Genomic DNA, 42030 nt, shown 5'->3' on the forward strand with positions numbered 1-42030 from the left:
GTTTTTGTACTTATTGATAAAAAAACATATTTTTGTATCAGCTCTAAATTAAATGTCATGAAAAACATATTTATAATACTTATTTATATTCTTATTATACCTACTATATTAAAAGCCAATCCGGAGAATGAAAAGTTGTTGAAAGAACTCGATAAAGTCATTTCAAACAAAAAATATTATCATAATCTGAGAGAAGAGAAGTTATCCCAATTAAAGGACAGTCTCAAGCGTTCTAATGATATAACTGAAAAATATAACATTAGTGGTGCTCTTTTCTATGAATACTTGCATTATCAGGCAGATTCATCATTATATTATATTAATATGAAGCACAAATACTTTCCGTTACTTAACAATCCGGAACTTGAAGACGAGATACTAATAAACAGAGCTGAAGTATTCGGAGTTATGGGAATGTATAATGAGGCTAAAAATGAACTTGACAAAGTTAATAAAGCCAATATAACCAATAAAGGACTTTTAGGATATTACTATAGAACTCGAAGAGCATACTACGGATGGCTTGCCGATTATACTGCTGACGACAATGCCAGCAAATGTTATTCCTTAAAGACTGAAATTTACAGAGATTCCATTTCACAACTGGGAATAACAGATATTGATTTCAAAATTAATCAAGCCGAAAGAATGATTTATGACGGCGATTATAGAAATGCAATAAAAGCTTTATTGCCGTTGTTGTCCGATTCAATAAACTTAAAACGAAAAGTATATGTGAACTATACTTTATCAGATGCTTATGAGGCTATAGGAGATACACCAAGCCAAATAAAGTATCTTGCAAGTACAGCTATAATGGATATAAAAATGTCTGAACGTGAATATGCTTCGCTACAGAAACTGGCATTACTTATGTACCATCAAGGAAATCTGGACAGAGCTTACAATTATTTGTCATGTTCTATGGAAGATGCAGTGGCTGCCAACGCAAGGCTACGCTTTCTTGAGGTAACACAAATATATCCCATCATAGATAATGCATACCAGAAAAAAGAAGCAGAAAAACAAAATGCAACAAGACGACTGCTAATTGGCATAAGTGTATTGGCTTTTCTTCTTATAATAGCGACTTTCTACCTTTATTATTGGATGAAGAAACTTTCTATTATGAGAAGAGATCTGTATAAAGCCAATAAAAAACTTGTTGAAGCCAACAAGAACCTGGCACAAACAGGGAAAATTAAGGAAGTGTATATAGCTAAATATCTTGACCGATGCGTTGTTTATCTGGAAAAGCTGGAACAATACAGACGTTCGCTTGAAAAGCTTGCAATGGCATCCAAAATTGACCAACTGTTCAAGGCTATAAGATCGGAAGAGTTCATACGCGACGAAAGAAAACTATTCTACGATGAATTTGACCGCTCATTTCTGGATCTCTTCCCCAATTTCGTGGAAGACTTCAATAATCTACTTACAGATGACAATAAAATATATCCAAAAAAGGATGAACATCTGAATACAGAACTAAGAATATTCGCCTTGATAAGACTGGGAGTTACAGATGCAAACCGCATAGCACATTTCCTTGGATACTCACTGGCTACAGTATACAATTATAGAAGCAAAATCAGGAATAAAGCCAAAGGAGATAAAGACAGATTCGAACAAGATGTAATGAACTTATAAACAATAACATATTTCATTAACCTACAGACCAACAAAACAATAATAATATAACTATACAATGAAAAAAATACCTGATTTGAGTTTCTGGAAGCTATGGAACATCAGCTTCGGATTCTTCGGTGTGCAAATTGCCTACGCACTTCAGAGTGCAAACATCAGTAGAATATTCTCCACTTTAGGGGCAGACCCGCACAGCCTTAGTTATTTCTGGATACTGCCACCATTGGCGGGAATCATTGTACAACCTATAATAGGGGCTTTGAGTGACAAGACATGGTGCCGCTTCGGACGAAGAATACCATATCTTTTTGTAGGTGCCATTATTGCGGTTCTCGTAATGTGCCTGCTACCGAACGCAGGAAGTTTCGGTATGTCCGTATCGACAGCAATGATTTTCGGACTATTGTCATTGATGTTTCTTGATACCTCGATAAACATAGCTATGCAACCATTCAAAATGATGGTTGGCGATATGGTGAATGAGAAACAAAAAGGATTGGCATATTCTATACAGAGTTTTCTATGCAATGCAGGTAGTCTGGCCGGTTATCTGTTCCCGTTTATTTTTGCAGCTATCGGAATAAGCAATATAGCTCCTAAAGGAGTAATACCGGATTCTGTTATATATTCGTTCTACATAGGTGCTGCAATACTGATTATTTGTGTCATCTATACCACAGTTAAAGTAAAGGAATATCCTCCACAGCTATATGCCGAATACCACGGGATAAGCGATAATCCGAAAGAAGAAAAGGCTAATATTTTCACACTTCTGGCTAAAGCGCCTAAGGCCTTCTGGACGGTAGGATTGGTTCAGTTCTTCTGCTGGGCAGCATTCATGTTTATGTGGACATATACAAATGGTACCGTAGCTGCAGGAGTGTTCAACACCCCTTCGGTAGAGATAATAAAGGATGGAGTTTCGCATATGGTACTGGATACCCAATCATTACAATATCAGAATGCCGGCGACTGGGTAGGAATACTTTTTGCCGTACAAGCTATAGGTTCCGTAATATGGGCAACAATAATCCCGATGATAAAAAACAGAAAAACCGCATATGCACTTAGCCTGATATTGGGAGGTATCGGATTTATATCAATAATGTTTATAAATAACCAATACGGACTATTCATATCATTCCTTCTCGTGGGATGCGCATGGGCTGCAATGCTCGCTTTACCGTTCACAATTCTGACTAATGCACTTACCGGAGGACATTTAGGAACCTACCTTGGGCTATTCAACTGCACTATTTGTATTCCGCAAATCATAGCTGCAATGGCCGGTGGATGGATTCTTAGGATTTTCACCTCAGCAGGCGAAGTTCCACCAGAAGTCAATATGCTTGTGCTTGCCGGAATATTCCTTATTATAGGAGCTCTTTGTGTTTACATAATAAAAGAAAAAGACTAAATTTTCACAGTCACAAAAAACGCTTTGTCATTTTGAGTAAAATGACAAAGCGTTTTCATTAAAACGTCAAAACGTTTTTTCTAAATATATCAAGCCTTTACACGGCCAACGTATGAACCGTCGCGAGTATCAACTTCGATAATCTCATCCTGATTGATGAACAAAGGTACACGTACAGTAGCACCTGTTTCAACTGTTGCAGGTTTTGTAGCGTTAGTAGCAGTATCACCTTTCAATCCTGGTTCAGTGTAAGTAACCTTCAACTGAACTTTAACTGGCAATTCTGCGAAAAGAATAGTTTCAGTAGAAGCGTCAGAAACTACTTCGATAACCATTTCTTCTTTCAGGAAATCAACACCTTCGATAAGATCGTGAGCGATAGGCACCTGTTCGAAAGTTTCCTGATTCATGAAGATATAATCGCTACCTTCTTTATAAAGGAACTGATAAGGACGACGTTCTACACGTACATCTTCAAGTTTTTCACCGATATTGAAACGACGTTCCAAAACATAACCGTCAACAACGTCTTTCAATTTAGTACGCATGAAAGTGTTACCTTTACCAGGTTTTACATGAAGGAAGTCGATGCAAAAATAAATCTTGCCGTCCATACGGATAGCTGTTCCGATTTTAATGTCTTGAGCATTAATCATAAGTAGAAATCTTTATATTAATATGTAATAATTGATATTCAGAGTAATAATCCGGATGCAAAATTAATCTAAATCGCGAAAAAACACAAAAAGTTTTGTGTAAAAATGACTTATATCTTTGATTATTAAAAAAAAGTCACTAATTTTGCAGCCCGAACGCATAGAATAATAACATAAATAGTATATACGAAAATGAAAAGAACATTCCAACCCTCTAACAGAAAGAGAAAAAACAAACACGGTTTCCGTGAAAGAATGGCTACTGCAAATGGTCGCCGAGTATTGGCAGCACGTCGTGCTAAAGGTCGTAAAAAATTGACTGTATCTGACGAATACAACGGAGTTAAGGCTTAAGCCGTGCTTTGGAATTAAGATTTAAGAAAAGCCGCAAGGTACTGAGACAGTATTTTGCGGCTTTTTCTGTTTTTATAAACTGTCAACAAAAAGATTAACTAAAAAAATAGTATCTTTGCCGAAAAGATTCAACAAGTTATGATAGGATTTAAAGACTTTTTCTCGTTCCGGAAAAACAGATTTTTCTGGATTAATATAACAGGAATGATAGTGGTGGTATGCGCAGTGGTATGGGGTACCCTGGCATGGCTTGATTCTTACACCAGACACGGAGAGGCACACATCGTTCCTGACGTGAAAAACAAAAGTATTGAAGAAGCTGCAAAGATTTTAAATAACGGCACAATGAAAAGTGTTGTTATAGACTCTAATTATGTAAAAGGTGTTCCGGCGGGAATGGTTCTTGAACAGACACCGGCAGCAGGCTCAAGAGTTAAAGAAGGCAGAACGGTTTATCTGACCATTACAACGACTTCCGTACCTCTGGTGGCATTGCCGGATATTATTGACAACAGTTCTGTGAGACAAGCTGCAGCAAAATTAAAGAGTATAGGTTTCAGACTTACTGAGCCTGAGCTAGTACCGGGAGAACAGGATTGGGTTTACGGCATTAAATACAGAGGCAAAGAATTGAAATCAGGAGAAAAGATACCACACGAGGCACTGCTTACACTCTGCGTGGGTGACACACACTTAAGGGATTCGCTGTCTGTAGATTCAACTTACATAGAGTTGAATGCCATACCTGAAACAGATGAGAAAGCTGAAGTAGATGATTCTTGGTTCTAATTAATAATGCAAGATGGCTGAAGATATATATTTGGACGATTTAGACGAAACATTGGATGATATTGAGCCTACCGAAGGCTCTGGAGAGCTATATGAGCACTTCAAGGTGGTAGTAGACAAGGGACAATCGCCTGTAAGAATTGACAAATATCTTTTCGAGAGAATTGTAAATGCATCAAGAAACAGGATACAGAGTGCTGCTGATGCTGGATTTGTCATGGCTAACGGAAAACCTGTGAAAAGTAGCTACAAGGTAAAACCTCTGGATGTGCTGACTGTAATGATGGATCGTCCGAAATACGACAATGACATTATCCCTGAAGACATTCCATTGGACATAGTCTATGAAGACAGTGAGCTGATGGTTATAAACAAACCGGCGGGACTGGTGGTACACCCGGGATGTGGGAATTATCATGGCACTTTAGTAAATGCCATAGCATGGCATCTTAGAGACGTTCCTACATACGATCCGAATGACCCGCAAGTTGGTCTGGTACACCGTATAGACAAAGATACTTCCGGACTGTTAGTTGTAGCAAAGACGCCTGATGCAAAGACAAGTTTGGGTATGCAGTTCTATAACAAAACTACCAAACGTGAATATAATGCACTGGTATGGGGTATAGTGGAAGAAGACGAAGGTACTATAACAGGCAACATAGGGCGTAATCCTAAAGACAGAATGCAAATGGCTGTCATGTCTGACCCTGAGCAGGGAAAGCATGCAGTGACACACTATAAGGTTTTGGAGAGACTGGGATATGTAACTCTGGTAAAATGTGTACTCGAAACAGGAAGAACGCACCAGATACGTGTACATATGAAGCACATAGGACATGTTCTTTTCAATGACGAAAGATACGGAGGAAATGAAATTCTGAAAGGTACTCACTTCAGCAAATACAAACAGTTTGTAAACAACTGTTTTGAGATATGCCCGAGACAAGCATTGCATGCGAAGACTCTTGGATTCGTCCACCCGAAAACCGGAGAAGAAATGTTTTTCACCTCAGAACTGCCCAATGACATGACAGCACTGATAGAAAAATGGAGAACTTATATAAGCAACAGAGAATAAATAAGATTGTAAGTTTGTGAGTTGATAAGTTTGTTGATAAGAAGTGATAAAGACTTAAAAACTTGGAAACTAAAGGACTTAAAAACTTAAAAACAATATGAAACGTACAGTAGCAATTATTGCAGGCGGCGACTCTTCTGAACACGAAGTGTCAATGAATAGTGCAAAAGGTATTTATTCTTTTATCGACAAAGAAAAATACAATCTTTATATAGTAGAACTAAGCAAAAAGGCATGGGAAGCCGTACTTCCAGACGGAACACGCTCTACAGTAGACAAGAATGACTTCAGCTTTATGGATGGAGCCAACAAAATAAAACCTGATTTTGCCTATATCACAATACACGGTACTCCTGGTGAGAACGGTATTCTTCAGGGATATTTTGAATTGTTGGACATTCCTTACTCTACTTGTGATGTTCTGGTTTCGGCAATGACTTTCAGCAAGTTCACACTGAACCAATATCTGAAAGGTTTCGGCATAAGAGTGGCTGAGTCTATGCTTGTGAACAAACACTTCGGTATTGAAGATAAAGATGTAGTAGAGAAGATTGGTCTTCCATGCTTTATAAAACCTAATGCAAGTGGCTCAAGCTTTGGAGTGACAAAGGTAAAGACTGTGGAACAGATACAGCCTGCCCTGCAAGCTGCCTTTGCCGAGTCGGACGACGTGATGATTGAAGCTTTCATGGACGGTATAGAACTGGCCAACGGCTGCTACAAGACAAAAGAAAAATCGGTAGTATTCCCTATAACTGAAGTTGTCAGCGACAATGAATTCTTTGACTACAATGCTAAGTATAAAGGTGAAGTCACTGAAATCACTCCTGCACGCCTTAGTCCGGAACTAACAGAAAGGGTAAAGAAACTGACATCTGCAATATATGACATTCTGGGATGTAAAGGTATTGTCAGAATAGACTATATCATAACAGAAGGCGAAAAAATAAACATGCTTGAGATAAATACCACACCTGGTATGACAGCCACAAGCTTCATTCCGCAACAGGTAAGAGCTGCCGGACTGGACATAAAAGATGTCATGACTGACATTATTGAAGAAGGGCTGGCAAAGAACAGCAAATAATATATTAACCCCAAAAACATAAAGCCATGAATATACCTGCAGAATTTGACGAAATCCGTCCTTACTCACCGGAAGAGCTGCCACAGATTTTCGAAGAGTTATTGTCCGACAAGGACTTTCAGGAGGTTGTTAAAAAGGTTATTCCTGATACACCACTTGAGGCTCTGGCCAATGTACTGCGAAATTGCAAGACTAACCTTGATGTACAGAAGAATATCTTCTACGGACTTCTCCACGACCTCATAAAAAAATGTAGCGACGGATTCAGCCTTGACTGTTCACAAATTGCAGAAAAGAACAAAGGCTATACTTTCATCTCAAATCACAGAGATATAGTATTGGACTCAGGTTTCCTGTCTGTAGGACTTATTGACAATGGTTTTCCTACTACAGTAGAAATTGCCATTGGCGACAATCTGCTCATATATCCGTGGATAAAAAAACTGGTACGTGTGAACAAGGCATTCATCGTGCAAAGAGCATTAAGCATGAGACAGATGCTCGAATCGTCAGCACGAATGTCGAGATACATACACTTTGCCGTCACACAGAAGCAGGAAAACATATGGATAGCCCAGCGTGAAGGAAGAGCAAAAGACTCTAACGACCGTACACAGGACAGCGTGCTGAAGATGCTTTCTATGGGCGGCAACGGAGATGTGATAGACAGCCTCAAGGAACTTAACATTGTGCCCCTGTCTCTATCGTATGAATATGATCCTTGCGATTTCCTCAAAGCACAGGAAATGCAATTGAAAAGGGATGTGGAAGGATTCAAGAAGAGCCAAAAGGATGACCTGGTAAATATGCAGACCGGTATCTTCGGGTACAAAGGAAGAATTCATTTCCAGGCAAGTCCGTGTATAAATGACGAACTGGAAGCACTGCGTGGATTGCCAAAGACGGAAATATTCACACGTGTTTCTGAAATTATAGACCATCATATACATAAGAACTATCGTTTATATCCTGGCAACTATATAGCTTGCGATATGTTGGATGGTAGTCAGTCAATGGCAGGACATTACACTGCGGAAGACAAAATCAAGTTCGAAGCATATCTTCAAAAGAAGATTGGACTTATTGACATTCCGGGTAAGGATGAGAGTTTCCTTAGAAATTGCATTCTTACAATGTATGCCAATCCTGCAATAAATCATTTACAGGCCATAAAAAAATGAAAGTAAAACTATACATATTATTTTTATGTTGTGTACTGACTGTAGTCGGATGCAAGGACGATGAGTATGTATATCCTAACGTACTGACGGAGATGGTGGATATAAGGACCGATTCTTCAGGAAAGTTGTCGTATTTAGACACCGATACGGGCAAGTCATACCAGATAAACGAGCGAAGCGGTCTGGAAGGTTTTACGCCAGACTCTATTTACAGAACCCTCTCTATATTCGAACCTATCAGTGACGAAACCAAAGATTTGTCTGCGACACTGTATTCTTGTCAGTTTGTTATATCTGTAGTGCCAGTGGCAGAAGAAACATTCAAGGATGGCATAAAAACCGACCCGCTTGATATAGACAGAATATGGCGTTCGGGTAAATATATAAATATGGTTCTGGACGTAATGGGCAAAGACAAGACACATATTCTGAATTTCGTAGACAAAGGAATAAGGAATAATGACGATGGAAGCAAGACCCTGGCCATAACCGTGTTCCATAGCCAAAACGGAGATTACGAGGCATTCACAAGAAAAGCTTATGCTTCCATTCCATTATGGCCGTATGAAGACAAACTTTCGAACGGCGATAAAGTGGAAATAACCATAAACACATATAAGGAAGGAATAACTACACGCGAATTCAACTATTAACACATTAAAGTAAAGTATGGTACTGAAAAGTATATATTTCATGTTCTTCGTATGCGTCTTTCTTTTTGGACTGATGGCATGCAGCTCGAAACCTAAAGACAAGTTCGTAAATCTTTCTACTGATGATTTCGAGAAACTTATCGAAAACGATAACGTGCAAAGACTGGATGTACGGACTGTGGCAGAATATAGCGAAGGACATATACCAGGTAGTATTAATTTAAATGTATTGGATGACAAATTCTCGGCCATGACAGACAGTGTACTCGACAAGTCACAACCTGTTGCCGTATATTGCAGAAGTGGAAAGAGAAGCCGTAATGCAGCCAGACTTCTCACAAAAAAAGGATATACAGTATACAACCTTGACAAAGGAATCCTAAACTGGATAGAGTTGGGAAAAGATATTGAAAAATAATGTTTATCTTTGCGCTGACTTTAAAAGGCTTATAATAAAATAAAGAAAATATATATTATATGGAAAAGAAATTCAAAAGAACAACCGTAACATCGGCACTTCCATATGCCAACGGTCCTGTACACATAGGACATCTGGCAGGAGTTTATGTACCAGCCGATATTTACGTCCGCTATCTTCGCCTTAAGAAGGAAGATGTAATCTTCATCGGCGGATCTGACGAACATGGTGTGCCTATCACTATCCGTGCAAAGAAGGAAGGCGTCACTCCACAAGACGTAGTAGACCGCTATCACACACTTATACGCGACTCTTTCAAGGAATTTGGCATCTCATTCGATGTTTACGGACGTACTTCATCAGAAATACATCATCAGACTGCTTCGGATTTCTTCCGCAAACTTTATGATAAAGGAGAATTCATAGAAAAGACTTCCGAACAATACTACGACGAAGAGGCAAAGACATTCCTTGCCGACAGATATATCACCGGCGAATGCCCTCGCTGCCACGCAGAAGGCGCATATGGCGACCAGTGCGAGAAGTGTGGTAGTACACTCTCTCCTACTGAGCTTATCAACCCTAAGAGTGCAATCAGCGGAAGCCAGCCGGTAATGAAGGAAACAAAACACTGGTATCTGCCACTCGACAAGCACGAAGGATGGTTGCGCAAATGGATTCTTGAGGACCATAAGGAATGGCGTCCTAACGTATATGGTCAGTGCAAGAGCTGGCTCGATATGGGACTTCAGCCACGTGCCGTAAGCCGTGACCTCGATTGGGGTATCCCTGTTCCTGTAGAAGGTGCAGACGGAAAAGTGCTTTACGTATGGTTCGATGCTCCTATCGGTTATATTTCAAACACAAAGGAACTTCTTCCTGATTCATGGGAAAAATGGTGGAAAGATCCTGAAACACGCCTTGTACACTTCATCGGTAAGGACAACATCGTGTTCCACTGTATCGTTTTCCCTGCCATGCTGAAGGCTGAAGGCAGCTATATCCTGCCGGACAATGTCCCTTCAAACGAATTCCTGAATCTAGAAGGTGACAAGATTTCAACTTCACGCAACTGGGCTGTGTGGTTGCACGAATATCTGAAGGACTTCCCTGGCAAGCAGGATGTTCTGCGTTATGTCCTGACAGCAAACGCTCCTGAAACAAAAGACAACGACTTCACTTGGAAAGATTTCCAGGCACGCAATAACAACGAACTTGTAGCCGTTTATGGTAACTTCGTAAACCGTGCACTCGTTCTTACAGGCAAGTATTTCGACGGTAAAGTTCCTGCTGCAGTCGAACTGACAGACTACGACCGCGAGACACTGAAAGAGTTTGCTGACGTTAAAGCTGAAGTGGAAAAACTTCTTGATGTATTCAAGTTCCGAGATGCACAGAAAGAAGCTATGAACCTGGCACGTATCGGTAACAAGTATCTTGCAGATACAGAACCTTGGAAACTTGCCAAGACAGATATGGGCCGTGTGGCTACTATCCTGAACATTGCGCTTCAGCTTGTTGCCAACCTTGCAATAGCATTCGAGCCGTTCCTTCCGTTCAGCTCTGCCAAACTTCGCGGTATGCTTAACATGGAATCTTTCGAATGGGAAAACCTTGGACGTACAGATCTTCTTGCTACAGGACATCAGTTGGGCAAGGCAGAACTTCTGTTCGAAAAGATTGAAGACAATGTGATAGAAGCACAGGTACAGAAACTTCTTGACACAAAGAAGGCTAACGAAGCTGCTGCTTACAAGGCTAACCCTATCAAGCCTACTATAGCATTCGAAGACTTCGAGAAACTTGATATCCGTGTAGGTACAGTCCTGGAATGCGAAGTAGTGCCAAAGATGAAGAAACTGCTGAAATTCAAGATTGCTGACGGACTTGAAAACCGTACTATCGTGAGTGGTATAGCTCAGCACTATAAACCTGAAGAGCTGATAGGAAAACAGGTTCTGTTCATTGCCAACCTTGCTCCACGTCAGTTCAAGAATGGTCTGGTGAGTGAAGGTATGATTCTGAGTGCCGAAAACTTCGACGGCTCACTGGCTGTTACTTCACTGCTTAAGGAAGTAAAACCAGGCAGTCAGGTTTGCTAATAAGATTACTACAAAAATCAATCATAAAGGGCGGGATATGGATGTCCCGCCTTTTTCATAAAAACCAGAAACGTGTCAAACAATTCTCTAAAAGAAAAAACAGCAAAAGGGCTTCTGTGGGGAGGACTGGGAAACGGTATCATGCAAATCCTAAACCTGGTCTTTGGCATATTTCTTGCTCGTCTGCTTACTCCTGCCGATTATGGTATGGTGGGAATGCTTGCCATATTCAGTGCAATAGCAGGAACAATACAGGAAAGCGGATTTACCAATGCTCTGGCAAACAAACAGAACATTACTCATAATGACTATAACGCTGTATTCTGGTTCAGCACTCTGACCGGTGGACTGCTCTATATAATACTATTTCTATCTGCTCCTTTGATAGCTGATTATTATAACCAACCGGACCTGATAAGACTCTCAAGAATATATTTTCTGGGATTTGTCATATCAAGCACTGCCACATCGCACAATGCTTATTTATTCAGAAACCTGATGACTAGAGAAAAAGCGACTGCGCAGATTTATGCAATAACCTTATCTTGTATTATTGGTATAATACTTGCATACAATGACATGTCGTATTGGGGACTGGCAATACAGAACCTGATATATATCGCCATAGTAAACATAAGTCTCTGGTTTTACTCACCTTGGCGCCCTACATTTAATATAGACTTCGGTCCGATAAAAGAGTTTTTTGGTTTCAGTATAAAAATACTGCTTACAAACATATTCAATCAGATAAACAACAATATATTCTCAACAATAATAGGACGCAAATTCACACCGTATTCTGTAGGACTCTATACTCAGGCAAACAAATGGAATTCAATGGGTTCATCGTTAATAAGTTCTACCATAAGCGGTGTGGCTCAACCAATATTTGCACAGGCCACAGATGATAAATCAAAACAGCTGAGCATATTCAGAAAAATGCTAAGATTTACCTCCTACATTTCTTTTCCAACCATGCTTGGATTGGCACTTATTGCCCCAGAATTCATACTCCTTACTATAAAAGATAAATGGGTGGACTGTATTCCTATTCTGCAACAATTATGTATATGGGGGGCATTTTTCCCAATTACAACATTATGTTCCCAACTTTTGATAAGCCGTGGTAAGTCTAATCTAAATCTTTACAGTAACATTACGTTGGGCTGTCTTCAGATTGCAGCTCTGTTGGTGAGCTGGAGATATGGTATAACAATAATGATTTCCACCTACGTCATCATAAACATTCTATGGATGTGGGTTTGGTATCTTATGGTGAGAAAAGAAATAGGACTAAAATTTATGGATGCAATAAAAGACATTTGTCCGTTTGCTATTATAACTATAGTTTCGGCAATAACGGCAAAAATAATTTGTGGATTCATGGATTCGCCTTACATGATATTAGCTTGTAAAATCATCATTACAGCAATTCTGTATTTGGGTATATCACGCATTGCAAACTCAAGAATACAGGATGAGATATTCTCATATTTACTTAAAAGGAAAATAAAATGATAAGTGTTATTATACCTCTGTATAACTGTGAAAAGTTTATCAAACGCAGCATCAACTCCGTCCTGAGGCAGACAGTAAAGGAGTTTGAAATAATAGTAGTGGATGATGGTTCGACAGACAAAGGTCCTGAAATCGTAAAGGATATGGACTCTTCAGTTATACGGCTGATACGTCAAGAGAACCAAGGTGTATCGTGCGCCAGAAACAGAGGTATAAAAGAATCCAGATACGAACTTGTGGCTTTTCTTGATGCCGATGACGAATGGGATACCGACCATCTGGAAACTATTATGTATCTGTACAACAAATATCCACAGTGTGGGGTATTCGCTGCTTCATACAGAATGTCTGTAGGCAATAACATCATATACCCTGAATTCAGCCCTGAAATACCTTTCAAAGACGACGGAATACTATACAATTATTATGAGGTAGCTTCAGGAAGCAACCTTCCCATTAATTCAAACACATACGCCGTAAGGAAAAGCATAATCGAATCAATTGGCGGTTACCCTACAGGTATTCCTTCAGGCGAGGATATTCTGACCATAGCCAGACTTAATGCAGTATGTGATTTTGCTTATACAACAAAAGCAACTTCCACTTACTATCTTCATAATGAAACTGTAAAGAGCGAACGACCTGTATTAAAACATGATCCTTTGGACAAACTTTTTTATGAAAACTACAAAGTATCCAAACATAAAAAAGGGGCACGCCTGTTTCTGGCATCATGGCATAAGAGAAGAATGTCCAGAGCACTGACTCTACGTAAATACGGGATAGCCACAGAACATTTCTTAAAGGCACTTACCATTATGCCATTTCAGAAAAAGCTGTACACATCATTCATAATTTCTCTGATTTCTGCAATAACCGGTAAAAGCATACTTGAACTAAACAACCTGTTAAAACATAAATAAATAACACCATGCCTACATTTACTGTTTTCCCCAATATAAAACTATCATCGGGCGGAAAAGGAAACCCATATATCAACGATTTTATTTCTGCCATCAACAATGAAGAAGGATGTAAGGTAGTGAACGAAAGTCACAAGAATCCTCTTTTGAGTATTCTGCGACCTTCCAGATGGGGTGATGTGTTCATTTTCAATTGGTTCGAGAGCATACCAGACTTCAAATATGGGTATTTACAGTCATTATTCGCAATTTTACTCATATTTATACTTAAAATCAAAGGCAAGAAAATAATATGGATTCTTCACAACAAAAAGCCACATAGTGGAAACAAAAAGATAATAAAAAGAATTCTCACTTACCTTATTGCCAAGGAGTCAGACTATATCATCACTCATGCCAGCGAAGGGGTTAACCTCATAAACGACAGATATAAATTTACAGTAGGAAAGACTTACTATATTGACCATCCAACAAAAGACAGGCTTAATATGATTAATAAACTTCAAGAAGAAAAGAAGTATGATTTACTGATCTGGGGCAATATTATAGGATACAAGGGAGTATATCAATATCTGAAATACATAAAAGAAAAAAATATAAATGATATAAGGACGTGTGTTGTAGGCAATTGTACAACACCAAAGATTGCATCCGACATAGAATCCGTTGCCGGTGAAAATACAACACTGATTTTTAGGGGAGCATCTTTTGAGGAACTGGCAGGATACATAGCCTCATCTGAATTTGTACTGATGCCATATCTTCAAGACTCGATTTTAAGTTCGGGTATCCTGATGGATTCTCTGTCCTTCGGAGCAAAAGTCATAGGTCCAAATACAGGTTCATTTAAAGACTATGCAAAAGACAAAAATCTGAATGTCTATGTTTTCGATGAATATAAAGACATCTCTGAAATTGTAAAAAACAAACGTGGAATAAAAATCTCTTATGATTGTTACAAGAGATTTTTGGATAACAATAACTGGAAAAACTTTATACACAAAGCATTAAAGCTAGTAATAAACAAAGCATAATCCATTTTATTTTTTCAGTACCATAAGAGGTATATTCCCCAAAGCTGAAGCAACCTCAGAGTAACTACTACCGCACGAACCGAAAATCTTGTCTGTTTTGGAGAGTATATACATTTCGGACACCGCCTCCTTGATACCAGAAACTGAATTACGGTCTGCCTCCGATGATGAGCAGTATATTCTGTCGCCATATCTGTCTTTAAACTCACTTTTCACACTTTCAGAGTCTGTCGCCAGATATATGGAAAGAGAAGGATGAAGAAGAAGTTCTTCATCGATAACTCTGTAAAACAATTCATTAGGGCTATTGTTTATAGACACACTATGGTCCGTTCTTCTGACATGAACGCCAATTCTATAGTCTGACATTCCAAGAATTACAGAATCAATTTTTGCCTGTATCTCTGGTACAGGTCTGAATAATTCGGAAAACAAGCCTTCAGGAAAGTCAATTATAGGATAGCATGAAGAGATATAAAGATTTCCTTCAGATAAAAAATTCATGAATGTATTTACATCTCTATTATAACCATTCATTTCATGGTCGTAAGCCCTGTTACGGAAAAGAGCAATCTGTGGCACTAAAGGCAACCATAGATTATGCTTTCGGGGATGGTCGTACAACAGTTTGCTTAAAAGTGAATCTTCGTGAATTGTAATGTTGCCTGATTCTATTTCGCCAAATATACTGGCAAAAGAAGAATTCAAACCTTTGTCACGGAACCAATAGACATTAAGGGAGCTTCCGGAAAGTCTGCACAAATATACAGCCGAAGCTATAGCACGCATTCTGTTTGCAAGTCCTCCTATCGGGAGTAAAGTTATATTTCCGTTCCTACCCATTTTGTCTTCTGTTTCTTTAATCTGTAATCCAAGCTTGAATATTGAATGCAAAAATAGGCAAGTTTATCGGTTTTTCATTCACTAACGCACATTATAAATCAAAAAATTGAAACAACCGTGCTTTCTGATATTATTTATTATTAACTTCACACCCATTATGAAAATAGCATTAGTCAAACAAGAAGTATATCAGGACCTTTATGTCTGCCCTGTAACAGAGAAAAACGCGGCAAACATTCTCTTCTCATCAATGGGAAGAGTGGGACCTATCGGCCTTATGGCAGAACTCGATGCCGACTTTTATATAGTGAAAGAAGAGCCGGAGTACGAAACACAGATTTACCGTAAAGTAATACCGCACATAGCCAAGCATCTGTATCTGCTCAAGACTGAGACACTCGACAAGATTCCGGGACAGGAATTCAAACAACCCGGTAGTCCATACCCTAACGGTAAATTCGCTATAGACTGCCACGCTATAGACTGGAGTAAATACGATGTAGTGATTTCCATTAACGTCAGTCTGCCGACATCTGTAGTAAGAACCTACCCGCAGACACTTTTCACATATATGATAGGCGAAGCCAACATGGCTATGGGAAGCGTACACTTCGGATACGATGTCACAATGAACCAGATGGCAAGAGGAATAGTATCCAGGAAATGCGGCATTATGGATTTTCCATATACATTCCTCAGTTCGGACACCCTGCAGAAAATCATGCATAACCATCTGGGACGAGAATCGGAAAATAAAGGTATCTTTATGGAAATCAATTCTACTACAGAACGTCCCGTAACAAAGGCTCCCGCACATTTCCAACCTCTTATAGACGCAGGATATGAGATAATTCTACACAAACAGCGTATATTCGACAATCTGAAGAGTATATATGATGCAAAATATTTCATAAAGATGGGAGGACGACATATACGCGGGAACTCTGTGGCAGAGGCTGTTTCCTTAGGAACACTGGCTATAATGAACAAGAATGAAGTTACACACCACGAACTGATAATAGACGAGTGCGACGTAAAGACAATGGACCAGATGGTAAGTCTGATAAACAAGTTGGAAAATAATCCGGATTTATATCAGGAACTTTTGGCAAAACAACGTAAGGTGTTGAAAGAATTATTCTTCGATGCTCCGGTACAGTCGCTTGCCAATTGTCTGGAAGAAAAAAGAAAAGCCGGAAAGGCAAGACCTTATAAATGGTATAACAAGATATCAGACAGACTCTGCTTTATCAGGTAACAAGGTATCAGTTACAAGTTAACAAGACTTCAAATTCAAGGTTATGCGTCCAGATAGAAACATTGTTAACTTGTAACCAAAGAACTTAAGAACTAACAAACTCAAAGAAACATGAATGCCCCAATACTCCTCTTCGTTTTCAACCGTCCAGACCACGTACGCCGGACAGTAGAAGCTCTGCAACGCAATACTCTCGCTGCCGAAAGCATACTGTATATATATTCCGATGCAGCACGCACCCCTGAACAGAAGGGCGCCGTAAGCGAAGTAAGAAGATACATACACACCATAAACGGGTTCAAGGAAATAAACATCATTGTAAGAGAGGAAAACTGGGGACTTGCCAAAAGTATAATTGACGGTGTAACCACACGTGTGAAAGAATATGGTAGAGTCATTGTATTGGAAGATGATCTTATTACTGCACCATATTTCCTTCAGTTCATGAACGATGCACTAGAAACCTACAAGAACGAAGAAAGAGTGGGACACATACAAGGATGTGATTTCACCCAAGAGCCTTCACTGCCAGATACTTTTCTCATAAAATGGACCGGGAGCTGGGGATGGGCTACATGGGAACGTGCATGGAAATATTTCAATCCAGACGGAAAGGCTCTTCTAAAAGAACTCGAAGACAGAAAACTGACATATACCTTCGATTTCAATGGGAAATACGGATACACGCGTATGCTCCGTCGCCAGATTGAAGGCAAGAACAATTCCTGGGCTATAAGATGGAATGCATCACTTTTCCTTAATGATATCCTTTCGTTGAACGTTGGTAAATCACTGGTACAAAACGAAGGTTTCGACGGAAGCGGGACCAATTGTGGCGGTGGCGGACTATATTCTTCAAATCTTTATATGGACAAAATTGAAGTGAAAAAAATCACTCCGACAGTAGAAAACGAAGAAGCCAGGATGGCTTACGTGAAATACTATGCACGAACAAATTCATTCATGGCAAAAGCTATAAGAAGAATAAAACGTACTTTGAAAGGCGATTTCGGCAGATAAAATAGGCTCTGATGCCGTTTTTAACTATATTATCATTAATTATTCCTGCATCATTTGGGATAAAAAAGGTCAGTAAGCATTATCTTTGCAAAAAATTCCCGACAATGAGAATACTAATCATAAACACGGCAGAACGTATAGGAGGTGCAGCCATTGCAGCCAGCCGACTGATGGATGCGCTAAAGAACAACGGTATAAAAACCAAAATGCTTGTCCGCAACAAGCAGACAGAGCAGCTAACCGTAATTCCACTGAAGAGTTCATGGAGGAGAATATGGCAATTCGCCTGGGAACGCATTGTCATATGGATAGCAAACGGATTTACCAGACGAAATCTCTTTGCCGTGGATATAGCAAATACGGGAACAGACATCACCAAACTACACGAATTTGTTCAGGCAGACGTAATTCACCTGCACTGGATAAATCAGGGAATGCTTTCTCTTAATGACATCGACAAGATTCTGAAATCAGGAAAGCCTGTAGTATGGACCATGCACGACATGTGGCCCTTCACTGGAATATGCCACTATGCCGGAGCATGCAAAAAGTACGAAAGCCAGTGCCATAACTGCGAGTTGTTGTTAAGGCCACATAAAAAGGACTTATCTTATAAAATATTCAAAAAGAAACAGAAGATATTCTCAAACGCCAACATAACTTTTGTAGCATGCAGCCACTGGTTGGAAGAAATAGCAAAAAACAGTGCATTAATCAATACTCAGAATATAACCAGCATACCTAATGCAATAAACACCAACCTGTTCATGCCTCGTAACAAGAGACAGGCAAGGGAAAAACTTAATTTACCTCAGGACAAGAAACTCTTACTTTTTGGTTCGGTAAAAATAACAGACAAACGTAAGGGAATAGACTATCTTATTGAGGCATGCAAGATTCTGACACAAAACAGTCCGGAACTAAGCAAAGAACTTGGTGTAGTTATCTTAGGCTCACACTCGGAACAGTGTACATCACTCTTTCCATTCCCAATATATACCATGAACTATGTGAAAAGTGAAAAGGATTTGGTTGACATATACAATTCAGTTGATATATACGTCACACCATCATTACAGGACAATTTGCCTAATACCATTGTAGAAGCCATGTCATGCGGTATTCCATGTGTAGGATTCCAGACAGGAGGCATTCCGCAGATGATAGACCATCTGCACAATGGATATGTGGCCGAATACAAATCTGCTTCCGACCTGGCAAATGGTATAAAGTGGGTACTCACCGATGGAGACTACCAGACATTGAGCGAGGAGGCACACCGTAAGGCTGTAAATACATATTCAGAAACAACAGTTGCACACCAATATCTACAGATATACAACAAGCTAACAGGGAAAAATGCATAACACCGCCCCAAACCACCATATACAACACCTACATCCCAGGTTCAGCATTATAACAGTAACTTATAATGCTGGTAAAGTACTGGAAGACACTATACAGAGTGTCATTACACAGTCGTATAAAAATGTAGAATACATTATAGTTGACGGTGGTTCGAAAGACAATACCCTTAACATTATAGAAAAATACAAACAACATATAGCACATCTTGTAAGTGAACCAGACAACGGCCTATATGATGCAATGAACAAAGGGATTAAACTTGCAACAGGTGACTATCTGTGCTTTCTAAATGCAGGCGACGAACTGCACGAAGACGATACACTATTATGCATGGTGCACAGCATTAAGGAAGATACACTGCCCGATGTAATTTATGGAGAAACAGAGATAGTTGACGAAAACGGACATTTCATCAGGATGCGCCGTCTGTCATCTCCAAAAGTTCTGACATGGAAAAGTTTCAAGAAAGGTATGCTGGTATGTCATCAGGCATTCTTTGCACGTCGCGAACTGGCTGTAGACGAACCATATAATCTGAAATACCGCTTCTCTGCCGATTTTGACTGGTGCATTCGCATTATGAAAAAAAGCAAGAATATCCATAACTCAGGACTCACCGTAATAGACTATCTTAATGAAGGAATGACTACACGTAACCATAAGAAATCCCTTATGGAACGTTTCAGAATAATGTGTCATCATTACGGATACGTTTCTACTATTGCCCATCACTTATGGTTTGTAGTAAGAGCAATAATAAAGAAATAAACACATCTAATAAAGACAGTTGAAAAGACATCTTAATAAATCCGAAAAACAAATAAGATGATAATAATAAATTTGTAATAATTACAGTTTTATATATTTTTGTCTCATAAGTAATTCATTAACCATCTAAAACCAAAGCTTATGAGAAAAATCTTATCACTACTGACATTATTCACATTGTTGTTTTCCCTACAAGTTTTTTCACAAGAAAAACAGTATCAACTGTCAAGTCATATTCTTGATATTAACACGGGATCCCCGGCAAAAGATGTGAAAATAAGTCTGTCCAAAATGAATGACAAACAAAATTGGACTTTAATTGACGAGAAAACCACAGACGAAAACGGAAGAGTAAAGGACTTACTCCCACAAGATAAAAAATCCGACAACAAAGGTATATACAAACTTACATTCTACACAGAACCATACTTCAAGCTACAGAACAAAGAGTCATTTTATCCATTTATTGAAGTTGTATTCGAAATAAAGGACAACAGCCATTATCATGTACCAATCACACTGTCACCTTTCGGATATTCAACTTATAGAGGAAACTGATACACATAAAAAAGAAAAACTATTATTAATACCAATAGAACAACATTAATAATAGTTTCTCTTTTTAAACAACATATCTATATTTTACAAAGCCTTAAGCATTCTCTTTAATACTACAGTAGCAGAAATCTCACGATTGGCAGCTTCCGGTATTACCAATGATGTAGGTGCCTCTATCACATCATCAGTAACAATCATATTTCTACGCACAGGCAGACAATGCATAAAGAAAGCGTTGTTTGTCACCTTCATATGTTCGGTATCAACAGTCCATGACATATCTTTGGAAAGCACTTTTCCATAGTCAGCCGGATTAGTCACTCCCGGACACGCCCAGTTCTTGGCATATATAAAATCAGCACCCTCGAATGCCTTCAACTGATTATACTCTACTGTTGCCCCACGAACAAATTTAGGGTCAAGTTCATATCCTTCAGGATGAGTGATTACGAAATCCACATCAGCTTCATTCATGAAATCAGCAAAAGAGTTTGGAACAGCTTGTGGAAGCGCCTTTGGATGTGGTGCCCAAGTAAGTACCACCTTAGGACGGTCTTTTTTCTTATATTCCTCGATAGTTATCAAATCGGCAAAGGCCTGAAGAGGATGACCTGTAGCTGCTTCCATAGAGAAAACCGGTTTTCCTGAATATTTGATAAACTGATTAAGAATTTTTTCTGTATAATCATCAGTGCGGCTTTCAAACTGCGCAAAAGAACGTACACCTATAATATCGCAATACGAAGCCATTACAGGGATAGCTTCAAGCAAATGCTCGCTTTTATCACCATCCATAACAACTCCACGTTCAGTTTCCAGTTTCCATGCTCCCTGATTCACATCCAGCACAATAACATCCATTCCCAAGTTTCGTGCAGCTTTCTGAGTACTAAGACGAGTACGCAGACTATTATTAAAGAAAATCAGCAGACAAGTTTTATGTTTTCCCAGTGCTTCATACTTGTAACGGTCCTTTTTTATTTCAAAAGCCTCAGCCAATGCTGTCTTCAAGTCACCCAAGTCGAATACGTTTGTATATGTCTTCATAATCACAATGTATATTAATTAGTTTTTCAACGCAAAAATACTATAAAAATGCAATAAATCATGTTTTTTCATAGATTTATTGCATATATTTTCTATTTTGATATTATTTTCTTATCTGTCCTTCACCATCAATCAACCATTTATAGGTTGTAATTTCCTTTAATCCCATAGGACCTCTGGCATGCAGTTTCTGGGTACTAATACCAATCTCCGCTCCCAGACCAAACTGTGCACCGTCAGTAAACGAAGTTGGAGCATTTACATATACACATGCTGCATCTACCGCTTTTCTGAAATAACCGGCAGCCCTATTATCTTCCGTAACTATACACTCGCTATGCCTTGAACTATATTTATAGATATGGGTAACAGCTTCCTCAATATCGCTAACAGTCCTTACAGACATCTTATAATCAAGAAACTCTGTTCCATAGCTGTCTTTAGTAGCAGGTTTCAATAGTTCAGAAGGATAACAGTCCTCAAGAGCCTGAAATGCCGGTTTATCGGCATAAATCACCACATTGCTGTCGGCAAGAAGTTTACATAACTGGGGCAAATCCGAAAGTCTGTCGGCATGAACAATCAAACAATCAAGTGCATTGCATACACTCACCCTTCTTGTTTTGGCATTATTTATAATCCTTGCTCCTTTCTCCACATCTCCTGCCAAATCAAAATAAGTATGACATATTCCGGCTCCTGTCTCAATAACCGGAACTGTGGATTCCTTACGTACATAATTAATCAGATTGCTGCTTCCACGAGGAATAATAAGATCAACATAATCATTGGCATGCAACAATTCTGTTGTAGCCTCTCTGTCTGCCGGCAACAGTTGGACCACATTCCTGTCCACACCAAATTTATCAAGCACAGCATGTATTACCTCAACAATGGCTTTATTAGAATTATACGCATCGCTTCCCCCTTTAAGAATACATGCACTACCACTCTTCAGGCATAGTGAAAACACGTCAAAACTCACATTAGGTCTGGCCTCATAAATCACTCCAATGACACCAAAAGGAACACTTACCTTTTTTATCTTAAGTCCGTTCGGTCTTACATCCTCATACAACACATTACCCAATGGCGAATGGAGCTTTGCCACATTCCTCATATCCGACGAAATATCTTCAATACGCGAAACGGTCAATTTAAGTCTGTCATATTTAGGATCCGAAGGGTCCATCAGTGCAAGATCCATAGCATTAGCCTTCAAAATAGGATCACTATATTCTATAGCTGCGTCAGCAACAGCCGTAATAATATCATTAATAAGTTTTTCATTCATCAGAGCCAACTTACGCGAAGCAAGCTTTATTGCCTGAAAAGTTTCATTTAGTCTCATATTACTCCGTTTTTCAATTCATTATTTGCAAAAATATCATTAATATTTGAAAACGAGTTAAATCCGTTCAAAAAACTTTCACAAATAAAAAAGATAATATTTCTGACATGTTTCATTACAATTTATTTGCTTTTAAGGAGAAAAAAACTTAACTTTGAAATATCACAGAGAGAATGAACATAATTATTAACCATTAAAAAACAAATACTATGGCAGATTTCAATTATGATGCATTGACAGAAGTTTTCCGGGGCAATCTTTGGGAAGCAGAATTAGTAAAAGGCTTGTTGGAGTCCGAAGGTGTTCAAGCCATGATAAAAGATGAAACACTATCAGCCGTTACATCTCCATACTCTGACATGGGAGGAGAAGTTTTAGTAATGGTCAATAAGGAAGAGGAAGTATATGCAAAGAAAGTAGTAGCTGAAAGAAAGAAAGCATGAACAAAATATTTTCCACATTTATAATACTTTTACTATCAGTGATATCGGTCAGTGCCAAAAACCTCAAGCCCACATCGTGGGAATCATATGGGGTAACTTTTCTGGCACCGGCCGATATTATTATTGAAGACGATTCGGAAGAAAGCTTAACCATAAGCAACTCCGATATATCCATAAACATTCAATTACTTTACGGCGACGGATTAAAAGAAAAAGAACTAATTGACGATTTAAAGCACATCACCCAAGAAGACAATCTGAAACAAACATCCGAAATCTCCCCAATAGAACTGATTCATTTTTTCGGTGCATACATTACAGGAACATGCGAAACCGACCAATGTCTTTACTCATATCTTACCACTAAAGACAACGCATGCAGTTTTTATATATCAATTATATGTGGCAAGTCTGACCTATCTCTAGCAAAAGAAATTCTAAGAAGTTTCAAACTGGAGTAGGAACATACGGTTCATTTTTCCTTACACCTCTCAAATCGATATTATTCTTTAAATGATGAATAACAGATGAATTCTATTGTTTGGAGCTGATCTGAACTTATGTGAAGCAAAAAAGAAGCGTTAACTGCTTTATTCTGTGCAATTAACGCTTCTTTTTCTTTGGGGATCAGCCAATGCTTGAACCTGGGACCTCCAGATTATGAGAACGATAAAATGATATTCTACTATAGCTCATTTTATCAATATTAATTGAATATCAAGCAGTTGTGAATTTTATTATTTCTTATAAAACTCATTAAATATCCATAACTGAAACCGTTTGTTTACGCATTGTTTACGCAGAAACAAGTGTATGAAACTGCCAGTTTCCCATCCGGAGTTATACTAAGTACCCTTTTTGCTTTTCATAAGCCATATTGCTGTCGTAAGTAATTTGTGTTTTTGCGACAAAATAAGGTTATTAGTAAATGTAGGTTTCTTGTTGACGTTATAACCAATTATTTGTTGTATAAATGCTCTTTTTTGATATATTTCATCTTGATTTTCTGGGTTTATTTGTACCTTTACACCGAAAGGAATGTCTTTTATGGAAAAAGAAATGATTAACAGGCTGAAGATTGTGCTTGCCGAAGAGCAAAAAAGTAGTAAGTGGCTGGCAGAGCAATTAGGGAAAGACAGGGCTACTGTCTCCAAATGGGTGACGAATACCATGCAGCCTGACGCAAGAAACCTCCTGCGAATAGCAGAAGCTTTGAATATTGATGCAGGTAGACTGCTCAACCAAAAACATTTGAAAAAATGAATGAAATAGATATTATCCAACAGATAAAGTCTGGCGAAGTCAGTAAGATGCAGTTCAAAGAACGGCTCCTTGATAGCTACGACATCGGCTGCGAATTGGTGGCATTCAGCAATGCACGTGGTGGAACATTGGTCGTTGGTGTGAAGGACAAAACCGGCAGTCTCAATCCTTTGTCATATCTGGAAGTACAGGAAACCACGAACACACTTAGCAACATCGCATCAGAAAATGTTGTTCCTACCATCCTTGTTGATGTAGAAACTATTTCCGTGGATGGCGGAAGCCTTGTTGTGGTTCATATTAAAGAAGGGGTGAATAAGCCTTACCACGACAATCGGGGTATTGTGTGGGTGAAGAACGGTGCCGACAAGCGCAAGGTGTTCGATAATGCCGAACTTGCCGAAATGATGACCGACTGCGGCAGTTTCTCGCCTGATGAAGCTGGGGTTCGGGATGCTACGATTAAGGACTTGGACGAGAATACCATCAAAATCTTTTTAAGCAACAAGTTTGAAAAAGTATTGGTGAGAAAAGGTTTGGTGGGTGATGCATTCCGCGAGACCTCTTTAGATGCAGTCTGTTCTGCTATCGCTAGTGGGCACGATGGGGAGAAGCTGCTGCGTAACCTACGTTTCATCCGACCCGATGGAAAAATCACAGTGGCTGCAATGTTGCTGTTTGGCAAGTACACTCAGCGTTGGCTTCCTGCAATGACAGCAAAGTGCATTTGTTTTGTGGGCAACAATCTTGGAGGTACACAATTTCGCGATAAGGTGAATGATGCCGACATTGAAGGAAATCTGCTTCATCAGTTTGAAACTATTATGGATTTCTTCACCCGGAACTTGCGCCATATACAAGTTGGAAAAGAGTTTAACTCGCAAGGAGTATTGGAGATTTCATACATCAGCCTTGTTGAGTTCACCGTAAATGCTTTGGTACATCGCTCGCTGAATGCGACTGCTCCTATCCGTATATTCATCTTTGATGACAGGGTGGAGATACACAGCCCCGGAATTCTCCCTAATGGGCTTAGCGTGGATGATATTGTTGTAGGTACATCCATGCCACGCAATATGTTCCTCTTCACAAATGCCATCCATTTGCTCCCCTACACAGGAGCAGGTAGTGGTATGCTTCGTGCCTTATCTGAGGATATGAAAGTTTCATTCACCAACAATGACAGAACTAACGAGTTTGTAATTACTATAAATAGACCGGAGGGTAGCCAAGTCAATGGTAACTTAGATACTAAACTTGGACACTCTGACACCGACTTAGGCATCAACTCTGACACTTTCAATGCTGACTCTGACACTAAACATAGATACTCTGACACTGGCTTAGAGTCCGACTCTGACACTTTCAATGCTGACTCTGACACTAAACGTCCTAAAATAACAAATAAACAGAGGGATATAGTAAACTTCTGCAGTGTGCCACGTAGCAGCAAAGAAATTCTTGAAAGGGCTGGTGTGACATATCATAGCAAGAATATCCAAACATACATCATGGCTCTTGTCGAGGCTGGCTATCTCGAAATGACCAATCCCGAGCATCCCAATGCAAGCAATCAAAAATATAGGAGAAGTAAAAAATGAGTTCACATATATTCACCAACAAGAACGGTAACACTGATGTACAAATTTGAAAAAGTTCTTGATTTCATTACAAACAACAACAAACCGTACAATAATCTCTAATTTCTAAAAAACGATATGGAATACGGAATAGTTTATCTTCTGACAAACCCTGTGATGCCAGGACTTGTAAAAATAGGTATGACCACACAGGAAGACATCGACAAACGTATGAAGGAATTATATACAACAGGAGTTCCCGTACCGTTTGAGTGTAAATTTGCGTGCAAGGTTAAGAAAAGTGACTGTCTCAAAATTGAAAAAGCCCTTCATAAAGCCTTTGACCCTCAGCGTATCAATCAGAACCGTGAGTTCTTCCGTATCAACGTGGAACAGGCGCAAGCCATACTCGAACTTTTCCACCATGAAGATGTGACGGAAGAAGTGACAGACGAGATACAGAACGACCTCACAGATGAGGACAAAGCTGCCAGCACAAAAGCACATGCAAAACGTCCACCGCTCAATTTCTATGAGATGGGATTGCAGAAAGGCGATGTTCTCATCTGGAAAGATGACCCATCAATTTCTGTCACCATTCTTTCAGAGCGCAAAGTGTGTTATCAAGGAGAAGAAACTTCTATCAGTGCACTTTCTGCTAAGCTAAAAGGCTACAAAGTCAAACATATACAGCCGACGCCACACTGGCTTTTCAACGATCGTCTTCTAAGTGAAGTCTATGACGAAACATATCCATTTGAAGAGTGAAAGCATACTCTAGAGTATGCCAATGGCAGAAGAGAAGAAAATAAAAAAGATAAAAGAAACATTCAAAAGCTTCTAATTTATTATGGCAACATGGCAACGTACAGACATCATTATTAATGGACTACCTGTAAAAGCACAAGCTCCCCTCATTATTTCTGCAAGTAGGAGTACCGACATTCCGGCATTCTATGCTGATTGGTTTTTCCATCGTTTACAAAAGGGGTATTCTGTCTGGACAAATCCGTTCAACGGCGTAAAGTCTTATGTCTCGTATGAGAATACTCGCTTCATTGTATTTTGGTCAAAGAACCCACAACCATTGTTGCCATATCTGCATATCCTCAAAGAGCGTAACATTAAGTGCTATGTTCAATATACCCTGAATGATTACGAACAAGAGAAGTTAGAGAAAGTACCTTCTCTTGCTAAACGCATAGAAACATTCAAGTTACTTGTTGAGCAACTTGGTAAAGGTGCTGTTATTTGGCGGTTTGACCCCATGATGCTAACAAATGACATATCTGTAGATGACTTGCTATGGAAAGTTCAAAATATTGGTGATCAACTAAAAGATTACACAGAGAAATTGGTATTCAGCTATGCAGATATTACCATGTACAAGAAAGTGAAACATAATCTTGAAGTAAGTGGCATATCATACAATGAGTGGAATATAGAGCAAATGGAAGAGTTTGCCGACAAACTGTCTATTATGAATCGTGAGCGTGGCTGGAACTTCCAACTAGCAACTTGTGGTGAAAAAATAGATATTTCAAAATATGGCATTCAACACAATCGCTGCATAGACGGAGATCTGATTACTCGTTTGGCATGGAATGACAAGGATCTGATGAAATTCATGAATGTAAAGATAGAGAACGTTCCAGAACCAATGTTCTTTGGCAATCCAGAGTTACCCAATGGAGCGATACTCCTGCCTCATAACCATTACTTCATCAGTAAACACAAGAAAGACCAAGGACAGCGACCATTTTGTGAGTGCATGGCCTCTAAAGACATTGGTGAATACAACACTTGTCCGCATCTTTGTGAATACTGTTATGCCAACACCACCAAACAATTGGCATTGCAAAATTGGGAACAGCATCTAAAGAATAGATTTGCAGAAACAATAACAGGAAGATAATTATGCCATACGCAGAAGATATAAATAAATGTAATAGTATTGATGACATTATTGATTATTGTCACAATGCTTTGCCCGAAGAATATAAGGGAAAACCTTGGACACATCCAGAGTTAAAGCATGGCATAAATCTATTAGCAAGTGATGTGGCTCTAAATTGTTATATGTCTGCATATGGCGATATGCATGTAACCAAGTGCCGTGCCGCAATGATGAATTTTCCATTTGACGATATTCAGGGGAGTATTGAGATAGTTGATTGGGGATGTGGTCAAGGTATAGGTTCAGCTACCATAATTGAAGTGTTAAAGCAGCATCATTTACTTCAATGGTTACATAAAGTAACGCTTATTGAGCCTTCTAGTAATGCAATTGAACGCGCCAACGATAATATCCGAACTCTTACGAATGGCACAGTTGAAATAGATATAAAGAACCTTTTTCTTCCAGCAAACGGATTAGCAGAAGGTGAGACTCTTAGTTCTATTGGATATAGATACAATAATATCATCCATGTTTTTTCTAATATTTTGGATGTGACTTCTATTGACTTGGGGGAAGTTGCAAAGATGGTGGCATCTGCACACGGAAAACACTTTGTTTTATGTATTGGTCCACAAAATGGTGCTGCGTATAGAATTGAGAAGTTCTGTTCTGTTTTTGGAGAACAAAATTATTTTAGCCAGATAAATAGTGTACGTTATGCACGCACAAGAAGAACAGCGCATCCCTATACTTGTATGACAAGATGTTTTGAGTACAATGGTGCAACAATTGATCTTAACAAATTAGATCTAGTGAATGAGAGGCACGAGGCAATATATAATGAATATGATTTACGTTTGCAGATACAGAATCATGTGCTATCATATCAAAAAGCAAGAGTCGCATGGAGACTTGAGAATATTCTGTCTGTGGATGACATAATGTATATTGATGCAGTAGTAAACGAAGTGTCTGTAGATTTTATTATCGTTAGACCTAATAAGGGGATTCTTCTACTGAACGTGTTCGAGGAGGACTTAAATGAGTGTACATTATCAGAAGATAAAAAGGAAATAAATGTACATGGGAAACTATATCAATCTCCCATTGACCTTATTAGTGTATGTCAATTGAGCATTAAGGATGGTATAGAAGAACTTTTGATGAGTACCATTGAAGATAGTCGGAATTTTAGTCTTATCAAAAAGGCGGTTGTGTTCTCAGAGAACTCTATTGACGAAATAAAAAAATTTTTTAAATATCAGAATAACGTCTTTAATTTTACCTTTATCTTCGGTAGGGAGATTATTGATAATAGAGAAATATCACAAAATTTGTATACTACCATAGGTTTCCTATACAACAACAATACTTTTGACGATGTAGTAAGAAGGAAATTGGCTAGAATAATATCTCCATCCTGGCATTCATATCAGGAAGGACGCATTGATATGCAACCTATTGGTGCACAGAAGCGACTATCGGAAAGTAGTATAACACAACAGAAAATAAGTGGTGTCGCTGGTTCTGGAAAAACTCAAGTACTTGCTTTTAGAGCGGTAAATGCCATGAAACGTACTGGAGGTGATGTCTTAGTGTTAACCTATAACATTACATTAGCAAATTATCTGAAGTTTAGGTTATCCGAAATTCGGGAGGATTTCTCATGGGAAAAAATAGACATATATCCTTATCATCAGTTCTTTAGAATACGTGCTGCAGAATGTAAGTTACATGTTGAATTTGACTCATATCAAGACGAAACTTTCTTTGATAACTCCCCAAATCATAAGAAATATTCTGCTATTTTCGTTGATGAGGTTCAAGACTATACTACGGAATGGCTTCGTATCGTCATGCGGAATTTTCTCTTAGAGTCTAATGGTGAACTAGTAGTGTTTGGAGATCCCAAACAAAATGTATATCAACGACCTTTAGATACAAATGGAGACATTCGCTTAGGCATTATTGGGGGACAGTGGAATCGGCAATTAACAACCAGCCGAAGATTTACTAATCCACGCCTTGCTAATCTTGCCACAGCATTTCAAACGCAATTTATGGCAAATTTACCTACCGATGATATGGCTGCGGAGAATGCCATGTTAAATACATTCAACTTCCAAATTTTAACCTATATTGATTTAAGACAAAATAATTCCTTTGAGTCCATAGTAACTAATATTATCAACATCATTTCCAATGACAATAACGAAGCAAAAGACTTTGTTATACTTGCTTCGTCAACAAAATTGCTTCGCAATATTGACATTCTTTATCGACAAAAGACTAACGAACAAACAGAAATAACATTTATTTCAAACGAAGTTCTTGAACGGTTAAAGCAAATACATCAGGTTAATGATGAAAAGATAGCCAACTGGAAATTTAATAGAGATTTTGAGGCACTTGAACGAACAAGAAAGCAATTGTTTACGACAGATAAACGTTGTTTAAAAATATCTACCATACAAAGTTTCAAGGGATGGGAATCTCCTTCAGTTATAGTTATTCTAGAGAGTGATCTTATTTTGCATAATACGACATTTCGCCCAATGTCGCCACAAACGATATATACGGCGATAACCCGTGCAAGAGAAAACATGTATATAATTAACATTGGTAATGATACCTATCACGACTTCTTCTACAACCAGACATTATGAATAATTTCACAACAATAGAAAAATACGCCATCATAAAAGTTCTTTCACACATTATGAAAGCAGATGGTATCATTCATCCCAAAGAGGAGATATACATGGATAAAACATATAGTGATTTTTCCATAACAATCAATGATATAGAGGACATTTCCAATATTGATGATATACAAACTAAACTTATAATCAGTGGAATGACTGATGAGAATAAAATTCTATCTAAGGTTTTATTCGTTGGAATGGTTGAAGCAGATGGAATAATACACCCTAAGGAAACAGAAATCATAAACCGATTTTTTATTTGACAGTATTTTTAGTGCATTTAGTAATATATCAATATTACATGAATAAAAAAGGAAAAATAATTATAATAACATTGAATAATAGAATGTTATTATATTAACGTGCGAGGATTCAAGTGGCACAATATGCAATCAATCCTAATACCAGCGTATAAACGAACAAAAATATCACCAAAACTTTCATCCAGAAATCTGAGAACCAGATACCTTCATTTCGTTTGAGAATTTTGCGTATATTAGATTCATGGTCCGTTAACATTTTCGTCTGTTCGGAACGATGATTCTCCAACATGGTTTCCCATGTTTTGACAGACAGGTTTAGGAGTTGTTGAAGTTGGGCAAAATGTTCAGATTTTATAGTTGCTCTAAATTCTGTATTTTGCTCGGCTTTTACAATAGCATTGCAAATGCCATTAACAATGCTATTGGAGTTACTGATAGCCTTCTTCAACACCACTGAAGCATTACCTTCGGCTTTAATGGCATCCTGAAGGTTTTGTTGAATTTTCAACAAAGTCTCTTTTATTTCACATATTTCTTTGAGCCTCTTATCGACATCCAGTTTCTCAGTTTCTATTTCATGGCTGATTTCAGCTTTTTTCAACATATCATCAACGTTTATTGATGGTGTGATTTTTGATTTTCTAATTCCCATGATTCATGTTTTTTTGATTGTTAATTTATCTGTGAAGTCCTTTCTTACGTTTGCACATACTATTTGCCATTCTTGCACAGCGGCGTGCCCATTCAAGTTCATCCTCGTCCTTATCTCTTCCCCAACCACCTGTTTCAGAACCGCCTCCACCACTTGATGCTGCCATACTTGTAGCGGCATCCAAATATCCGGCAAAAAGCAAAAGAGCCGTGTGCTGTATCTCTTCAATCTTAGCAAATGGATGGGCATCCTCCAAAGAACAATCTTGACGAATGATATTGTCTGCGGCTTCGGGTATCTCCACGTGGAATTTGTGATATTCGTCTGTCATTATTTCATAATGTTTCATAACCGGCTGTGAAATAGTTGAAGGTTGTATAACAGAAGTCCTGTCAGTTGTCCGTGCTTGTCGGGAAGTAGGCTCTTTCGATTCAAATTTCCTTTTCTGCGAATGAAGTTTTGCCCAAGTAGTCTCTATTTTTGAAGGGGTCAGGTTTCTCCCGATACCCAACACGGACGACTTATAGGTGGAGTTACCACGCTTAATGGAATAGCCATAAACTCCGCCTCCATCTTTTTCTTGTAAATGCACTTTATAGCCTTTTTTTTTCAGTTCTGTTTCATACTGCTGCCAGCTGAATTTTTCCATAGAGCGAAGTATCTCTATACAGATGTTTGAAATTTCCTGCCTATGGTGTATGCCTATTTCTTCAGACTGTATCCAGCCCCGTTTCTCGTTGATGATGTTCGCAGCCATGATAGCCCTCTCGCCAATCTTATGGCTATCATTGATTTTTCCGTCCATATCCACACGGTTAGCATCAATGTGTAGGTGGAGAATGCCACTTTGGGAATCCCGGTGTAGAGCTACGATGTATTGAGAGTTCTTGAGGTTGGTATGCTGTGAAGAAGCCCTCTTGGTCTTACCAGAGAGATCTATGGAATCAAATACGCGGATGAACTCATTTGACAAACGTAACCAATCGTCCATTGTCCATCCCCGGCTTTCTTCCTCGGATGGGGAAATTTCAATTCTTATCACGTTCCTGCCAAGCGGTCTGCCCTTATTGATTTTCTCAGCATATTTTTTTTGAACAAGCATCATTCACCCATACATTGCTTCCGGAGAAATATTATCTGGAAGGAGATTGGCTTTTACTATATCCGCTTTCTCTTTGTTGACGGAATATCTTATGGCATTCGCTCCATGTGATATGGTAGAGGCCTTTGCTATCATAATGGGTAAGTAAATTATTCGGTAAGGTAATTTTCTATCTGGTTCCAGCGATTAATTAGTTGCGTTGCTGCGATCATCCATTGTTCCACGAACCTGGTATCACTAAAATACATGGCTCGTTTATCTGCTTGTATGGACTTAACGGCTGCTGCAATACGGATAAGGTCACCCCTTGCATCTGCCAAACTACATAGGGCTTCTATTTCACGCTCAGACAGTCGTTGTCGTGGATGCTGCCCCAAAGCTGTACGGCGTATGTAGTCACTTATGGACAAACCGCAGGTTTTGGCTAGTTCTGTGGCTTGGAAATATTCCTTCTCTGTTACACGAGCTTCAAGCCGCAGGTTACGTCTTATAATTTTCTTGGCATTCTTGCTATTCTCTTCATTGGTATTATTATCGATTTTCTTTTTCATGTTTTATTATACATTTATAAGTGGTCTTTAATTTAAAAGGTACAACACGGTGGGAGCTTGCGACCGCCGAAAAATGCCTATGTAGTACGAATGAGCTTAGCGAATTTGTGCGACATAGGAACTTCTTGCAATACCACACATAATCGCTCTGGACACGTTACGTTTTAGATATTGCTATACTTGACATTTACTCTAAATATTTTTCACTGAATTTTTCCTCTGCTATAGTTTGTGGTAAAACAGAAGCATAATATATAACAAACAATAGGGTAAAAAAAACTATCTTATCAAAACTGTAGGTATTACTTGTGTCAATACAAAAGTATACCATTACAAAGTTTTGTATCTATATTTGTTTTATGCCATTCTTGATTCTTATAGTTGAGAAAATCTTCTTCAATATGGCTATCCCAATTTACTATGGAACACAGACAAAATACTAACCGTATCATTTAACTGAGTTTACAGGCATTCCTTCCATATCGTCAGGTCTGTCTTTTAAACGGACATAGAAAGGATTGTCAATTCGGTTGCCGTCCTGCATCCATGCCGATATACATTTCAGCGTATGGATGCTTGTCCGGTTGCTTTGTGTAGATGTGACAATTCCTAACTGGTTCATCTTGTCAAGTACACGGGATACAGTTTTTTTATCATAGCCCAATTTGCTGGACAATTCTACTTCCGAAAGGACGGCTTGTCCCACTAGCAAAGTCGTAGAGAAGCCTTTTATGGCATACTTAGTTTCTTTCAATACTGCCTTTTCAATAAGGCGGTGCAGAATCTTCATACGGTCAATGCCGTATTTACTTTCTGACAGATACGTAAGCTGCTCTGACGAAAGTACAATACAATAGTTCAAATTTGATTTCATAGTCTGTTTATTTGAAGATCTTTTATAAATAGTGCAGCCAAAAGAGAAAGTTAACGGTGCATTCCATATCCTCTATCTGGCATATAATATTCCTTGTCGTAGGCTATATGGTCAAGTACATTTTGCAGCTTATCAAGTTGGTAGTTATCCAAAACAGGAATAGCAGCAATCGTGATTTTATGTGAAGCGATACGGCGGTGTTCACAATTCTTTTCTGACATACTGCCATCTCCGTCAGCATAAACACTCCGCAGATAATCGTTCACAGCTTCGGTTTGTACCTTGCTTGGATATGCTGCAGAATAATTGTCTTGAATATACTCCACCATATGGCTGACCGCATTTGCCAGTAGTGGTTCATACTTTTGTATTTGCTTGATTAGCTCTTCCTTTTTCATACAGTCAATTCATTTTGTCCCATGTCCCATGCATATCTTATAACTTTCTTTTTATCTACTTTTTGTTTTTATTATTTTTTTAGGGAAAGAGGGACAAAGGGACATGATATTTGTCTTTTCCCTTAATTTGAATGGTAAATTCTGTTCACAATAATAATGTTGTACTGGCTTCTTCGCCTGGCGTATCTACTCTCACCCAAGGATGCTTTGTCCGTCCAGTCTTGTCGCAATATGCAGGGTGCAGCCCCTTGACCTTCTCCTGATCACTCCGTTTCCAATTAGGAATCATAGACATCAGGCGATTAATATATTGTGATGTGTACTTAGACGGATTGCGCCTGACTATATCATTGGGTAGTTCCTCTATAATCTGCCGGGCACAAACCATATTGAGTGTGGTCATTTTGAAGTTGGAATCTGGGTATGCTCCTTTTTGATAAGCCAATCGGTTAGGAATAGTCCAACTTGCATATTGGATGGGGATCTCACGCTCCAAATACATTTCCAAATCTTCCATGATGGGGTCAACAAGAATGTTGGAATGTTGCCCCTGTACCTCATTTGCTTTGATTTCTAAATCTGGTGTTAAGTAAAGTTTCATTCCTTGCCGATAATAGACGTATGCTTCTGCCCAAAGTTGAGGAACAGTACGTTGTAAAATATCCAACCATTCTGATACATGACCGTTACCTTTAACTGGGATTATCCACCAGCGACGGTTTCCATTGTCACCTTGCAGGAAATTTGTTTCATTAGTAGTAGCTGCAAAGACATTGTGCCGCATAAATTCCACTACCTTATGTCCGTATGCAGGACGCATAAAGTCACTACAGCGGCTCAGAAAAGCTTTGGCTGCCTCTGCGTCATTTGCCCGTTTTAAACCGTTCAACTCACTTATTTCTATAATCCAACCATTGGTTATGGTTTCTACCTTCTCCTTGTCACCACTGGCAAAAGAGAACGAATCGTTGAACCACTTTCCACTGATGGTTTTGAAAAAGGTACTTTTTCCTATGCCCTGGGGACCAGGCAGAGTCAATACGTTGTCAAACTTACAACCGGGGGTAAAAACCCGGGCAACAGCCGCTACAAACCATAACTTTGTTTGTTCCCTTACTAGTGGAGTATCTTCCGCTCCTAGATAATCAATAATAGTTGTGGCTATACGGGATTGCCCATCCCATATTTCTTGGGTAATAAAATCCTGTACAGGATTAAAACCACGTTCCAAAGAGGTTGTTTTTAGTATTTCAAATATCTTATTTTGCGTCAGATATAATTTGTATGTCCTTTCCAGATAGTCTTGTATCTTTCCAACTGACTCTTCATCAATTTTATTGCCATTGACATTATGGAATAAAGAGCAGAAACATATATCATCCTGACAAAAGGTATCGTACTTTATCATGCTCAAGTTTTCATCCGATGTAAAGATGAGCCTATAATTGCTTATGGAGCGGAAAAGATTCCCGTAGCTGTCTGTTGCCAGCTGCTGTTTCCAATTCTCTTTCATACTGTTTACTCTTTAATGTGGATACCACCCGATTCCTTTGCCAGCGATAATGCAAGGTCTGCATCCACTACGATTTTTCGTCCTATCTGTGTGATAGCCTTGTCGATTATACCGCTCTTTTTAATGCGATTAGCCGTAGGTACACTACATCCAAACACACGGGCAATACCCTCTATTCCATAGTAGTTGCCTTTTGGAGCTATTGGGGATGTAGCTTTTTCTGTGGACTCTACACTTTTTGTAATTAGAAAACAAAGTTCCTCGCCGGTCATCATAGCGATGGGCTTTTGGAGCAACTGGTTTAGATTGAATTTTTCTTCCATACCTTTATTTGTTTAGTTATTGAATACTTTAAGCCTCGGTTTAACTCTGTGAAACCGATTTCACAAGCAAAGGTATTGTATGAAACTCAGCGTATTGGTCGGCTTATTTATACCTTAATATAACCGACCGATTTACAACAGATATTTACAGAAAGTAAAAACGGATAGCTGGATTTCCCAACTACCCGTTTTTTATAAAATAATCTGTCCATCGGTCTATTATCCGTTTTGCTTTGATATAACTGTTTCCTCTTTGAGGTGAAGTCAATGTAATGTCTTTGATTTCACCATATCTTTTCTGTGGAATGTCATGTCCGTAATGTCGCTGGTAGAATTGTTCGATGGCACGATGAAATGTCATGTATCTTATAGAAGCCTTCATTCTTCCAGCTTTTACCAGAGCTTTCAATAAATAGGCAAGGCTTATATCTTCGGTGTTCTCTTCAAGAAAAGAGTAAATGCCTTGTTTGATACGTTCCTTATCCCCAATAAGGATGTCATCCAATGATTGTATTATTTTTCTGTTTCCACGTTTACCTTTCACTTTTCGCAAGGCAAACATAACTTCTTTCCAAATATCCGGATTACATACTTCAGCCGTTGCTTCCCATTCGGCTTTACTTTCAGTTCCTATCTCTATGCTTTTATTAACAAGCAAAGCAATACACGATTTTATCAGAAGCATATCTCCATTATCAACTTCTTCACTACTCAACAGACGGTCAAGTAACTTAGCCATACGTGAAAGGCCGTGGTCAAATATTACGAAATAGTACATACAATAACTTAAGGCCTCCTTTTTCTCTATCACATAATCGTACAGGTTAGCCACAAACTCTCCAACAAACACGGCGTGGGATAGGACGATGATTTGGGAAATGTACGTCAAGAACTGATACACCATTTTTCTTTCAAGATTGCTTAACAGATAGTATCCTTTGTTGTTTCTCATTAGTACATCCAACTGTCCAGTTAAATAGGCTTTTGTTTCCTGTGGCAAACGACTCCAAATTTCAAGAGGTGTTTTGGAATGAACCATAAGTAATTCTGACTTTGGGGATGTGAGTAGCTCTACCGTAGCCGTTTTTATGTTTATGCCTATCCATAACCGTTTGTTGGTAATACATTGGGCTATAATATCTGTATACTTACCGGCCCATTGTTGATTGGCTATATTCTGTACATTTTTGCCGTTTCCGTTTATAAGTTCAGAAAGCCAGTTATATAACAGCAAAGCTTCTGACGGTGTACATTCCCGCATCATCTGATACATATCTGTCAAAACAGATAAGTTACCCTTTCCAACAGCATCCATGCGTTTACAGAAATTGGCATACAATTCTTCGTTGGCGGATTTCCAAGTACGAATAGCCATATCAGCACAATCCTTTCTAGTAAAATAGTCCCTTATTCTCTCTATGAAATGAATCATCCTTAAAATCGTATTATAGTCGTTTAAACAATTTGGATAAATCCTCAGTGGACATACTCGTCAGTTTTGCCAATAACAAATCTCTTTCAGAAGTTTTTGTCAAATTCAACAGCTTTGAGTTATTTTCCATCTGAATTTCAAGTGGATAGTGCTCAATGTATATTTGAGTGATTGCATGATCAGAAGAAGCGTGTCCCATGCTTTCAGAAATATAATCCATATCTACTCCGGCATTATGTAGGTTCGTGGCAAACGAATGACGGCACCATGTACCAGACGGACAGATGGATTTATCCCAATTCAGTGCTTCGTGACATATTTTGATGATACGGTCTTTCACATTAGAGTTTTCCTGCATCGTATATTTGCGACGCAGTTCTTCTGTTTCAGCTCCTTTTAATATGTGGGGAAAGACCAAACCGCCTCGGGTCGGAGGTGCAGCCACTTCATCTAAAATATATTGTAAAGGAGGTATGATAGGAACGATTACTTCGGAACCATCAGTACTTCTTCGGGAAGTTTTCTTACGGTTGAAGCGGAAAGCTTTGCCATGTGTCTGATAATAATAATTATCGTAAGTCAATCGCCCTGCATCTGCCATATTGAACCCATTACACAAATACTGGGCAAGAAACAATCCTAATGAGTAGTGAGCGCGTTTGGTATATTCTTCTGACCAATATTCGGGATATTTCTTGGATACAAAGAGGTTATATAGTTCTGTCATTTGATTAACATTCAGGAAACTTTGTTTGCGTTTTGCACTCTTAGGAATACTTACAAGCCCTTTCTCCTTCTTGTTAGAGAAAGGATAAGGAACATCTTTGAGATAGCCTTCATGTACACACTTATTCCATACGGCACGACAACAGCGTAAATATATCCCTGCGGTAGTATCACTGATTTTTCCTATTATCTTCCCATTCTCATCTTTTACCCCATTATGCATTCCGTCCTTCCACTTCTGAATTTCTGCTGCACTAATGCAAAATCCTTTAATCATATTTGGTCCGAGTATCTTTCTTAATGATTTGAGTGCGCACTCATAACTCTCTGCTGTAGTAAAGCGTGCACCATCATCGTCTGTTCGTAATCCACTAATGATTTCTTCCCATATGCCAATAAAAGATTGTGGTTTATTTGTTTCTTCATTGGGTGTTGCGACTTCTTCTCCCATGATACATTGACGTACCATTTCAAATGTCAGAATACCACCTTTATTCAAATTCATCAGAATTTCTTTGTATTTGGGAATAAGTGTATCTTTCCACTCTTTTTGAAGTCTGTAGTTCTCGCTCTTACATTTAGTTGCATTACAAATATCTGAAAACTTTCTTTCAGTAAAAGAACTTCCAACTGTGAAATAAAAAAATTTGCGGTCTACCGTGAAACGAAGAGATAATGGAAACTCATACGCATTTTTTCTGCGAGTACGTGAGTCCAACACGATAGAAACAGAACAGTTACGTTCTTTGAAAAGGGACATGGATTTTGTCAGTTTTTCCATTGCATTCATTGTTTATGTTCAACATAACCTCTGAATACAGACGCTTTGCAATGTGAGGCATACATACACAAAACACTGCATATAACCACAGAGCCATTACCCTTAGACGGATAAAAACATTGTTGTTATATGCAGCGGTGCAATCTCGTTAACCTCTGTCGCTGAATGGTAACCGGGCTTATGCTAATCGGTCTCAACCCCTGAAGTAACTCTCGCGTTTCGTTTGTTATATAGAGTACCCTCCGACTGGTACTCCCTCTACGCATTGATTCATCGGAATGGGATAACCTACCCACGATAGTTAAGCAAACTCACTTTCCTTTTCTAAAAAAAGAGTATTATAATGGTCATGGCTTGCTACAAATGCATTACGCAATACAAAAATACAATATTATTCTATAAATCAAAGTGAAAATAGAATATATTTGAGTTTATTTAACCGCCAAAGAAGCTACATTAGCTACATATATTAATGAGTAATGTTTATAGGACTACATGGAACTTCATAGAAATTCTATTTGTAAACATAATCAACTCAAACAGTTTGTTTACGCATTGTTTACGCAAGCACATAAAAAAAGCAGTCAGCGAATTGCTAACTGCCTGATTTTCAATGTGGACCAGCCTGGGCTTGAACCAGGGACCTCCAGATTATGAGTCTGTTGCTCTCTACGGCATAGAAAAGCTTCGCTTTCCTATGCAACCAACTGAGCTACAAGTCCTTTGCACATCATTGCTAACAGGTTAATAAACTCTATTCGGAATGAATTAGTCAACAATCAGTCAACATTCGTTCTTAATGCAAAGATAGGTATTCTTGCAGATTTATACAATGATTATGGCTTATTGTTTGGTGGCTACATTTATTTTTTCCTCTATATCAAGATAGAATAAGTTTATTGATGGGATATTTATCCCAATAAGTGAATCTGTCTTTATATCAGTATTCCTGTTTTGAGAATATCCGCATATAGAGGATTATTGGTGTCTTCTGTAAGTAGAATAGGTTCTATATCTTAATAGTTGTCTCTGTATCAATAAGCGTATTACTCATTAGCTAATAAAGCCTTTACTTCATCTTTCAGTTTCGGCAGATGATTGATAACCATGCTCCAAAGAATATCAGCCGATAAACTGTCATATCCATGAATGATATAGTTTCTTGCATCCACTATTTTGCGTGAATTAGTGATAGCGATATTTCTATCTGTCTTTAAGATTCTGTTCATCGCTTCGCCTATAATTTCTATGTTCCGTTCAATGGCACGTCTAAGGCAGAGATTGCTGTAAAAGTCCTCAAACAATTTAGGCTTGTCGCCAAAGAAACTTTCTATTTCTTCAATGGCTGTCAGAATATCTTGCAAGTGTTTCTTTATCAAATCATCCATATATCAATGCTTTTGTTGCATCCACATTCTTTTTCAGATATGGATTCTTTATAGTCTGTTCTTCCAGCAAATCAACATCCCTGCCAAACAATTCCTCCAACGAGTATTTGAAATCAAAGTAGTTGTCGAAATAGTCGCTTATCTCTGCTTTGTTGAAAGAAACAACCAAGTCCACATCGCTATCCTCGTTAAAGCGGTCAGTAAGTATTGAGCCAAACACAAACAGCTTGTTGACCTTGTACTTCTTGCACAAAGCGACAATCTTCTGTATGTTGTTTTCTATCAGTTTCATAAACGGACTTGCTTATAATGCAAATATAGTAAATTATGCTATAATATGCTATTTATAAGGACTTTTTCTGAATCCTCCCTATAAAACTGAATATCTTCAAAAAAGGTACTCCATGTTTCCCATGTCTAATTTTCAGTATATACTACAATTCCTTTTAAGAGGAGCAGGAAGAAAAATTGGACAGATAAATATTTATCTACCAAAGTTTTAGTCCTTCCATCTCCTTTATAGCTTGCAGTATATCTTCTTTAGTCATGTCTGTTGTTTCTTCCTCTATGCTGATAGAGCGAAATTCATAGTTTTCTACAATCTCTTTCTTTTCATCTACGTTGCTATATATCCAACTGCTGAATACTCTATCAGGCATATCAAGGAATGTGATTCTAATAAGAGCGCCGCCTAACAAGTATGGGTTAATATCATAAACAACAAATTGACCTTCTATCTGTTCTCTATATGGGTCTAATACAGGGTTACTGACTATGCCATTATTATAATCATCCAAGTATTTACGTAAAGTACGGATGTATTCATTATCCAACCATTCGCTTCTTTCCCAACCATCAAAACGGATTTCATTAAGTGTTTTTCGTGTGCCAATAGTATCTGCTACTTGCATGGCGGTATCAATAATGGAATCCTGTTTTACTTTGTCTTGTCCCATACTGTAAGCTGACAGGATAAAAAATATAGCAATGGATGTAATTGTCGTTTTCATCTGTTTTTAATTAATACAGTAACTTTATTTCTTTATAGATATGATAGAGT

At 38.5% G+C, this 42030-nt stretch carries 39 protein-coding genes, 1 tRNA gene and 3 pseudogenes; 26 read left to right on the forward strand and 17 right to left on the reverse strand.

Going from position 1 to position 42030, the window contains the following annotated elements; all coding sequences use genetic code 11:
- Window positions 1-57 precede the first annotated feature (57 nt).
- Together I6E11_RS09145 and I6E11_RS09150 are read left to right on the forward strand one after the other, a co-directional pair.
- The gene (locus tag I6E11_RS09145) at window positions 58-1650 is read left to right on the forward strand and encodes a SusR family glycan utilization regulator (protein WP_235337757.1); all 1593 of its coding nucleotides are present in this window, start codon (window positions 58-60) and stop codon (window positions 1648-1650) included.
- 58 nt (window positions 1651-1708) lie between these two features.
- Window positions 1709-3067: an MFS transporter gene (locus I6E11_RS09150; protein WP_235337758.1), complete on the forward strand. Its 1359-nt coding sequence runs from the start codon at window positions 1709-1711 to the stop codon at window positions 3065-3067.
- A gap of 89 nt (window positions 3068-3156) precedes the next feature.
- Here I6E11_RS09150 and efp read toward each other — a convergent pair whose 3' ends face one another.
- Window positions 3157-3723 carry an elongation factor P gene (efp, locus tag I6E11_RS09155; protein ID WP_235337759.1) on the reverse strand — a complete coding sequence of 189 codons (567 nt, stop codon included), beginning with the start codon at window positions 3721-3723 and terminating at the stop codon, window positions 3157-3159.
- A gap of 192 nt (window positions 3724-3915) precedes the next feature.
- Here efp and rpmH point away from each other — a divergent pair, with 192 nt between their 5' ends.
- The 11 genes from rpmH (at window position 3916) to I6E11_RS09210 (ending at window position 14863) form a co-directional block, all read left to right on the forward strand.
- Window positions 3916-4077, forward strand: coding sequence for a 50S ribosomal protein L34 (gene rpmH, locus I6E11_RS09160; protein ID WP_004292199.1), 162 nt, complete (start codon window positions 3916-3918; stop codon window positions 4075-4077).
- Between the two features lie 138 nt (window positions 4078-4215).
- Complete coding sequence (locus I6E11_RS09165; RefSeq protein ID WP_235337760.1) at window positions 4216-4866, forward strand: PASTA domain-containing protein; 651 nt, start codon at window positions 4216-4218, stop codon at window positions 4864-4866.
- Between the two features lie 13 nt (window positions 4867-4879).
- Window positions 4880-5947: an RluA family pseudouridine synthase gene (locus I6E11_RS09170; RefSeq protein WP_235337761.1), complete on the forward strand. Its 1068-nt coding sequence runs from the start codon at window positions 4880-4882 to the stop codon at window positions 5945-5947.
- Window positions 5948-6044: 97 nt separating this feature from the next.
- The gene (locus tag I6E11_RS09175) at window positions 6045-7034 is read left to right on the forward strand and encodes a D-alanine--D-alanine ligase (protein WP_235337762.1); all 990 of its coding nucleotides are present in this window, start codon (window positions 6045-6047) and stop codon (window positions 7032-7034) included.
- A 26-nt stretch (window positions 7035-7060) separates the two neighbouring features.
- Window positions 7061-8215 carry an acyltransferase gene (locus tag I6E11_RS09180; RefSeq protein WP_235337763.1) on the forward strand — a complete coding sequence of 385 codons (1155 nt, stop codon included), beginning with the start codon at window positions 7061-7063 and terminating at the stop codon, window positions 8213-8215.
- Entirely contained in the window at window positions 8212-8868 is a 657-nt protein-coding gene (locus I6E11_RS09185) for a NigD1/NigD2 family lipoprotein (protein ID WP_235337764.1), read from the forward strand. The genes I6E11_RS09180 and I6E11_RS09185 overlap by 4 nt, the downstream gene beginning before the upstream one ends.
- Before the next feature lie 16 nt (window positions 8869-8884).
- On the forward strand, window positions 8885-9286 hold the full coding sequence (locus I6E11_RS09190; protein WP_235337765.1) for a rhodanese-like domain-containing protein: 402 nt from the start codon (window positions 8885-8887) through the stop codon (window positions 9284-9286).
- 59 nt (window positions 9287-9345) lie between these two features.
- Window positions 9346-11388, forward strand: a complete 2043-nt coding sequence (metG, locus tag I6E11_RS09195) for a methionine--tRNA ligase (protein WP_235337766.1) — start codon at window positions 9346-9348, stop codon at window positions 11386-11388.
- A gap of 72 nt (window positions 11389-11460) precedes the next feature.
- The gene (locus tag I6E11_RS09200) at window positions 11461-12906 is read left to right on the forward strand and encodes a lipopolysaccharide biosynthesis protein (RefSeq protein ID WP_235337767.1); all 1446 of its coding nucleotides are present in this window, start codon (window positions 11461-11463) and stop codon (window positions 12904-12906) included.
- Window positions 12903-13829: a glycosyltransferase family 2 protein gene (locus tag I6E11_RS09205; RefSeq protein ID WP_235337768.1), complete on the forward strand. Its 927-nt coding sequence runs from the start codon at window positions 12903-12905 to the stop codon at window positions 13827-13829. Before I6E11_RS09200 ends, I6E11_RS09205 begins: the two co-directional genes overlap by 4 nt.
- An 8-nt stretch (window positions 13830-13837) precedes the next feature.
- The gene (locus I6E11_RS09210) at window positions 13838-14863 is read left to right on the forward strand and encodes a glycosyltransferase family protein (protein ID WP_235337769.1); all 1026 of its coding nucleotides are present in this window, start codon (window positions 13838-13840) and stop codon (window positions 14861-14863) included.
- 6 nt (window positions 14864-14869) lie between these two features.
- On the opposite strand, the gene I6E11_RS09215 is transcribed toward I6E11_RS09210, so the two are convergent.
- A complete protein-coding gene (locus tag I6E11_RS09215) occupies window positions 14870-15757 on the reverse strand; it encodes an O-fucosyltransferase family protein (protein ID WP_235337770.1) in 888 nt (295 codons plus the stop codon).
- Between the two features lie 106 nt (window positions 15758-15863).
- On the opposite strand from I6E11_RS09215, the gene I6E11_RS09220 reads away from it, so the two are divergent.
- The 5 genes from I6E11_RS09220 to uraH all read left to right on the forward strand — a co-directional run bounded on the left by I6E11_RS09220 (window position 15864) and on the right by uraH (window position 20678).
- Window positions 15864-16964 carry a hypothetical protein gene (locus I6E11_RS09220; protein ID WP_235337771.1) on the forward strand — a complete coding sequence of 367 codons (1101 nt, stop codon included), beginning with the start codon at window positions 15864-15866 and terminating at the stop codon, window positions 16962-16964.
- A gap of 111 nt (window positions 16965-17075) precedes the next feature.
- Entirely contained in the window at window positions 17076-17984 is a 909-nt protein-coding gene (locus I6E11_RS09225) for a glycosyltransferase family protein (protein WP_235337772.1), read from the forward strand.
- Window positions 17985-18088: 104 nt separating this feature from the next.
- Complete coding sequence (locus I6E11_RS09230; RefSeq protein ID WP_235337773.1) at window positions 18089-19351, forward strand: glycosyltransferase family 4 protein; 1263 nt, start codon at window positions 18089-18091, stop codon at window positions 19349-19351.
- On the forward strand, window positions 19344-20120 hold the full coding sequence (locus tag I6E11_RS09235; protein ID WP_235337774.1) for a glycosyltransferase family 2 protein: 777 nt from the start codon (window positions 19344-19346) through the stop codon (window positions 20118-20120). The genes I6E11_RS09230 and I6E11_RS09235 overlap by 8 nt, the downstream gene beginning before the upstream one ends.
- A 141-nt stretch (window positions 20121-20261) precedes the next feature.
- The gene (gene uraH / locus I6E11_RS09240) at window positions 20262-20678 is read left to right on the forward strand and encodes a hydroxyisourate hydrolase (protein ID WP_235337775.1); all 417 of its coding nucleotides are present in this window, start codon (window positions 20262-20264) and stop codon (window positions 20676-20678) included.
- 84 nt (window positions 20679-20762) lie between these two features.
- Here uraH and I6E11_RS09245 read toward each other — a convergent pair whose 3' ends face one another.
- Window positions 20763-21725: a Rossmann-fold NAD(P)-binding domain-containing protein gene (locus I6E11_RS09245; protein WP_235337776.1), complete on the reverse strand. Its 963-nt coding sequence runs from the start codon at window positions 21723-21725 to the stop codon at window positions 20763-20765.
- 103 nt (window positions 21726-21828) lie between these two features.
- Window positions 21829-23076, reverse strand: coding sequence for a glutamate-5-semialdehyde dehydrogenase (locus I6E11_RS09250; RefSeq protein ID WP_235337777.1), 1248 nt, complete (start codon window positions 23074-23076; stop codon window positions 21829-21831).
- A 209-nt stretch (window positions 23077-23285) separates the two neighbouring features.
- On the opposite strand from I6E11_RS09250, the gene I6E11_RS09255 reads away from it, so the two are divergent.
- From I6E11_RS09255 to I6E11_RS09290, 8 genes are all read left to right on the forward strand, one after another.
- A complete protein-coding gene (locus I6E11_RS09255) occupies window positions 23286-23519 on the forward strand; it encodes a DUF2007-related protein (RefSeq protein WP_235337778.1) in 234 nt (77 codons plus the stop codon).
- Window positions 23516-23980 (forward strand): amidohydrolase family protein, encoded by a 465-nt coding sequence (locus tag I6E11_RS09260; protein WP_235337779.1) that lies wholly within the window; start codon window positions 23516-23518, stop codon window positions 23978-23980. The genes I6E11_RS09255 and I6E11_RS09260 overlap by 4 nt, the downstream gene beginning before the upstream one ends.
- Window positions 23981-24566: 586 nt before the next feature.
- On the forward strand, window positions 24567-24782 hold the full coding sequence (locus tag I6E11_RS09265; protein ID WP_008767280.1) for a helix-turn-helix transcriptional regulator: 216 nt from the start codon (window positions 24567-24569) through the stop codon (window positions 24780-24782).
- Window positions 24779-26383, forward strand: coding sequence for an RNA/DNA-binding domain-containing protein (locus I6E11_RS09270; RefSeq protein ID WP_235337780.1), 1605 nt, complete (start codon window positions 24779-24781; stop codon window positions 26381-26383). The genes I6E11_RS09265 and I6E11_RS09270 overlap by 4 nt, the downstream gene beginning before the upstream one ends.
- A 117-nt stretch (window positions 26384-26500) precedes the next feature.
- Window positions 26501-27130 carry a GIY-YIG nuclease family protein gene (locus tag I6E11_RS09275; protein ID WP_072529596.1) on the forward strand — a complete coding sequence of 210 codons (630 nt, stop codon included), beginning with the start codon at window positions 26501-26503 and terminating at the stop codon, window positions 27128-27130.
- Between the two features lie 82 nt (window positions 27131-27212).
- Complete coding sequence (locus I6E11_RS09280) at window positions 27213-28277, forward strand: DUF1848 domain-containing protein (protein WP_072529595.1); 1065 nt, start codon at window positions 27213-27215, stop codon at window positions 28275-28277.
- 2 nt (window positions 28278-28279) lie between these two features.
- Window positions 28280-30928: an AAA family ATPase gene (locus I6E11_RS09285; protein WP_072529594.1), complete on the forward strand. Its 2649-nt coding sequence runs from the start codon at window positions 28280-28282 to the stop codon at window positions 30926-30928.
- Complete coding sequence (locus I6E11_RS09290) at window positions 30925-31230, forward strand: tellurite resistance TerB family protein (protein WP_162617761.1); 306 nt, start codon at window positions 30925-30927, stop codon at window positions 31228-31230. Before I6E11_RS09285 ends, I6E11_RS09290 begins: the two co-directional genes overlap by 4 nt.
- A gap of 109 nt (window positions 31231-31339) precedes the next feature.
- Here I6E11_RS09290 and I6E11_RS09295 read toward each other — a convergent pair whose 3' ends face one another.
- The 13 genes and pseudogenes from I6E11_RS09295 to I6E11_RS09355 all read right to left on the reverse strand — a co-directional run bounded on the left by I6E11_RS09295 (window position 31340) and on the right by I6E11_RS09355 (window position 41980).
- Window positions 31340-31882, reverse strand: coding sequence for a hypothetical protein (locus tag I6E11_RS09295; protein ID WP_235337781.1), 543 nt, complete (start codon window positions 31880-31882; stop codon window positions 31340-31342).
- Between the two features lie 25 nt (window positions 31883-31907).
- A pseudogene (locus I6E11_RS09300) lies at window positions 31908-33119 on the reverse strand (relaxase/mobilization nuclease domain-containing protein).
- Between the two features lie 14 nt (window positions 33120-33133).
- Entirely contained in the window at window positions 33134-33535 is a 402-nt protein-coding gene (locus tag I6E11_RS09305) for a plasmid mobilization protein (protein ID WP_072529590.1), read from the reverse strand.
- Window positions 33536-34010: 475 nt separating this feature from the next.
- A pseudogene (locus I6E11_RS09310) lies at window positions 34011-34409 on the reverse strand (hypothetical protein); the annotation flags it as partial.
- Between the two features lie 50 nt (window positions 34410-34459).
- Complete coding sequence (locus tag I6E11_RS09315; protein ID WP_072529588.1) at window positions 34460-34807, reverse strand: hypothetical protein; 348 nt, start codon at window positions 34805-34807, stop codon at window positions 34460-34462.
- 154 nt (window positions 34808-34961) lie between these two features.
- Window positions 34962-36320, reverse strand: a pseudogene (locus I6E11_RS09320) (VapE domain-containing protein); the annotation flags it as partial.
- 5 nt (window positions 36321-36325) lie between these two features.
- The gene (locus I6E11_RS09325) at window positions 36326-36643 is read right to left on the reverse strand and encodes a DUF3853 family protein (protein ID WP_022020166.1); all 318 of its coding nucleotides are present in this window, start codon (window positions 36641-36643) and stop codon (window positions 36326-36328) included.
- Between the two features lie 181 nt (window positions 36644-36824).
- Entirely contained in the window at window positions 36825-38075 is a 1251-nt protein-coding gene (locus I6E11_RS09330) for a DUF6043 family protein (RefSeq protein WP_072529586.1), read from the reverse strand.
- A gap of 13 nt (window positions 38076-38088) precedes the next feature.
- Window positions 38089-39582 carry a tyrosine-type recombinase/integrase gene (locus I6E11_RS09335; protein WP_204352736.1) on the reverse strand — a complete coding sequence of 498 codons (1494 nt, stop codon included), beginning with the start codon at window positions 39580-39582 and terminating at the stop codon, window positions 38089-38091.
- A 616-nt stretch (window positions 39583-40198) separates the two neighbouring features.
- Window positions 40199-40304: transfer RNA gene (locus I6E11_RS09340), tRNA-Met, on the reverse strand.
- Between the two features lie 324 nt (window positions 40305-40628).
- On the reverse strand, window positions 40629-40970 hold the full coding sequence (locus I6E11_RS09345) for a HepT-like ribonuclease domain-containing protein (protein ID WP_235337783.1): 342 nt from the start codon (window positions 40968-40970) through the stop codon (window positions 40629-40631).
- Window positions 40963-41262 carry a nucleotidyltransferase family protein gene (locus I6E11_RS09350; protein WP_177603638.1) on the reverse strand — a complete coding sequence of 100 codons (300 nt, stop codon included), beginning with the start codon at window positions 41260-41262 and terminating at the stop codon, window positions 40963-40965. Before I6E11_RS09350 ends, I6E11_RS09345 begins: the two co-directional genes overlap by 8 nt.
- A gap of 196 nt (window positions 41263-41458) precedes the next feature.
- Window positions 41459-41980: a hypothetical protein gene (locus I6E11_RS09355; protein WP_235337784.1), complete on the reverse strand. Its 522-nt coding sequence runs from the start codon at window positions 41978-41980 to the stop codon at window positions 41459-41461.
- Window positions 41981-42030 lie beyond the last annotated feature (50 nt).

The organism is Bacteroides caecigallinarum (genome assembly GCF_021531075.1).
GTDB lineage: Bacteria > Bacteroidota > Bacteroidia > Bacteroidales > Bacteroidaceae > Phocaeicola > Phocaeicola caecigallinarum_B.

Excerpts from the sequence above, each read along its gene's own strand:
- I6E11_RS09145 (WP_235337757.1), top strand. The coding sequence starts at position 58 with ATGAAAAACATATTTATAATACTTATTTATATTCTTATTATACCTACT.
- I6E11_RS09150 (WP_235337758.1), top strand. The coding sequence starts at position 1,709 with ATGAAAAAAATACCTGATTTGAGTTTCTGGAAGCTATGGAACATCAGC.
- efp (WP_235337759.1), bottom strand. The coding sequence starts at position 3,723 with ATGATTAATGCTCAAGACATTAAAATCGGAACAGCTATCCGTATGGAC.
- rpmH (WP_004292199.1), top strand. The coding sequence starts at position 3,916 with ATGAAAAGAACATTCCAACCCTCTAACAGAAAGAGAAAAAACAAACAC.
- I6E11_RS09165 (WP_235337760.1), top strand. The coding sequence starts at position 4,216 with ATGATAGGATTTAAAGACTTTTTCTCGTTCCGGAAAAACAGATTTTTC.
- I6E11_RS09170 (WP_235337761.1), top strand. The coding sequence starts at position 4,880 with ATGGCTGAAGATATATATTTGGACGATTTAGACGAAACATTGGATGAT.
- I6E11_RS09175 (WP_235337762.1), top strand. The coding sequence starts at position 6,045 with ATGAAACGTACAGTAGCAATTATTGCAGGCGGCGACTCTTCTGAACAC.
- I6E11_RS09180 (WP_235337763.1), top strand. The coding sequence starts at position 7,061 with ATGAATATACCTGCAGAATTTGACGAAATCCGTCCTTACTCACCGGAA.
- I6E11_RS09185 (WP_235337764.1), top strand. The coding sequence starts at position 8,212 with ATGAAAGTAAAACTATACATATTATTTTTATGTTGTGTACTGACTGTA.
- I6E11_RS09190 (WP_235337765.1), top strand. The coding sequence starts at position 8,885 with ATGGTACTGAAAAGTATATATTTCATGTTCTTCGTATGCGTCTTTCTT.
- metG (WP_235337766.1), top strand. The coding sequence starts at position 9,346 with ATGGAAAAGAAATTCAAAAGAACAACCGTAACATCGGCACTTCCATAT.
- I6E11_RS09205 (WP_235337768.1), top strand. The coding sequence starts at position 12,903 with ATGATAAGTGTTATTATACCTCTGTATAACTGTGAAAAGTTTATCAAA.
- I6E11_RS09210 (WP_235337769.1), top strand. The coding sequence starts at position 13,838 with ATGCCTACATTTACTGTTTTCCCCAATATAAAACTATCATCGGGCGGA.
- I6E11_RS09220 (WP_235337771.1), top strand. The coding sequence starts at position 15,864 with ATGAAAATAGCATTAGTCAAACAAGAAGTATATCAGGACCTTTATGTC.
- I6E11_RS09225 (WP_235337772.1), top strand. The coding sequence starts at position 17,076 with ATGAATGCCCCAATACTCCTCTTCGTTTTCAACCGTCCAGACCACGTA.
- I6E11_RS09230 (WP_235337773.1), top strand. The coding sequence starts at position 18,089 with ATGAGAATACTAATCATAAACACGGCAGAACGTATAGGAGGTGCAGCC.
- I6E11_RS09235 (WP_235337774.1), top strand. The coding sequence starts at position 19,344 with ATGCATAACACCGCCCCAAACCACCATATACAACACCTACATCCCAGG.
- uraH (WP_235337775.1), top strand. The coding sequence starts at position 20,262 with ATGAGAAAAATCTTATCACTACTGACATTATTCACATTGTTGTTTTCC.
- I6E11_RS09245 (WP_235337776.1), bottom strand. The coding sequence starts at position 21,725 with ATGAAGACATATACAAACGTATTCGACTTGGGTGACTTGAAGACAGCA.
- I6E11_RS09250 (WP_235337777.1), bottom strand. The coding sequence starts at position 23,076 with ATGAGACTAAATGAAACTTTTCAGGCAATAAAGCTTGCTTCGCGTAAG.
- I6E11_RS09255 (WP_235337778.1), top strand. The coding sequence starts at position 23,286 with ATGGCAGATTTCAATTATGATGCATTGACAGAAGTTTTCCGGGGCAAT.
- I6E11_RS09260 (WP_235337779.1), top strand. The coding sequence starts at position 23,516 with ATGAACAAAATATTTTCCACATTTATAATACTTTTACTATCAGTGATA.
- I6E11_RS09265 (WP_008767280.1), top strand. The coding sequence starts at position 24,567 with ATGGAAAAAGAAATGATTAACAGGCTGAAGATTGTGCTTGCCGAAGAG.
- I6E11_RS09270 (WP_235337780.1), top strand. The coding sequence starts at position 24,779 with ATGAATGAAATAGATATTATCCAACAGATAAAGTCTGGCGAAGTCAGT.
- I6E11_RS09275 (WP_072529596.1), top strand. The coding sequence starts at position 26,501 with ATGGAATACGGAATAGTTTATCTTCTGACAAACCCTGTGATGCCAGGA.
- I6E11_RS09280 (WP_072529595.1), top strand. The coding sequence starts at position 27,213 with ATGGCAACATGGCAACGTACAGACATCATTATTAATGGACTACCTGTA.
- I6E11_RS09285 (WP_072529594.1), top strand. The coding sequence starts at position 28,280 with ATGCCATACGCAGAAGATATAAATAAATGTAATAGTATTGATGACATT.
- I6E11_RS09290 (WP_162617761.1), top strand. The coding sequence starts at position 30,925 with ATGAATAATTTCACAACAATAGAAAAATACGCCATCATAAAAGTTCTT.
- I6E11_RS09295 (WP_235337781.1), bottom strand. The coding sequence starts at position 31,882 with ATGGGAATTAGAAAATCAAAAATCACACCATCAATAAACGTTGATGAT.
- I6E11_RS09305 (WP_072529590.1), bottom strand. The coding sequence starts at position 33,535 with ATGAAAAAGAAAATCGATAATAATACCAATGAAGAGAATAGCAAGAAT.
- I6E11_RS09315 (WP_072529588.1), bottom strand. The coding sequence starts at position 34,807 with ATGAAAAAGGAAGAGCTAATCAAGCAAATACAAAAGTATGAACCACTA.
- I6E11_RS09325 (WP_022020166.1), bottom strand. The coding sequence starts at position 36,643 with ATGGAAGAAAAATTCAATCTAAACCAGTTGCTCCAAAAGCCCATCGCT.
- I6E11_RS09330 (WP_072529586.1), bottom strand. The coding sequence starts at position 38,075 with ATGATTCATTTCATAGAGAGAATAAGGGACTATTTTACTAGAAAGGAT.
- I6E11_RS09335 (WP_204352736.1), bottom strand. The coding sequence starts at position 39,582 with ATGGAAAAACTGACAAAATCCATGTCCCTTTTCAAAGAACGTAACTGT.
- I6E11_RS09345 (WP_235337783.1), bottom strand. The coding sequence starts at position 40,970 with ATGGATGATTTGATAAAGAAACACTTGCAAGATATTCTGACAGCCATT.
- I6E11_RS09350 (WP_177603638.1), bottom strand. The coding sequence starts at position 41,262 with ATGAAACTGATAGAAAACAACATACAGAAGATTGTCGCTTTGTGCAAG.
- I6E11_RS09355 (WP_235337784.1), bottom strand. The coding sequence starts at position 41,980 with ATGAAAACGACAATTACATCCATTGCTATATTTTTTATCCTGTCAGCT.